This is a genomic window from Vasconcelosia minhoensis LEGE 07310, from assembly GCF_015207255.1.
Lineage (GTDB): Bacteria > Cyanobacteriota > Cyanobacteriia > Phormidesmidales > Phormidesmidaceae > Vasconcelosia > Vasconcelosia minhoensis.
This window is the reverse complement of sequence record NZ_JADEXG010000045.1, coordinates 1-45345: the sequence shown is the minus strand read 5'-3', so window position 1 is coordinate 45345 and position 45345 is coordinate 1. Positions and strand designations below refer to the sequence as shown.

General features: G+C 55.2%; 43 protein-coding genes. 20 read left to right on the top strand and 23 right to left on the bottom strand.

The features are described 5' to 3' along the window. Positions 1–202: 202 nt before the first annotated feature. The 8 genes from IQ241_RS17345 to cas10 form a co-directional block, all read right to left on the bottom strand. Positions 203–832 (bottom strand): hypothetical protein, encoded by a 630-nt coding sequence (locus IQ241_RS17345; protein WP_193909568.1) that lies wholly within the window; start codon positions 830–832, stop codon positions 203–205. Positions 833–871: 39 nt separating this feature from the next. After that, the gene (gene csx7 / locus IQ241_RS17340) at positions 872–1735 is read right to left on the bottom strand and encodes a type III CRISPR-associated RAMP protein Csx7 (RefSeq protein WP_193909566.1); all 864 of its coding nucleotides are present in this window, start codon (positions 1733–1735) and stop codon (positions 872–874) included. A 12-nt stretch (positions 1736–1747) separates the two neighbouring features. Continuing rightward, entirely contained in the window at positions 1748–2887 is a 1140-nt protein-coding gene (locus IQ241_RS17335; protein ID WP_193909564.1) for a putative CRISPR-associated protein, read from the bottom strand. A 36-nt stretch (positions 2888–2923) separates the two neighbouring features. Next, positions 2924–3490 (bottom strand): Uma2 family endonuclease, encoded by a 567-nt coding sequence (locus IQ241_RS17330; RefSeq protein ID WP_193909562.1) that lies wholly within the window; start codon positions 3488–3490, stop codon positions 2924–2926. A 61-nt stretch (positions 3491–3551) separates the two neighbouring features. Next, entirely contained in the window at positions 3552–4109 is a 558-nt protein-coding gene (locus IQ241_RS17325; RefSeq protein ID WP_193909560.1) for a hypothetical protein, read from the bottom strand. Continuing rightward, complete coding sequence (gene csx10 / locus IQ241_RS17320; protein WP_193909558.1) at positions 4106–5392, bottom strand: type III-D CRISPR-associated RAMP protein Csx10; 1287 nt, start codon at positions 5390–5392, stop codon at positions 4106–4108. The genes IQ241_RS17325 and csx10 overlap by 4 nt, the downstream gene beginning before the upstream one ends. After that, complete coding sequence (locus IQ241_RS17315; RefSeq protein WP_193909556.1) at positions 5392–6114, bottom strand: RAMP superfamily CRISPR-associated protein; 723 nt, start codon at positions 6112–6114, stop codon at positions 5392–5394. The genes csx10 and IQ241_RS17315 overlap by 1 nt, the downstream gene beginning before the upstream one ends. Further along, positions 6114–8396, bottom strand: a complete 2283-nt coding sequence (gene cas10, locus IQ241_RS17310) for a type III-B CRISPR-associated protein Cas10/Cmr2 (RefSeq protein WP_193909554.1) — start codon at positions 8394–8396, stop codon at positions 6114–6116. Before cas10 ends, IQ241_RS17315 begins: the two co-directional genes overlap by 1 nt. A gap of 678 nt (positions 8397–9074) precedes the next feature. On the opposite strand from cas10, the gene IQ241_RS17305 reads away from it, so the two are divergent. Beyond that, positions 9075–10757 carry a CHASE domain-containing sensor histidine kinase gene (locus IQ241_RS17305; protein ID WP_322743688.1) on the top strand — a complete coding sequence of 561 codons (1683 nt, stop codon included), beginning with the start codon at positions 9075–9077 and terminating at the stop codon, positions 10755–10757. 29 nt (positions 10758–10786) lie between these two features. On the opposite strand, the gene IQ241_RS17300 is transcribed toward IQ241_RS17305, so the two are convergent. After that, a complete protein-coding gene (locus tag IQ241_RS17300) occupies positions 10787–11461 on the bottom strand; it encodes a response regulator transcription factor (RefSeq protein ID WP_193909550.1) in 675 nt (224 codons plus the stop codon). A 156-nt stretch (positions 11462–11617) separates the two neighbouring features. Here IQ241_RS17300 and IQ241_RS17295 point away from each other — a divergent pair, with 156 nt between their 5' ends. The 4 genes from IQ241_RS17295 (at position 11618) to IQ241_RS17280 (ending at position 14940) form a co-directional block, all read left to right on the top strand. After that, complete coding sequence (locus IQ241_RS17295) at positions 11618–12577, top strand: DUF4351 domain-containing protein (protein ID WP_193909577.1); 960 nt, start codon at positions 11618–11620, stop codon at positions 12575–12577. Between the two features lie 246 nt (positions 12578–12823). Continuing rightward, positions 12824–14035, top strand: coding sequence for a formamidase (fmdA, locus tag IQ241_RS17290; RefSeq protein ID WP_193909548.1), 1212 nt, complete (start codon positions 12824–12826; stop codon positions 14033–14035). Between the two features lie 21 nt (positions 14036–14056). After that, positions 14057–14317, top strand: coding sequence for an FmdB family zinc ribbon protein (locus tag IQ241_RS17285; RefSeq protein ID WP_193909546.1), 261 nt, complete (start codon positions 14057–14059; stop codon positions 14315–14317). A gap of 377 nt (positions 14318–14694) precedes the next feature. After that, entirely contained in the window at positions 14695–14940 is a 246-nt protein-coding gene (locus IQ241_RS17280; protein WP_193909544.1) for a hypothetical protein, read from the top strand. Positions 14941–14982: 42 nt separating this feature from the next. Here IQ241_RS17280 and IQ241_RS17275 read toward each other — a convergent pair whose 3' ends face one another. From IQ241_RS17275 to IQ241_RS17260, 4 genes are read right to left on the bottom strand one after another with little or no spacing between them, the layout of a single operon-like run. Continuing rightward, entirely contained in the window at positions 14983–15444 is a 462-nt protein-coding gene (locus IQ241_RS17275; RefSeq protein WP_193909542.1) for a TspO/MBR family protein, read from the bottom strand. A gap of 12 nt (positions 15445–15456) precedes the next feature. Beyond that, on the bottom strand, positions 15457–16416 hold the full coding sequence (locus IQ241_RS17270; RefSeq protein WP_322743687.1) for a glutathione S-transferase family protein: 960 nt from the start codon (positions 16414–16416) through the stop codon (positions 15457–15459). Between the two features lie 27 nt (positions 16417–16443). Then, positions 16444–16701: a hypothetical protein gene (locus tag IQ241_RS17265; protein ID WP_193909532.1), complete on the bottom strand. Its 258-nt coding sequence runs from the start codon at positions 16699–16701 to the stop codon at positions 16444–16446. Positions 16702–16733: 32 nt separating this feature from the next. Beyond that, positions 16734–17531: a glucose 1-dehydrogenase gene (locus IQ241_RS17260; RefSeq protein ID WP_193909530.1), complete on the bottom strand. Its 798-nt coding sequence runs from the start codon at positions 17529–17531 to the stop codon at positions 16734–16736. A gap of 188 nt (positions 17532–17719) precedes the next feature. On the opposite strand from IQ241_RS17260, the gene IQ241_RS17255 reads away from it, so the two are divergent. The 8 genes from IQ241_RS17255 to IQ241_RS17220 all read left to right on the top strand — a co-directional run bounded on the left by IQ241_RS17255 (position 17720) and on the right by IQ241_RS17220 (position 24077). After that, complete coding sequence (locus IQ241_RS17255; protein ID WP_322743689.1) at positions 17720–17962, top strand: DUF6335 family protein; 243 nt, start codon at positions 17720–17722, stop codon at positions 17960–17962. Between the two features lie 54 nt (positions 17963–18016). After that, entirely contained in the window at positions 18017–18586 is a 570-nt protein-coding gene (locus IQ241_RS17250; protein ID WP_193909525.1) for a DUF3611 family protein, read from the top strand. A gap of 112 nt (positions 18587–18698) precedes the next feature. After that, positions 18699–19232 carry a rhodanese-like domain-containing protein gene (locus IQ241_RS17245; RefSeq protein ID WP_228021799.1) on the top strand — a complete coding sequence of 178 codons (534 nt, stop codon included), beginning with the start codon at positions 18699–18701 and terminating at the stop codon, positions 19230–19232. Between the two features lie 143 nt (positions 19233–19375). Next, entirely contained in the window at positions 19376–20986 is a 1611-nt protein-coding gene (locus IQ241_RS17240) for an FAD-dependent oxidoreductase (protein WP_193909523.1), read from the top strand. Positions 20987–20991: 5 nt separating this feature from the next. Further along, positions 20992–22509 (top strand): GMC oxidoreductase, encoded by a 1518-nt coding sequence (locus tag IQ241_RS17235; protein ID WP_193909521.1) that lies wholly within the window; start codon positions 20992–20994, stop codon positions 22507–22509. A 118-nt stretch (positions 22510–22627) separates the two neighbouring features. After that, positions 22628–22795, top strand: coding sequence for a DUF1328 domain-containing protein (locus IQ241_RS17230; protein ID WP_193909519.1), 168 nt, complete (start codon positions 22628–22630; stop codon positions 22793–22795). Positions 22796–22924: 129 nt separating this feature from the next. After that, positions 22925–23659, top strand: a complete 735-nt coding sequence (locus IQ241_RS17225; RefSeq protein ID WP_193909517.1) for a fatty acid desaturase — start codon at positions 22925–22927, stop codon at positions 23657–23659. Between the two features lie 4 nt (positions 23660–23663). Further along, on the top strand, positions 23664–24077 hold the full coding sequence (locus tag IQ241_RS17220; protein ID WP_193909515.1) for a DUF1499 domain-containing protein: 414 nt from the start codon (positions 23664–23666) through the stop codon (positions 24075–24077). 103 nt (positions 24078–24180) lie between these two features. On the opposite strand, the gene IQ241_RS17215 is transcribed toward IQ241_RS17220, so the two are convergent. Both IQ241_RS17215 and IQ241_RS17210 read right to left on the bottom strand, forming a co-directional pair. Continuing rightward, complete coding sequence (locus IQ241_RS17215) at positions 24181–25242, bottom strand: DJ-1/PfpI/YhbO family deglycase/protease (RefSeq protein ID WP_193909513.1); 1062 nt, start codon at positions 25240–25242, stop codon at positions 24181–24183. A 219-nt stretch (positions 25243–25461) separates the two neighbouring features. Continuing rightward, positions 25462–25974 (bottom strand): hypothetical protein, encoded by a 513-nt coding sequence (locus tag IQ241_RS17210; protein ID WP_193909511.1) that lies wholly within the window; start codon positions 25972–25974, stop codon positions 25462–25464. A 234-nt stretch (positions 25975–26208) separates the two neighbouring features. On the opposite strand from IQ241_RS17210, the gene IQ241_RS17205 reads away from it, so the two are divergent. Genes IQ241_RS17205 through IQ241_RS17195 form a run of 3 tightly spaced genes read left to right on the top strand, consistent with a single transcriptional unit; the run spans position 26209 to position 28270 of the window. Next, positions 26209–26538, top strand: a complete 330-nt coding sequence (locus IQ241_RS17205) for a cupin domain-containing protein (protein WP_193909509.1) — start codon at positions 26209–26211, stop codon at positions 26536–26538. A 12-nt stretch (positions 26539–26550) separates the two neighbouring features. After that, the gene (locus IQ241_RS17200; protein WP_193909507.1) at positions 26551–27054 is read left to right on the top strand and encodes a hypothetical protein; all 504 of its coding nucleotides are present in this window, start codon (positions 26551–26553) and stop codon (positions 27052–27054) included. A gap of 46 nt (positions 27055–27100) precedes the next feature. Continuing rightward, on the top strand, positions 27101–28270 hold the full coding sequence (locus IQ241_RS17195) for a baeRF7 domain-containing protein (RefSeq protein ID WP_193909505.1): 1170 nt from the start codon (positions 27101–27103) through the stop codon (positions 28268–28270). Between the two features lie 85 nt (positions 28271–28355). Here IQ241_RS17195 and IQ241_RS17190 read toward each other — a convergent pair whose 3' ends face one another. The 7 genes from IQ241_RS17190 to IQ241_RS17160 all read right to left on the bottom strand — a co-directional run bounded on the left by IQ241_RS17190 (position 28356) and on the right by IQ241_RS17160 (position 36707). After that, positions 28356–29312 carry an RNA polymerase sigma factor, RpoD/SigA family gene (locus tag IQ241_RS17190; RefSeq protein WP_193909502.1) on the bottom strand — a complete coding sequence of 319 codons (957 nt, stop codon included), beginning with the start codon at positions 29310–29312 and terminating at the stop codon, positions 28356–28358. A gap of 264 nt (positions 29313–29576) precedes the next feature. Then, on the bottom strand, positions 29577–29960 hold the full coding sequence (locus IQ241_RS17185) for a nuclear transport factor 2-like protein (RefSeq protein ID WP_193909499.1): 384 nt from the start codon (positions 29958–29960) through the stop codon (positions 29577–29579). 23 nt (positions 29961–29983) lie between these two features. Then, positions 29984–31336, bottom strand: coding sequence for a dihydrolipoyl dehydrogenase family protein (locus IQ241_RS17180; protein WP_193909497.1), 1353 nt, complete (start codon positions 31334–31336; stop codon positions 29984–29986). 27 nt (positions 31337–31363) lie between these two features. Beyond that, a complete protein-coding gene (locus IQ241_RS17175) occupies positions 31364–32542 on the bottom strand; it encodes an ATP-binding response regulator (RefSeq protein ID WP_193909570.1) in 1179 nt (392 codons plus the stop codon). 179 nt (positions 32543–32721) lie between these two features. Then, positions 32722–34011: a hybrid sensor histidine kinase/response regulator gene (locus IQ241_RS17170; RefSeq protein ID WP_193909495.1), complete on the bottom strand. Its 1290-nt coding sequence runs from the start codon at positions 34009–34011 to the stop codon at positions 32722–32724. Positions 34012–34033: 22 nt separating this feature from the next. After that, positions 34034–34465 (bottom strand): response regulator, encoded by a 432-nt coding sequence (locus tag IQ241_RS17165; RefSeq protein ID WP_193909493.1) that lies wholly within the window; start codon positions 34463–34465, stop codon positions 34034–34036. Positions 34466–34799: 334 nt separating this feature from the next. After that, positions 34800–36707: a PAS domain S-box protein gene (locus IQ241_RS17160; protein ID WP_193909491.1), complete on the bottom strand. Its 1908-nt coding sequence runs from the start codon at positions 36705–36707 to the stop codon at positions 34800–34802. Between the two features lie 232 nt (positions 36708–36939). Here IQ241_RS17160 and IQ241_RS17155 point away from each other — a divergent pair, with 232 nt between their 5' ends. From IQ241_RS17155 to ybaK, 4 genes are all read left to right on the top strand, one after another. After that, entirely contained in the window at positions 36940–37647 is a 708-nt protein-coding gene (locus IQ241_RS17155) for a response regulator (RefSeq protein WP_193909489.1), read from the top strand. 272 nt (positions 37648–37919) lie between these two features. Continuing rightward, complete coding sequence (locus IQ241_RS17150; RefSeq protein WP_193909487.1) at positions 37920–41024, top strand: MFS transporter; 3105 nt, start codon at positions 37920–37922, stop codon at positions 41022–41024. A gap of 345 nt (positions 41025–41369) precedes the next feature. Continuing rightward, positions 41370–43448 (top strand): sensor domain-containing diguanylate cyclase, encoded by a 2079-nt coding sequence (locus IQ241_RS17145; RefSeq protein ID WP_193909485.1) that lies wholly within the window; start codon positions 41370–41372, stop codon positions 43446–43448. Positions 43449–43479: 31 nt separating this feature from the next. Next, a complete protein-coding gene (gene ybaK / locus IQ241_RS17140) occupies positions 43480–43959 on the top strand; it encodes a Cys-tRNA(Pro) deacylase (protein ID WP_193909475.1) in 480 nt (159 codons plus the stop codon). Between the two features lie 53 nt (positions 43960–44012). On the opposite strand, the gene IQ241_RS17135 is transcribed toward ybaK, so the two are convergent. After that, on the bottom strand, positions 44013–44741 hold the full coding sequence (locus IQ241_RS17135) for a response regulator (protein ID WP_193909465.1): 729 nt from the start codon (positions 44739–44741) through the stop codon (positions 44013–44015). Positions 44742–45345 lie beyond the last annotated feature (604 nt).

The window sequence follows — 45345 nt, the reverse complement described above, 5'->3', positions numbered from 1 at the left end:
GTTCAAGGACGCGATTAACACTTGTATTGAGCAGGCCAATACGACCCACAAAGCATCGCTAGAAACTTTGTTGACCATGAATTTTCAGTCCTTTAAGAAAGTCCAAATATCAGGCGTCTAGAGTATAAAATTGGCCCACAGGGAGACAGGGTGAGGTCAATGGTGCAATGGTTAACAAGTCGCTTATGCATAGGTCAAAAAATTATAGGGCTGAGGCTGCAAGTCTTTGGTCAAGCTGGGTTTCACACTGCTGAAAGATATAGTTGACGACCGCAAAGAGCTGGTCTAGAGCCTGAATCGAGTAAAAAGTTCTGTTTTGAGTAAACCTCTGTTTCTCCAGTTTGCCAAACTGCCAGACATCGCCATTGGAGACAATGCCATAAATCACCAGGTCAGTCTCTTCATTTAGCCGCTGCGCTGCCACCATCTCCGCCAGGCACTGACCCCACCCGCCATCAAAATTGTCCTGCTTCGCTTCCACCAGCAGAAAGTAGGGTTTGTCAAAGACGACCTTACCCAGGGGCGATCGCCGAGCCAGGATATATTCTGGATAACCCGACAGCTGAGCATCCTGATTCAAAAACTCGTGGCTCCAGAGGACAAACTTGCTGCGATACTGCTTCCACACCTCTTTGAGAATCGGGTAGACCAGGTTTTCACAGATTGCAAACTCTGAATTGTCCACCACAGCCTCACTCATCATCAGATCAAGGTCTTGCCGAAAGTAGTCTGACACCCCAAAGGGCAGCTCTTGTATGAAATTAGCTTCGGCATAGACAACCTGAAACTCTTTTAGAGTTGCGCCCAGGTTCTTAAAAACGCTAAAAGGCATATTGACCTCGGGTAAGCGATAGATTCATATCCAGCATAGTCAGCCACCGACTACGTCAGCTGTCGAAGACTGAATTCTCTCCCTCAGATGGTCAATTAGTGCCTTACTCCAGTCTTGCTTATACTCATTAAACGTTTCTGGCTGAAGCTTATAATGATCCTTTTCGCCATTGATCAGGCGCTGAAGATAGGTCAAAAGCTCCTCGGGCTGCTCGTCCGGATAGTCTACCCACCAAGCATCTGTAATATCGAGTTTGACCACGCCTAAGCCCCTCGACCGACCGCCCCCCAGGGGAATCTGCTCCGCCTCAAACTGATGCAGCCCGATCGCAAGCAGGCCCAGCTCCCAATCTTTGGCATTCTCAACCACGGCTCTAAACTCAAACGGCGTCCCCGCCGGTACCACCTGAAAGTCATAGAGCTTCCTTTTAGCAGCCGTTTCGGTATCGCGCTCGATGGAGACGCCGTCGCGCTCCTGATACTGACCAAACCAGGTGTCTGGCAGTATGGTCAAATCGCGAATCTGAAATTTGCTGGCCTGCCACGGGGTTCCAAACACGCTGGAGGCTACATCAGTTAATTTATTTAGCGCCTCAGTTAGATCAGTATCGTTATTTTTATGAGCCTCTTTGAGCGACTTCACCTGGTTACTCATGTGGGTACTGACCAGCTCAGCCGGATCTCTAGCTAAGGATAGGTCTATACCGCGTAGGAAGCTTTCTAATCGCGATCGCATTGCCCCCTTAAAGCTCGCCCCTGGAATCAGCGGCTGGCCCAGCGAGTCTTTCACTACCGGTAGGTCAGACCCAATCGGCTCGGTCGAGCGGCCCTGCGAAATATGAAGGGCCGTCACTGTGGTTAAGGTGCCGCTCAGCTCCAGACGATTTTTGAAAATATCAAACATAATGTGCTCCCCCTATCGAACTCCTTCACTGCGTTCTACGTGGTCATGGGTGCCGTAGCGCCTCAGAGACAGCAGCCCATTTTCGATCAGACAGCTCACTCGTAGCTCAAGCGAAACCCTAAAATGGCCCACATCTGCATTTCGGTAGTCCTTGTACTGAATGCCGCCGTCTTTTCTAAGGGCCGCTAAACTACCATTGCTCTCTATGAGCAGGCCCGATACTCTGGCTAGCGTCTCCTGCAGCTTCACCCGCTCGGCCTGCTTCGCTTGCGTCTTATAATCTTGAATAAAGGAGCTTTCATACTTCAGATAGGGAAATCCCAACAGGCTGCCGGAGAGCGACTCTTTTTTCGCCTGCTTCCAAATCAGCTTCCCCCATTCAGAAAGCGTTACGTCATTTTCTATTGGATAGATTAGCGCCTCTTGGATACCTTCAAGCTCGGCTCGCTCCGCATCGAAACCGGCCTCCATCAGCGCAAACTGGACGGCAAAGGGCTCGATAGCCGACTGATCAATCGCAATCGGCAGCCTAGGGATTTTAATCACCTCAGAGCCCTGTCCTTCAAAGATATAGATAATCTCATCCGCGTAGAACATGCCAATGGTGTTCAAATAGCCTTGGAGGCTCTTGAAGCTGCCTACCAGGTTAAAGCATACCTGATAGCCGCTTTCTTTATAGCCCGGCAGCTCGCTCTCAAATCGGCTGATCAGCTGGTCGATGCCCTCTGTGAATTTTTCTGTATTCTCGGTGGAGAACCCCTTTGGCATAATAATCTGCGTATTGATCCCCTGCTGTTCAAGAAAGTCTTTAACCAGGTTAGCCGCCTCCTGTCCCTGAGCCGTATCGGTAGCAATCAGCAGATTCATGTCTTGACTACCCTGCTGGAGCTGTTCTTGATAATAGCCATACACCCCATTTAGCTCTGCGCTGGCCGCCCGGATTTGAGCAACTGAGCTCTGAACCAGCTTTTGACTCGCTCTGCTTTTCAGCGTGTCAATGATCGCCAATACCGCTTCAGGCGTTTGGTCAGGTGCCAGATTGGCCGCATCCCTGAGCCTGCCGTACCAATCTTTCTCAGCGGCCTCAGCGCGGTTAATCTGATTCGTCAGAAGGCTAGTTCCAACGGTAGATACTAAGACAGTTCGAGTCATGGCAAGAGTAAAGCGTATAAGTTGTCGAAAGTTGAATTAGGTTAGACTGAGCCAGCCAAAGATCACTGAAACTGATATTTGGAAATTGCTGAGTAAACTTAAAACGCTCAGCTCATCTTCGTCCTGTCTAATTTCAGGTTGTTTCCCAGGTCGAAAAATAACGACGAGTCGCTCTTGTGGATCAATCAACCATCCAAGCTCCGTACCGTGGTTTAAGCAAAATAGAATATTGTCGATAACGCGGACTGAGCTCTGTTCTGGAGACAGTATTTCAATTGTCCAATCAGGAGGAATGTTAAATGTATTTTCAATCTCCCCTGCTGTATCTATTGGAATGCGCTGCCAAGAAAAGGCAGCAATATCGGGAACAACCGACCGGCCTCCAAATGTGCAACGCAGTTCAGTAAAAGCAGAGGCAAGCTGTTGAGATTCGCTGACCCGGTTAATCTCAGCCGCTAGGTAGGTTTGCAGACGGCTATGTTTCCCTTTGGGCATGGGCTTTGGATAAATTTGACCATTGATATACTCGCTGGCAGGCTTCGTTTCAGGAAGCTCCAAAAACTTTTCAAGGGACAGTTTGAGGGAAGACTGAGTTGGGGACATTGGAATACTCTAGATCACTAGCGGCGAAGGTTATAGGAACCCCAAAAGGCGTTAAGTATCACTATTCTCTGTTTGGGTTACGATTTGGCCGATTGGTTTTCGGTTTTTCTGCAGTTGAAGCGCTATTTGAATGAGAGTTATTCGATTCTTCCCCAAGCCGAGCTGTATGTTCACGGCTAAGATATCCAAGATAGAGCTGCGTTAGCTGTAAATGGAGAGACCGCGAGATTGAATCGCGATTATCGACGATATGTTTGGCCAAGGGATGATCCTCATCAAGCTTTTTAGAAATGCGATCTAAAATATCATTGACGTCATTTGATAGTCCATCAATGTCTTGGACTAATGCTTTGGCAAATCCTTGTTTCTTCCAAATATTGCTAGGCTGACGACCTGCTTGATAGCGGATAAAGTTTTTGATGACCTCAAGGGATGTATAGTTCTCAGTTGCGGCAGAAAGAACATTTTTGAATGGCGATTTTTCCTGGTCTGAATCAATTGAAAATTTCTTCGCTAAATCTTGAACTTTTTTGATGACAGCATCGAGCTGAATACCCATTTCTCGGTTGATTCTCAGCAGAAGCTGCTCTTCTAGGTTGATAGCCGGATTATCAGTCATTTTGCCGCCTCCCGCCTGATCTGATGAAACTCGTCGCAAATCCTGACTTGCCCGAAGCCTTCGCTGGTGCGATCGCCAATGCCCTGCCGCTCCACCTTAGCCAGCTTACTGATCCAGACATTTTCTTGCTCCTTCGGAATACTGAACAGAAATACGCTACCCATCTTAGTCACCAGCTCTACATCTTTCATCAGCCCCCAAGCCGCATTCCAGCCAGAGCGATGGTCGTAGCTGCTGTAGGAAGCATGAAGCTCTAAGCCAGAATCGCTGACCCCGGCCATCTGACAAAGCATCTCTGGCGAAATCACGGTTGTGCGTCGCCACTGCTCGCTGAGGATAGCGTCTGAGGTTAAACCAATGGTAAAAAAGGTGCGGTTTTTCGCTAAAGGAACATCAGGAGTGCCAAAAATTTTCCAGGTCTCCCAGCGATCGCGCAGCGTTTGATCAAAGGCTGCTATTCTCGACGCAGCATTAGATTGGTAATCCTGAATAGTGGCTTCAATCGAGACTTTTCCCAGCCCCCGTGATATGGAACCCCCTAGTCGAAGTCTGCTCGGTTGGGTAATACCGGATTCCGGATTCCTGGATTCAATATATTTTTTCAGCTGCTCTGCCAGTTCTGCATCCGCAAGGCGAATGGTGCCGCCAAAGTTCGATGGCGACCACTCGTAGGTCTCTTCATCGTTATCTTCGCCTTCAGCCTTTTTATGTTTGACCCGCACGGTTTCACTCAGGGCCTCAATGCTGTAAAGCATCTGCTCCTGGGCGGTTGCTCGCCTGCGGTTGATACCCACTCGGGTGAGTAGTCGGGTCGCAGCAGAATGAGACCTATACTTCTTATCCTCAACGCTATAGAAGCCACCATAGGGCTCCACTCGGCCCTGATCGCTTGGGCAGTTTGGGTCGTATAGATGCCCATAGCCCTCGGCGCAGAAGCGATCCATCAGCGTATCGAACACGCCGCCGTTGGAGTTTGTCTCAGTTTGAAAGCCCGGATTGGTCTTTGAGCTGACGGCGGTGGCGGGCAGCACTAACGGCTGTCGGCCTCTGACTGTAGGATAGGCATTGCTAAAGATAGCAGCATCCTCGCTCAGGAAAAGCGTTTCAAAGTCGCCGCCGGGCTGGTCGCCGCTATTAGACTGGCGCAGCATTTGGGCCGCGATCGCGCCCCGAATTACCGATCCCGGAATGTAGGACTGCGCTTCGCTGACTGATCCGCCCGGTTTTTGTCGGCCAATCGCCAGGGGAGAAAGCGCTGTTATCGTCAATAGGATCTCTTTCATCAGCTATCTTCTGCCTTCAGCAAATCCCAAGACCGGGCATCTATTAATAGATCGTATTCCCACCTCAGCCAGCCCAGCCCGGCTGACTTGCTTCCGCCCAGGGCATGGATGTGTTGTAAGGCCGCTAGGATTAAAACTTTGGCATGGTCGGGGCAGTCTGCTTCGAAGTGAATCTGCCCTGTGAAGGGAAGCGCTACGTTGACCGGAGACGTTTCTAAAAAATAGAGCTTTTGGTCTTCGGCTGTCTGGCGGCGGCGGTTAATCGTAACGCCGGGGCGCAGCACCTCGGGTAGGGTATCTGGCTCAATGTCGCAAATCAGATCGTCTACCATCACCCGAGACGGCAGAGCCGGATTGCCAAACATCTGGCAGGTCAGACAGTGGTACTGCTGGCGACCGTCGGCAAACTGCCTGCCGATATTGTAGCCCCGACGCTGAAAGTCAGAATTGCTGAGCCCGATTTGGGGGCACATGGTCTCAGGTGCTGGAGCGCCGCAGATGGGCCAGCTCAGTCCCCGCGCCAGCTTTTCGCATTCGTGGCGTAAGCGGCCCTTTAGCTGAGAGCCGGGAATCAGCAGCTGGCCGCTAGCCGTTCGGATAATCGGCTTATCCGCTAGCGAGCCCGACGAGCCGCCTGCGCCTACGCACAGCGCACTGTCAACCCGAGCGGTGAGTGCGATAGAGTCGCCTGTGGTTTGAAGCAGATCGCGCAGCTGCACCATTACCTGACCTCCGCTTCAGCTGCTGCGGGCGTCTCAGATTGCCGCTTGGGCTCGTCAATGAAGGGATAGAGGTCAATCAGCTCGCGCCAGATGGTTTCGTAAGTTGACTTACCTTTCTGGGATGGCACACACATCCAGGGAACCAGGTTGCCGTTATTAGTTCTGGCTTCGCACCAGGCTTGTTCAAAGGCTCGTTTGAGCTGTTGCTGAGCTGCTTTATTGTCCAAACGCGACCAGAAATAGCGGTAGTTGAGCATCGCGGTATGCTTGCCCCGCTCTAGCAGGCTGCGGATTTGGTAAAGCTGCGATCGCGGAAAGTCAGCTGCCTTTAGCGCCTTTGCCGTCTCGATCAGGCCGCCAACCTCGTGTAGCGTATAGGGAGCTCCGTATAGCTTGAGTTTGGGGCTATTGCCAAAAACCAACGCTGATTCTCTAAATTCACTCACCTTAGAGGTCAGCATGGTAACCGACTTCATCACGAGAAAGTCGATGGTGCCGCCAGAATAGCGATGCTTCTGCTTCAGCTGCTTAGCCTTTTTCTTCGCCGATTTGAGCAGCTGATTAGTCAGGTTTTCGGCATAGTAGATGGGCGTATTTTCGGCGGTGATCAGCACCCCAGCCGACATGCTCAGCTCGCACGTCGATGCCCTAGCCTGGCTGGGAGAATATCGATGGATCGTCTGCTGATCAGGCTGAGGCTCTGGCTGAACGGTCAGTGAGGGATCCAGCGCCAGTAAAATTTGCTCAAATTCTTCGCTGATGGTCTGCGAGATCGCGAGAGCCTTGTTTGCAGGCACCACCAGCATCACGTCGTCGCCGCCAATTGTCAGAATCTCGAAAGGATGAACATGCTTGCCATCCCGATTCTGAGTCTCTGCATCGTTAATACCTTGTAGCTCGTGAGGGTCGAGGTGGCGAGCCAGTGCCTGATACACCGACTGCTCAGTGGCCTCAGAAACGACCTGGCTGAAGCGCTGGTAGCTATCTGCGGTCGTAATATTTTGAATGTAGCCGCCCATGTTGTTGCCATCGGCATAGATATAGGCGACAAAGCCCTGGCTGGCATTGCCAATTTCCCGCAGCGATCGCGCCTCCTGAAGCGTCTCGCCGGTTGAGTTGTATTCCTTTTTGAGCTCAGGATTGTCAGCTAGAAATTTCTCATACCGCTGCACCCAGCTTTCGACATTGCCTGCCTCCCAATCAAACCCCATCTGGCGATACCAGGCATCGCTCTGATCTTCTCGCTTTGCTTTTTGCCCCACCAGGCGCTTTCTAGCGGTCGTTTCCGAAAACCAGGGGGAGCCGGGCAGGTTCTTCGCCTGATAAACGGCTGAGCGCCTATCTGTGCCATCGCGTCTGACGTAGGGATGCGTCTCGAACAGGGGCGGATAGCGACGACTAGGGCGATCTTCGGCGGGCTGGTCGTGGCCGCTGCGGCGCTGATTAAAGCGGGTGGCCAGTTTGCCCACCAGTTCGTTAAAGCTTTTGCGGCGCTCAAACTGGGCGGCCGGGTTGGGTTCGGGTTCGCCGTAATAGGCTTTGACCAGGTCTTTGCTCGCCTGCTTCTGATAGCCCCCCAGCCAGAACGTTTCCTCGATCGGATCTCTGAGCAAACCAAACCGCAGCTCTAGAAACCGAAAGGTCTCACCCACCGCGCAGGAGTTGGCGGTAAGCGTTTCTTCGGTGTAGCGCTTTTCAATCAGGTTTGACAGCTCATGAACGTAGGCCGCCGGGCAAAAAGCCAGGATATTGCCCCCAGTGGAATAGATAATTAGCTCGGGAATGAGCACGTCAGTCAGACTCTGGAAGTCATCCCGAGCAGGACTATTCCGGTCAAGCCATTGCCGAGTTTTGCTGAACTGCGGCTCAAACTCTTGGGACTCAGGAGGCTGATTAAAAAAGGCGGGCAGGTCGATCAGATTAATCCGATCTAACAGGGCCGAGGCGCCGCGAATGTCCTGTAGCTTCGAGGCTTCGAATACATACTGCTTGATCTTGGTGGCACCGCCGTAGACCAATCCAAGGCGCGACTTCCATAGCTCAGGATACTGGTCGGCCAATGCCTGAAGCTGGTCTAGCGTTTGGGGATAGTCCAGCGCGTCCAGCTGACGCACCTGCTCAAGGCGCGATCGCATTTCCTCTGGCATCGTCCCCTCACCCAGCATTGCCTGCCGCATCTGGTACAGCACCGCAATCTCAACCTGAGGTTGGGCCTGGTCACCCCAGGCCAGACACCACGCGATCGCAATTTGTATGGATTGACTCTCTACTCGATTGTGCATTGCAAGCGATTTACTTTAGATATAGATTAAGCAAAAATCAGAGGTAGGGCTCAGCTCGCGATACGAGCATTCGACAAGAGCTTACCTGTCAGGCATACGCAGCTACAGCCATTTTGGATTGAATGGTTGATGAAATTTCAGGTCATCAGCATGACTTTCACGTTCAAGCTCGCACCAGTATGCAGTACGTAGGCAAATCAGCTTGCCTTGTTTACCCTTTCTTTATTAAGCACGCCCAATGCCGTTACATTTCGTAGCTTCGTCCCCTAACCGAGATTTAAGCTAATCGGAAGTTGTGGATCGCATAGCCTGCTCTCTTCGTATTTCCTGAATACTTAGCATCTATTTTGTTTTCATAAAACTGTTGCAAGCGCTACAAAATTCGCTGGCCAAAAGCCTTCCTATGGTGAAGTGCCCCGTAGCGCTGTCAGCGCTCTACCTGACGCATTGTCTATCATGTCTTCTCTTTCACGCTACTTAGGATCAAGGATTTAATAAGATGCACAACTCCCGAGCCCTCATCCCCCAACCCTTCTCCCGGGGGAGAAGGGGGCCGGATCTAGCTCCCTCTCCCCCGGGGAGAGGGCCGGGGTGAGGGCCGCGAGACATGCACAAATGGTCAAGTTATTTAATTCTCGATCCTTACCTACCAGCCTAATTCTGATCTTGGGCCTAGGCGTGACCCTAGCTGCAACTGCTGCAGTCGGGCGATGGGAACGCCTATTGCGGCAGAGCGAGTTTCAACAACATACGAATAGCTTAACGACCGCTCTCCAGCGCACTACTAATCGCTATAACGAGCTGCTGCTGTCTATTAGCGACCTCTACCGGGCGTCTAAGGCGCCCATTGATGAGGCGACCTTTAGCCGGTTTGTGCAACGATCGCTCGGTTCCTATCCTGGAATTCAAGCTCTAGAGTGGGCACCGCTGATTGACCAGCCGGAACGGGCTGAGTACGAGCTGTGGCTGGAGGAGATGACTAACGGGGAACAGGCAAGTATTACCGAACGCGATCGCGCAGGCCACCTCACCCCGGCGGCCGTTCGCTCCAGCTATGTCCCCGTCACCTTTCTAGAACCCTGGCAGAGCAACGAGGCCGCCCTGGGCTTCGATCTGGCCTCCAATCCCACTCGCAGAGTAGCGCTAGAACGAGCCCGAGATACGGGGATGCCAGCCGCAACCGGTCGAATTCAGCTGGTGCAGGATCAGGCCGAGGATCAATACAGCTTCCTCGTTTTCGTCCCCATTTACAATCAGCCTGCCCAATCTCGTTCAAATCGGCGTCAGCAGCTTCAGGGCTACATCTTGGGCGTTTTCAGAGTGGCTGATGTCGTAGAAGAGTCGCTTAGAGACCTCAACGGCGACATTGACTTTTATATTTTCGACCAATCGGCTCAGCTTGAAGAACAGCTGTTGGGATTCTACAATGCCCAGACCAGGCGATTGGTCACCCGTGAGCCCCCACGGACCCGTCTGGCTGTCAGCTCACTTTGCCCCAGCGGCCTGAACTGTGTACAGACCATTAGTCTGGGACAGCGAGAATGGCAGATTTTGTTTTTACCCTCCGACCGCCCCTATCTGCTCTGGCGCACTCTGGCCACCCTGCTGATTGGCCTGTTAATCACGGCTGTTTTGCTAATATATCTAGCCCGCTGGCAGGCTGAGCTGAGGCGCACCCGCGAACTCAGCGATCTGAAATTACAGCTGTTCTCCATGGCTTCCCATGAGCTGCGGACGCCGCTGAGTGTGATTTCGGTGTCTGCTCAGTCCCTGGGAGCTAACCGGGAGAGTTTATCGCTTCAGCAGCAGGAAGGCGCGATCGCGCGAATCCAGATCGCCGCCAGGCGCATGGGGCAGCTCGTCAACGACATTCTTACTCTCACCCGGGCGGAAGCGGGCAAGCTGGAGTTCAACCCCGAAATTGTAGAACTCACCCCATTTTGTCAGCAGCTGTTTGAACAAATTCAGCTGAAGCCAGGGCAAAATCTCTCTTTAGAAGGTAAAGCTGTTTCAGGAAAGGCCTATCTGGATAAAAAGCTGCTGCACTCAATTTTGATCAATCTGCTTTCTAATGCGGCTAAGTATTCGCCTGAAGATAGCCAAATTCGCCTGATTGTGACAGCAGAAGCACAAAGCTTACACTTTCAGGTAGCCGATCGGGGAATCGGCATTCCGTCTGAGGCGCTAGAACAAATTTTTGAAGCCTTCTATCGGGGAAAGAACGTTGGCGCTGTTCCAGGTGCCGGGCTCGGACTGGCTGTGGCCAGGACCTGTGCCGATTTGCACGGCGGTTATCTAACGGTTCAAAGTAGTTCATGTAGGGGAACCTGCCTCACCGCTGTCCTGCCCCGCATTGAATGAGAAGACCGAATCAAAAAACTGTTGCGGCCCTAGAGATTCATCAGCCGATAGCCCAACCCGTGCACCGTTTCGATAAATTGACGAGGAGCGCCCGCTTTCCGCAGTTTCTGACGAATTGACTTGAGATGAGCCTTGACCGTTTCCTCCCCCGGCGGATCGTCTAATTTCCAGATCGAATCCAAAATGAAATGTCGGCTGATGACACATCGCCCGTTGCGCAGCAGCAGCTCTAGAATAGCAAATTCCTTAGGGGTCAGTCTGACAGGTGCGTCCTGGTAGCCTACGTCATAGGTGGTTGGATTGAGTCGCAGCGCCCCCCAGGCCAAAGCCTGCGGTGGTGCCGTCGCCCCCCGCCGCAGGAGAGCTCGGATTTGAGCAATCAGCTCAGCCAGGTCAAAAGGTTTCACCATGTAAGCGTCTGCCCCGGAATCTAACCCAGCGACCTTATCTCCACTGGTATCGCGGGCGGTCAGCATCAGGACGGGAGAACAGACCCCGTGAGACCTCATTCGCTGGCAGAGTCTCAATCCATCGAGCTGGGGCAGGGTCACATCCATCAGCGCCAGGTCGTAGGGCAGTATCCGCATCTGCTGCCAGGCGATCTCGCCATTGTAGGCAATATCGACGGTATAGCGCTCAGCCTCCAGGGCTTCCGACAGCGATGCCGCTAAATGATGATCGTCTTCAACTAAAAGAATCCGCATCCGACTGTGCCCCCTGTGTTGATGCTTCGCAATACCAGCCAATCCGAAGTCGCCCTATTTCTGCCCTATTTCTGCCCTATTTCTGAATAATGGGACGATTTTAGGATGGGCAATGTAATGATTAATACAGAGCCAGACCATCAGCTGCCTTTGCCCATGACCGACCACGATCGCCTTTTCAAAGAACTGCTCTCCACCTTCTTTGTCGAATTTCTAGAACTATTTCTTCCCCAGGTCGCTAACGCCATCGACCGCGACTCCATTGCCTTCCAGCCCCAAGAGTACTTTGCCGACCTAACCACAGGCGAAACCCGGATCATCGACCTGCTCGCCGCCGTTCGCCTAGCCGGTCAGGACGTAGGCTTCCTCATCCATGTCGAGGCTCAGGCGTCATCCCAGGCAGACTTCGCCCAGCGCATGTTTTTCTACTTCGCTCGGCTGCATCAGAAGTTCCGCCAGCGTATTTATCCAGTAGTCGTCTTTTCCTTTGACCAGCCCTATCGGCCAGAGCCCCATCAGTACAGCGTCGCGTTTGACGACCTGAAAGTTGTCGAGTTTAACTTTCGCGCCATTCAGCTCAACCGGCTCCGCTGGCGAGACTTTTTGCAGCAGCGCAACCCCATAGCCGCTGCCCTGATGGCGAAGATGCGCATCGCACCTGAGGAGCGCCCCAGGGTGAAGCTAGAGTGCCTGCGGCTGCTGGCGACCCTGCGGCTGGACCCAGCCAGGACGCAGCTGATTTCGGGCTTCGTCGATACCTATCTGCGGCTGAGCCAGCCGGAGGAGCAGGTGTTTCAGGCAGCGATTGATAGAATAGAGCCAGCTGAGCGGGAGGGGATTATGGAAATTGTGACCAGCTGGATGGAGCGGGGCATTGAGCAGGGCATTGAGCGGGGCATTGAGCGGGGCATTGAGCAGGGCATTGAGCAGGGCATTGAGCGCGAGCGATCGCTGATCTTCCGTCTGCTCGCTCGTAAGCTCGGCGAAGTTCCAGAAGCCGCGCGATCGCAGATCAACCAACTCCCTATCACCCAGCTTGAGACTTTAGGCGAAGCCCTGTTAGATTTTTCTACGCATTCTGACTTAGAGTCCTGGCTAGCAGAGCAGGAACGGTAGACGCCGGATAGCGTTTTGCTAGCGACGCTGCGATAGGGAACAGCGGCGTCATAAAAAGTAATTGTTCAGTTTTGACGGATAGACAGGTGTTTCAGCCCTTTTTTGGCTAAATTTGGTCAAAAAAGGGCTGAACTGTAATCAATGCTGCATTTTAGATTTTCAGCGGGTTTTATGGTCAGACGAGAATAAACGAAGACCGCTTTTCTGCCGGTGCAATTTCATCGACTCACCTGAGGAGTGCCCATCATGCCCAAGAAGCTGTTCGAAGTCGATCTGACTAAGCCTATGCATGAGCAGGACATGCCCGGCCACAACCGCTGGCATCCCGACATTCCGGCGGTAGTTTCGGTGAATCCAGGCGATATCTTTCGGATCGAATGTAAGGACTGGACAGACGGGCAGATTAAGAACAACGACAGCCCCGACGATATCCGCGATGTTGAGCTTCAGGTTGTTCATGTTCTCAGCGGCCCAATCTATGTGAATGGGGCGGAACCAGGCGATATTTTAGTGGTCGATCTACTCGACATCGGCGCGCTTCAGGGAGACGAATGGGGCTTTACGGGCATCTTTGACCGAAACAACGGCGGCGGCTTCCTGACCGACCATTTTCCTGAGGCAGCCAAGGCCTGTTGGGATCTGGAGGGCATTTATACTCAGTCTCGCCATATTCCCGGCGTGCGCTTTGCGGGCATTACCCATCCGGGGCTGATTGGCTGTGCCCCTTCAATGGAGCTATTGCAAACTTGGAACCGGCGAGAAACCGCCCTGGTTGAGAAAGGCCCCGGCTGGGGACCCCCCTGGAAGCCCGAAATCCCGCCATACGCGGCGCTGCCGACTCCCAACTATGCCATTCTGGGTGAGCTAGGCAGTCATGTGAACAAAGGGCCTGAGTTCGACCGGGTCGCCGCTGAAGGGGCTCGCACCGTTCCGCCTAGAGAACACGGCGGCAACTGCGATATTAAGAATCTCTCGAAGGGGTCGCGGATCTATTTCCCGGTCTATGTCGAGGGCGCGAAGCTGTCGATGGGCGACATTCACTTTTCCCAGGGCGACGGCGAGATTTCGTTCTGCGGTGCGATTGAGATGTCGGGATACATCGACCTGCATGTAGACCTAATCAAGGGCGGAGTCGAGAAATACGGTATGGTGAACCCGATTTTCAAGCCGGGTCCGGTTGAACCGCATTATTCCGAATATCTCATTTTCGAAGGTATCTCGGTCGATGAATTCACCGGAGAACAGTATTATCTCGATCCTCATGTGGCCTATCGGCGAGCCTGCCTAAATGCGATTGAGTATCTCAAAAAGTTTGGCTTTACCGGCGAACAGGCCTATTTATTGCTGAGCTGCGCTCCGGTCGAAGGTCGAATCAGCGGTATCGTCGATATTCCTAATGCCTGCTGCACCCTGGCCCTGCCCACTGAGATTTTTGATCAAGACATTTTGCCCAAGTAGCTGAGCCAAGTCACGATAGCGATGCCCCTTTACGACTTTAAATGCGACGACTGCGGCGCTTTTGAAAAATGGATGCGAATGGCTGAGCTAGAGCAGCCTACGGTCTGTCCTGCCTGCGAGCAACCTGCCCGCCGCGTTTTTTTACCTCCAATGGTGATCACCTCGGGGACGCTGCGGGTCAGCTCAAGCCCGTCTCCGCGCTTAGTTGAACGTTCTGAAACCCCGCCGCTAACCCCGCGAAATCACGCCGCCGGAGGCAGACCCTGGATGATCAGCCATTAGGAACGACAGCGAGTTTCCGGGATACAGGCTTAGATTTAAGTAGGTCTGCTCAATGCAATGATCCGCTTAATCGTCAATTTCGGAACGGTTGGCAAGATAAAACGCGATCGCGCCGTACACTTTCTCAAGTTCTAGTCGCGGGTAGGATTGAGCCATGCTTTTGGGCAGTAACCCCTGGCGAAAAGCATTGACGATTATTGCTGTCTCTTTCCAGGCTGCTGGCGGACTCACCGATAGGGGACTCTTTATATAGCCCTCTCAGTATTCTCATTGAGCGCTTAAGCTGATATCAGATAGGTATCAGTCCAGCTTCACATGAGGGTTGCATCCTGGTAGGTAATGAAGCTTAAAACTTCTCTACACCAGGAGCTTGTACCATGAAACGCTACATCTTGACCGCTCTCGCACTGACCGCAGCCGCCCTATCTGCTGCGCCCGCTGCCCAGGCCAATGAAGTAAAAACCTTTACAGCTCAGTCTATCCGCTATGCTGCACTAGACCGGGGCGGCACTAAAAACCTCAGGCAGGTTGAAGGCACTCGCTTAGATATTCTCTCAAACAGCACCCTAACGGATGCTCGGGGAGGACGTTTGCAGCCCTTGGATTTGACTGAAGGCAAATAGGTCACTATCCAGCTTTGTCAATTTTGGGAAAGCTGGATAGCATCAGTTCAACCGATCCATTTTCCAGGTGATGTAGGTTCCTGCCGGGCTCCAGAGCAGATAGGGGATTAGCAGAACCGTGGCCCAAATCGAGATTTGGCTGACCCAGATCGCTACAATCAGTCCCCAAAGAGCTCCTGCCCCGCCAATTGCAGTTCCAGCTTTGAGGCTGTGCGTCCACAGCGTCACGGGCGAGTAGGCAACGGTAATCAGCTCCAAAAGCAGGTAGGCCCCCATCAGGGTCCAGGTCTGGGGCGCACCTGGGTTTTGCTTCCAGACAATATAGGCCGACCAGGCTCCGCAGATGAATACGATCGTCCAGATCATGGGAATCAGCTTTTCAAAGGTCAGCCATCGGGGTCGCTGGAGCCGCCGAAACCATTTGATATCCCTAGGGCGGAGAACGTTAGCCCCGAGGGCGACGACGAAGGTGATGACACCGATCAGCAGCCAGGGCTTCAGCATCGGTAGGGCCTCCTAAACGCGATCGCGGTTATGCGCAGCATCAAAGTCAATCACCGGCCCCTTCGGCACAATTCGGGTGGGATTCACATTCGGATGGCTGCGGTAATAGTGGGTCTTGATCTGCTCCAGGTTGCAGGTGCGGCGAATATCGTCGGTCTGGTACAGATCCTTGAGGTAGTTCCAGAGGTTGGGATAGTCCACAATCCGCCGCAAGTTGCATTTGAAATGGACATAGTAGACCGCGTCAAAGCGAAACAGGGTCGTGAACAGGCAAATATCGGCTTCGGTCAGCCGGTCGCCGCAGAGATAGCGCTGCCGGCCCAGCACGGCTTCCCAATGGTCTAGCGCCTCGAACAGCTCGGTGACCGCTTCGTCGTAGGCAGACTGCTGGGTGGCAAACCCGGCCCGGTAAACGCCGTTGTTGATCGGCTGATAGATCACGTCAATGGCCGCGTCGATCTGGGGCTGCAAATCGGCAGGGCAGAGGTCGCAGTCGGACTGCGCAATCTGGCCAAAGGCCCGGTCGAGCATTCGAATGATTTCGCGGGACTCGTTATTCACAATTGTTTGGGTTTGCTTATCCCACAGAATAGGGACTGTGACCCGACCGGTAAACTGCGGCTCGGCCTTGAGGTAAATCTGGCGCAGGTAGTCTACGCCGTTGGCCTGGTCTGCCGTGCTGCCGGGGAAGGGCTTAAACTCCCAGCCTTCCTCCGCCATTTCGGGATGCACGACGGAGACGCCGATCGCCTCGGCCAGCCCCTTCAGCTGGCGCATAATCAGGGTGCGATGCGCCCAGGGGCAGGCCAGCGAAACATAGAGGTGGTAGCGCCCTGCCTCAGCCGGGAAGCGTCCCCCTTCGGCCGTAACCCAGTCGCGAAAGGTGGTCGAAGGCCGGACAAACTTGCCCTCGCCGTCTTCCTGGTCGCGAGCCGTCTTCCATTCGCCTTCAACTAATGCACCCAGCGCCATCGCGAACTCTCCTATCCCGAAGCCAAATTAGCGAACCGAATCCTGCTCCAGCCAGGCCCTCGTCTGCTGCGCCCGCCGCTGCGCCAGCACCCGCTCGGCCACCAGCTCCAGCACCAGGCCCAGCCCGGCAGCGCCTAAAAAAGACTGCTCTGGCGTTGTCTTGAAGGCCAATAGCGAAAAGATACTACAGACGGCGATAAACGCCATATAGCGGGGATAGCCCGTCAGCAGTCTGGCCGGGAACTTAGACAAATCTTTGGTTAGGGCCTTCGGGGGAGCCTTCATGGGGATTACCGGTGACTAGGATGGGTACGCTGCTAGGTCCAGGGCGTGCGAAAGGAGGGATACAGCGTCAGCCCACCGTCTACGAATAGCGTTTGACCCGTGATGTAGGCGGCATCGTCGGAGGAGAGGAAAGCTGTGACTGCCGCCATCTCCTCAGGCGTACCGGCCCGGCCCATGGGTATATTACTTTCTATCTTGGCCTTCTCCTCTGGGTCATCCTTCCACGGGTTGATTGGCGTCAGGGTCGCGCCCGGCCCGATGGAATTCACCCGAATACCATCGCGGGCATATTCCAGCGCCAGGGTCTGGGTCATGCTCTTCATCCCAGCCTTGCTGATGGTGTAGCCGACATATTTGGGTCGGGGAATCACCTCATGGACGCTGGAATCGTTGATGATCACGCCGCCTTTACCCTGAGCTAAAAAATGCTGAATGGCCTTGCGAGCGCAGAGATAGGCCCCCCGCAGGTTGATATCGAGCATCTTGTCGAACTTCTCCAGCTCAATCTCGTGGGAGGGGGCCTGGAACTGGACACCGGCATTGTTGATCAGAATATCGAGGCCGCCGAAGTGGCTGAGCACCTTGCTAAACATCGTCTCGACCTGGTCGTCTTTGGAGACATCGGCCTGAATCAGCAAGTCTTTAGCGTCTTGCCCGGCCGCCTGACGCGCTGCTGCCATCTGGGACTGGGTTTCTTTGGCTTCGTCGTCACCGCTGTAGTAGTTGACCGCGACGTTGGCCCCTTCTTCAGCGAACCGAACCGCGATCGCGCGCCCGATTCCGGTGCTCGCCCCGGTCACTAAGACGTTTTTTCCTTTCAACCCGCGCATATGCCGTCCTACGGTTCCTATCTTTGCACTACTCTTCTATCAAATATCAGTATAGGCACAGTCGTCGCTAGCAGTCAGCTATGCCCGTTACTTGGCTGATATCTAGCCCAGAAGTCTGTCTCTCTGGGGAGGAATTCGACTGCAAAATTGACTAGGCTGAAATTGTTTAAGTCAGCAGTAGCAATAAAATTTGCATGGAAAATACCAATAGTCAGCCGAAACAGCAGGCCGTAGATGGTCAGAGCGCCTACGCCGGCAACCCTAACCCAACGCCTGATCACAACTCAATTGACATGCTCTCAGAGCAGGCTGGGCTCGACATGTCCGCGGGCGAAGACCTACAGGTCAAAGAAAAGCTAGACGAGCGGGATGACGATCGCTGGGAGCTCGACCCCGGCTCTGCAGAAGATCATCCTAGTCCTACTAGCTAAAGCAGTTTTTAATTTTAGGGCGTCTCAGGCGCATTCTATCAGGAGGTCAGAATCATGGTTTCCAATCCGAACCCGGTAACGAAGCCGGTCCCCGCTGCCGACAAAGCCGGCGGGCTGCTGCGCTGGGGCGGCCGCATCAGCTTTTGGGGGCAGCTGCTCGCGATCGCGGCGGCGAGTAGTTTGCTGCTAATCTCGATGCTCAGCCGCCGATTAGACGACTCGCCCAATAGCGCTACGACCGGGCTGACTATTTTTCTAGCGGTCTGCGGCATTATTGTGCTAGGCGTCAATACCTTTCTGGCCTTTCGCTGTACCCGCCTGGCTCGTCAGATGCAGGTGCCCCAGACGGGGTCACTGCCGCCTAAGCCAGAGGTTCTACGGCTGCTGGAGGTAGCCCTGCTCGTTGCCCTTGGCGGCGTGCTGGTGACTCTGATTGGGACGGAAATCGGCGCTATTTCACTGCTGGCTCGGGCGATGACTCAGCCCCAGGGCGCGGCTATTTATGAACCTACCAAAACGATTCGTGTCCTGGACGTGGTGGTGATCGTGACGGGCGGTGGACTCGCGATCGCGCATCTGCTCAACGGCGGACTCAACTATTTTCTGCTGAAGCGGCTGAGTTAGCAGTCTGGGCGACTCTCTGAAGGGAGACATTGAGCTATATCAGACGAAAGATGTTTCGTCTCAGGTTTTTCAGTATCCTTATAGAAAAGTGAAGTTTTATGAGGATAATCCTATGACCGACGCTGCTAATGGAGTTGAAACGGCTAAGCAGGAAGCCGAGGCCGTCAAACAGGAAGCTCAGGCTGCGACTAAAGAGGCTGTAGAGCAGGCTAAAGAAGGAATTGAGAATGCCGAAGAAAAGGTGATGTCAGGCATCAATGAAGGCATCGAAGCCGCTAAGCAGCCGGCCCGACAGGCAACGCCGGCTCCCGCCAAGTTTGATACCGTATCGTCTGCCTCTGACCTCAAGTCCCGTCTAGACTGGGGTGAGCCTGCCCTGACCATTATTGACGTACGCGATCGCGATGCCTTCAACGAAGAGCGGATTATGGGCGCTGTCTCTATGCCCTCTGAGGAACTGGTAGACCGAGCCCCCGAAACCCTGGAGCCCAATCGCGACATCTACGTCTACGGGGATAGCGACGAGCTGACTTCCCAGGCCGCGATGCAGCTGAGCGACGCTGGCTTCAAAAAGGTCTCTGCGCTGCGCGGTGGCCTACCGGCTTGGAAGGCAATTGGCGGTACGACCGAAGGTCGAGTTCGATAGTTTTGACGATCCGAAGGTCTGAATCAGGGGCAGAAATGATCTGCCCCTGATTGCTTAAACTTGTCTATTATTTTTCAGCCAACAAATATCCTATTCCCACCGTACTGTCCCCCCCTACTGTCCCCGCATCGAAGCAGAGAGTTATGAGTCAGGAAGTCGCCGTTTGCTCGGCTAGCGAGCTGTCAGCAGGCCAGATGAAGCAGTTTACGGTCGCAGAAACTGATATTCTGCTGGCTAATGTCAGAGGTGAGTTTCACGCTACGGGCGCTTACTGCACCCACTACGGCGCGCCTTTGGAGAAGGGTATCTTGCAGGGCGCCCGAGCCGTCTGCCCCTGGCACAATGCCTGCTACGACCTGTCTACCGGCGATCAGTTAGAGCCGCCCGGCTGCAATGCGCTGACGCATTTTTCCACCCAGGTCAAAGACGGTCAGGTCTGGCTGACGCTGCCCGATACGCCTGAGCAGCAGCGGCTGCCTGAGATGGCCCAGGCTGAGCCTGCGGCCGATGGTCGCACCTTTGTGATTATTGGGGCTGGGGCGGCGGGCCAGGCGGCGGCCGAAGGGCTGCGCCAGGCCGGATTCAAGGGGCGGGTTTTGCTGCTCACCGAAGAATCTGAGCTGCCCTACGATCGCACCAAGCTCAGCAAGGCGACATTGCAAAATGGGGATGCCGACGCCGAGCCGAGCCTACTGCGATCGCTCGACTTTTACGCCACCTACGGCATCGAAGTGCAGACCGGCCAGACGGTATCGCGAGTAGACCCAGCGGCTAAGGCGGTCTATTTCGAAGAGGGTCGCTCCTTATCCTACGATCAGCTGCTGGTAGCGACCGGCGGCCAGGCTCGCCAGCTGGATCTTTCAGGAACGGACCTCGCAGGCGTATATACGCTGCGCCGAGCATCGGACCTGCGGCAGATCTTAAAAACTGTCGGATCGGCCCAGCAGGCGGTGGTCATTGGCTCTAGCTTTATCGGTATGGAAGCGGCTTCTAGTCTGGCTCAGCGCGGTCTCGCGGTGACCGTGGTCTCCCCCGACGCGGTGCCCTTTGAGAAAATTTTGGGCGCTGAGGTGGGGCAACTGTTTCAAGAAATGCACGAGGAGCACGGGGTGCAGTTTCGGCTGGGAATGAAGGCGACCGAGTTTAAGGGCGGCAATAAGGGCGGCGATAAGGGCGGCAATCGCGTCGAGTCAGTAGTTCTAGAATCGGGGGAGACCCTGCCGGCGGAGCTGGTGATTGTCGGCGTGGGGGTGAAGCCGGCTACTGACTTTCTATCGGCTCTGTCTCTGCATGAGAAAGACCAGAGCGTCCCGGTTAATCAGTATTTACAGGCGACCGATGGCATTTATGCGGCGGGGGACATCGCGCGTTTCCCAGATGCTTTGACCGGAGAGCCGGTGCGGATTGAGCACTGGCGGCTGGCCGAACAGCATGGCAAAACGGCCGCGCTAAATATGGCCGGTGTAGCGACGCCGTTTGACGGCATTCCCTTTTTCTGGACCGGGCAGTTTGACTTAAAAATGCGCTACGTCGGCCATGCCGAGGATTGGGATGACCTGATTGTGCAGGGCAGCCTGGAAGAGCGAAAGTTCCTGGCTTTTTACTGCCAGGCTAATCAGGTGCGGGCGGTGGCCGGGTGTGGGCGCGATCGCGACATCGCCGCCATTTCTGAACTGATGCGGCTGCGCCAGTTGCCTGCCGCCGATAGTTTAAGCCACACCGATATTAACTGGACTGAAAAGCTCACCTCTTAAAACCTATGGCAGACTACGACATCATCATCATCGGCTCGGGGGCCGGTGGCGGCACGTTAGCCTACGCCCTAGCGCCGACCGGCCAGCAAATTCTAATCGTCGAGCGGGGCGACTATATTCCTCGGGAAAAAGCCAACTGGGACCCGACGGCCATTTTTTTAGAGCAGCGCTATCAGATTCAGGAAGACTGGTACGACGAGCGGCAGCAGCCCTTTCACCCAGAAGCCTACTATGTGGTCGGGGGCAATACCAAGGTCTACGGTGCGGCTCTTCAGCGGATGCGAGAGCAGGACTTTGGCGAACTCGCGCACTATGACGGTGTTTCACCCGCCTGGCCCTTTAGCTATGGTGACTTTGAGCCCTACTACACCCGGGCCGAGAGCCTCTACAAAATTCACGGTCGGCGGGGCGAAGACCCGACGGAGCCGCAGATGTCTGCGGATTTTCCCTTTCCTCCCTTCCCCCATGAGCCCCGCATTCAAAAGGTCGCCGACCAGCTGCAAAAGCTAGGCCTACAGCCCTTTCACGCTACCCTATCGCTAAACCGCGATGTCGAAAATCCCCACAATCGCCCCTGCATTCGCTGCGATACCTGCGACCCCTATCCCTGCCTGGCCGATGCCAAAGCGGACGCCCAGGTCACCTGCGTAGATCCGGCCCTGGCCTACGACAATGTCAGCCTGCTGAAAAACGCCTATGTCGCCAGGCTCCATACCGACGCCAGCGGGCAGCAGGTGACCCAGGTCGAAGTTCAAACAGATGGCGAAACGCGGATGCTGACCGCCGATCGAATAGTCGTGTCCTGCGGCGCGATCAATTCCGCAGCCCTGCTGCTGCGCTCGGCCAGCGAGGCCCATCCCAACGGCCTAGCAAATTCCTCAGACCAGGTGGGGCGAAACCTCATGTTTCACAATCACACTTCGCTGGTGGCTGTCTCCGCTGAGCCCAACCCGACCGTGTTTCAAAAGACCCTGAGCCTGCATGATTTTTACTTTGGCGGACCAGATCAGGACTATCCGCTGGGGCAGATTCAGCTAACAGGTAAGGCCAAGTGGCAGCGGCTCAAGCACCAGGCCCCCGAAGATATGGATCGGGCCATGCTGGAGTATATTTCCCAGCATTCGGTAGACTGGTGGGTGACCACTGAAGACCTGCCGTCGTCGGATAACCGGGTGACGCTAACGCCAACAGGCGACATCCAAATTAGCTATCAGCCCAACAACCTCAAGGCGCATCACGACCTGATTGCGGTTTTAGAAGGCTACCTAAAGCAAATTGGGTTTTATCTGTTTTGGCATAAGTACATGGGGCTTCCGGTCGTTTGGCATCAGTCTGGCACCTGCCGCATGGACACCGACCCTAAAACCAGCGTCCTCGATACCCATTGCCGCACCCACGATGTCGAAAATCTCTATGTCGTTGATTCCAGCTTTTTCCCAGCCATGGGGGCCGTTAATCCAACTCTCACCATTATTGCCAACGCTTTGCGAGTTGGTGACCTTTTCAAAGCCTCGCTGGGCTAGCGGCTTCTATCTCAAAAGAGATAGTTGTCCGTTTGTACGGCCATCCTTTGCGGTAGATTCATTTGGGGCAGAGAAATCCTTTAATAAAAGTATTCTTTCTTGAAAGGAGCATACTCCCATGCTTAAGTGGGCTTTAATCTTCTTAGTCGTCGCTATTGTTGCTGCCATCTTTGGCTTCAGCGGTATCGCGGGTGCAGCTGCGGGCATCGCTCAGATTCTATTCTGGGTTTTCCTAGTTATTTTCATCGTTTCTCTAGTGATGAGCTTGATCAACCGCCCGACCTAGAATCAGTTTAAAGTTGAGCGATTCTATCAAAATATGGGTTGTTTGGTCTGATTGAGCTGTTAATTTTCAGTATCCCTGCCTTGTCGCTGGCGATTGAGGCAGTTTTTTTTGAGATTTTCTAAAAAGTTTATGATTGTTTACAAAAATACCCGAGATTGGTTTAGAGAATCTCTCGTCACTCCTATTCTGGCCGGTACGATTCTGGGTTTATGGCTGCTGACGGCCTACTGGACCATCTTTCAGGTTGACCTGTCGGGTCTACCCCTGGTTGCTCTAGCGCTTTTGATTGGGCTGCGTACGTTTTTGCACACGGGCCTATTTATCTTGGCCCATGATGCCATGCACGGCACTTTGAACCCAGCTTCACCAAGGCTAAATGCAATTGGGGGACAAATTTTTCTAGGGCTGTACAGCTTTTTGTCCTATCCCTATTTTCTAGCTCGCCATCAGCAGCACCATCGCACGCCGGCTCAGGCAGACGACCCGGACTTTTACGAAGGCAGCTTTTGGGAATGGTACCTGAGCTTTATGCTGGCCTACGTTTGGGGACGTCAAGGCATTGGAATTTTTTGGGGAATGTCGGCTGTATTTTATCCCCTCGTGTTTTTCTACCATGCGCCCATGCTCAATCTAGTTTGCTTTTGGCTGCTGCCTCAGCTGCTGAGCTCCCTACAGCTCTTTTACTTCGGCACCTACCGGCCCCACCGCCGTCCCGGCCAGGGCTATGTCAATGAGCATCGCGCCGTCAGCAGCCAGGCCTCTACGCTAGGCTCATTCCTATCCTGCTACCACTTCGACTATCATTGGGAGCACCACCAGTATCCACATTTGCCCTGGTACAGGCTCCCTTCTGCGCATCATTAGTCCTATGTCTCTGTTCACTTTTTCCGGCCAAAAGCCCAAGAATCTTGGCGTTAAGCAGGGCCAGCTGACGGCCTGCCCCGGTACGCCTAACTGCGTAAACAGCCAGGCGATCGCGTCTGACAAAGACCATTACATTAAGCCCATCGCCCACAGCGGGCCAGCTCAGGATGCGATCGCAACCCTCCAGCAGATCGTCAAATCTATGGAAGGCTCCACCGTCAACGAAGCGACGGATACCTACCTCTATGCCGAGTTTGCCAGCAAGATAATGGGCTTTGTAGACGATGTAGAGTTCTACGCGGTACCCGACGGCTCAGTCATTCACGTCCGTTCGGCGGCCCGCCTGGGCAAGTCTGACCTGGGCGTCAACCGCAAGCGAATCGAGTCGATCCGTCAGGAGTTTCAGTCGCGAGCCTAGCTCACGCCCGATCACCCCTACCCTACGGGAAGCCGCGATCTCGTCTACACCCCATCACTCCGCATAGGGCGTATTCTTCACCAGCCGGCGATTATAGTAGCGGCTAGGCGGTAATCGCGATCGTCGTCGGCTTCGGAGCCTGCACATTCGCCCCGGCCCGAGACCGATATACCGTGGATAGGTGCTCCTCGTGGCGCTCTAGATTTTGCTGAATTTGCAGCATCAGCTCTGCGGTGGTGGGGTCGGTGAGCTGGTTGGCCAGCCGCTTGGCATCAACCATACCCGTCTGGATATCGCCTAGCGCCTGCCGGAGGATTTCCAGGTCATTGCTGGACTGGAGAAAGGTCTGAAGGGTCGCCAGCATTTCGCCGCCGATGGCTTGCCAAGAGGCTTTTTCATCCAGTGCTTCCAGCCTCTCTTCGAGCAGGGTCACATGCTGACGCTTGCTGATTGCGGCCTCTCTCACGGCCAGTTTAGCCTCGGGGTCGCTAATTTTTTCGTCGTACTTTTCAAAGGCTGAAAGCGTGTAGCGCTCCCCCGTCAAGGCCGTATTCAAAGCGGCAACGATGTCGGCTTTAGTCGAGCCACCCCAGGCTTCGGCGACCTGCCACAGGTCGTGGGTGGCTGACGACTCAGCGGCGCCGAGGGGCAGTTCCAGCCGATTCAGCAGCGTCATGGTAAACATGGCCAGGTCCGCCGGGCAGCGCGAGGTGATGAGATTACCATCGACGACGACGGCTTCATCGACGTAGTGGGCTCCTGCATTGGTGAGGTCTTTGCGGATAGCGGCAAATCCGGTAGCCTGGCGATCGCGCAGCGCATCGGCCTCAATAAGAACTTGCGGGCCGTGGCAGACTGCCGCAATCAGCTTATCCTGGCCCATCGCGTCGAGGATCAGCCTAACCGCGTTGGGATTGGTACGAATTTTATCTGGGGCGGCGCCACCGGGGATGACGATCGCGTCGAAGTCTTCTGAGCGCACCTCAGTGGCCGTCGCATCCGGGCGAATGGAAACTTTGCCGCGCTTGCCGGTATATTCGTCATTCATCCGCGAACCCAGTACGGTGACCAGGGCCCCGGCCTGCTTCAGGGCTTTGAATGGAATCTGGAATTCTGAGTCCTCGAATTCGCTTTCGATTAGAAATGCAACTTTGGGTTTTGCCATGGGGTCTCCTGAGTCGTTTATTCTACGTCTGAGCTCTAGTGATGCGCGGATTTAACTAAGGATCGAGAATTAAATAACTTAACCATTTGTGCATGTCTCGCGGCCCTCACCCCGGCCCTCTCCCCGGGGGAGAGGGAGCTAGATCCGGCCCCCTTCTCCCCCGGGAGAAGGGTTGGGGATGAGGGCTCGGGAGTTGTGCATCTTATTAAATCCTTGATCCTAAGAGGTAGCCGGTTCAGTGTAGCCCTGGATATTCTCGGGCTCAAACTGTCGCAAGGTACGCGTCGCCTGCCGCACTAAGGCATCAGTCCCCTTGGCGACAATCAGGTATTTACCCGCATTGAGCCGATTGCGATAGGCCAGGGCATCGCCGCTGCCGGTTGTCCAGCCGACGGCCCCGCCGACCAGAACCGCGCCTAACGCGGCTGAAGCCGCCCCTAAAATACCGCCAAAGAGATGGTCAAAAATGCCGCCATTGCCGACCAGAGCAATGTGGGTGAGGACATTGAAAGCGTAACCCGCGGCGAATCCAAAGGGAATTAGCCAATAGGCCAGCCGACTCGACTGCTTCTTGGCCTGCAGGTTGGGCTCGATCAGGCCAAACTCGTCGGCGCTTTCGTGACCTTCGCCCAGTAGAGAGACCTGCTCCATCGGCAGGTTTTGCTCAGCTAGGGCAGAGTAGGCCGCTTCGGCCTGCTGGCGGTCAGATAGGACGGCAACCAAATATTCCATAGATAGGGTGATTTAAAACTTAACAAGACATCATTATCAATGATAAAAACTGAGCCTGTGCCCTACCTCTGTCAAGAGGGTTGTTTAAGGCCAAAATTTCGATCAATAGTCGTAGATTAGGTTCCAGCAGCGGGAGTTTTGCTAAACGCATTGGGCAAATTTCTCTCTTGTGAAGGACGTTTTATGCGATCGCGCCCCCTACCTTAAAGAAAAGAAGTAACTAGAAAAATACCTATGGGCAACCCCAATCTCGAAACCGTCAATCAGCAGCAGGCTCCCGCTGGTGGTATGGGCCAGCAGTATTTGGCCCAGGGAGACGCGATCGCGATGCGACTCTGGCAAGATGAGCAGCCCGGCGAGAGCAAGCCCTCGGTCAGCCGCGACTATGAAACCGTGGGCTATGTGCTAAAAGGCAAAGCGGAGCTTGAGATCGAAGGTAAAACGCTGAGCCTGAAGGTGGGCGATTCCTGGGTTGTGCCCAAGGGCGCGGCGCACACCTACAAAATTCTGGAAACCTTTTCGGCGATCGAGGCGACACATCCGCCTGCTCGCGCAGTCAATTGACCTAAACCGACCATGGATAGCACTTCACCTTCATCACTAGAGCGACGCACCTCGGCCAGCTTCGCCGATCAGACAGCGGCGGAAGGGGCGCGTCAGGCGCTGACCGAGGCGGGCTTCAGCGCCGATCAGATTACGATTCAGCCCAACGTCCCCGATCCGGAGCCCCATGTCGATCAGTCCCAGGCAGGCCGCAGCTCACGAGCGGCGGCGCTGGTCGGCGGCCTTACGGGCGGGCTGCTGGGGGCATTTATCGTACTCGTTGGTACCAGCGTCCCCAATTTGACTACCATCGAAGTCTACAGCGGCACCCTGCGGCTAGTCGTGCCGCTGCTGGGTGGGCTAGTCGGCGCCGTCGGCGCGGGAATTGTAGGCGGATTTTCGGGCAGTAACGCGCCCCGACCCGACGCTTCGGCCGATCGGGAAACGCTGTCGCAGCGCTATCTGGTGATCGTCGAAACCGAACAAGCAAAAGTTCAGCCCGCCGCTGAAATTTTGCGCAGTCACGGCGGCCAGTAAGGCCAGCATATTTAACCACTCAACTGACCTGATTCATTGGAGCAACATGCCTATCTTTTCAAAAAACGACCTGCAAAAATTAATGAATGTCCAGGCCGATCGCTGCCTGTCTATTTACATGCCGACTCAGGTCGCAGGTCCAGAGACCCGGCAAAACCCGATCCGGTTTAAGAATCAGCTCAGCCGGGCCGAACAGCTGCTGATGCAGGAGGGGCTTTCAGAAGAGGAGACGGCTGAATTTCTCAAGCCCATTGTCCGGCTGGAGGAAGACTACGCCTTCTGGCAGCATCAAGGGCAGGGTTTAGCGCTGTTTTTGGCAGCGGGCCAGACGCTCACCTATCAACTGCCGATTGCCGTAGAGTCGCTGGTGACGGTTACGCCTCAGCCCCAAGTCAAGCCGCTGCTGCCGCTGCTGACCGATGATGGCCAGTTCTATGTGCTGGCAGCCAGTCAAAACCAGGTGCGGCTGTTCCAGGCGACCCACTACAGCATCCAAGCGGTGGACCTGGGCGATACGCCGGCCAGTCTGGAAACCGCGCTGAAGTACGACGATCCGGAAGATCAGCTTCAGTCCCATAGCGGTTCAGGGGGTGGCAGCCAAGCCATTTTTCATGGTCAGGGCGTAGGTACAAATGAGGATAAGACCAACGTTCTGCGGTTTTTCCACAAGGTAGATCACGGCGTACAGAATATTCTTCAAGGGCAAACGGCTCCGCTCGTGTTTATCGGCGTCGATTTTCTCTTCCCGGTCTATCAAGAGGCCAACACTTACCCTCATTTATTGGACGAGGCCGTAGCGACCAACCCCGACAACCTGTCGGCTGAGGAACTGCGCGATCGCGCCTGGTCCCTGATTGAGCCCCATTTCCATCAGGCCCAGGAAACGGCGCTGACCCAGTATGGCAACTTGCAAAGCGCAGACCAGTCTACCGATGAGCTAGCCGAAATTGTCGCTGCCGCCCATACCGGCCAGGTCGATACGCTGCTGCTGGCTCCCCAGACCCAGCGCTGGGGCCATTACGATGCGCAAAGTCGGCAGCTGGAGCAGCATGACCAGCAAACCGCCGATAGCGAAGACTTGCTGAATCTGGCCGCGATGCAGACCTTGCTGAACGGCGGGCGGGTGCTGATGGTAGAGCGCGATCGCATGCCCAACGGTGGGGACATCGCGGCGACGCTGCGCTATCCCGTGATCGATAGCCTGGTTAACGCTTAGAAATAAACTGGAAAAGAGCCATATAGAAGCCGGACGAGTTGACCCGTCCGGCTTCTATTATCGAATATCGAAATTTCAGCTAAACTCAGACCGTTAAGTAATCTCGGACGGCTCCGCGCTGCTGACGCATCCGACGTAAAGCCTCGCGCTCAATCTGGCGGACGCGCTCACGACTAATGCTGAGACGAGCCCCAATCTTAGCCAGCGTCAGGCGCTTACCGTCGGTTAGCCCATAGCGCAGGGAAATCACCTCGCGCTGCTGAGGAGTCAGATCGTCCATCATCAAATTGAGGTCATCTCGCAGGGCATTGCTGACGGCATAGTCATCGGGTGAAGGCTTATCGTCTTCGAGCAGGTCGCCCAGCTCGGTGTCCTGGTTGTCTCCCAAGCGCAGATCCAGCGACAGGGGCTGTCTGGCCTGGAGCAGATATTCGCGCACCTGCTCAGCCGTCAGGTCGAGTTCGGCAGCAATTTCTGACATTGTGGCAGAGCGGGCCAGCTGCTGGGAGAGCTGACGCTGCACTTTCTTAATTTTGTTCAGCTTCTCATTAATATGAATCGGCAGGCGCACGGTGCGGCTCTTCTCCGCAATGGCCCGGGTAATTGCCTGACGGATCCACCAGTAAGCATAGGTCGAAAAGCGATAGCCCTTAGCCGGGTCGAATTTTTCGACGCCCCGGTTTAGCCCCAGGGTACCTTCCTGAATTAGGTCTAGCAGCTCGACGTTGCGCTTGATGTATTTTTTCGCAATCGAGACAACTAGCCTCAGATTGGCCTCGATCATCTTACTTTTGGCCTGTTCGCCCCGATCTAAGGTCGCCTGCAGATCAGCTGTTGAAAGACCGGCAGCTGTGGCCCATTCATTGAGGCTAGGCGCGCGGTCGAGCTGGCCCGCGAGGTCTGCTTGCAGCGTTTGCAGCTGCATCATCGCCTGGGTTGACTTACCGTAGACGATCTCCTGCTCGTGGGTCAGTAGGGGAACTCGGCCAATTTCCTTGAGATAGGTTCTGACCAGATCGGTGGAAGCGGATGCGGATGCCATAACTACTACGCTATTGCGAGGAAAGGATAATCTTGAGAAAAGATGAGAGAAATGCTGGCTGCTCTAGCGCTAGACTGACCGGCTGGAAGGGGGCGGTCTTGGAGGGGCAGAGGCTTAAACCGATTATGAAGTTCGCTTAAATTAAACCGCTTAAATGAAAATCAATACATTTGCTTTACATTGTTAGGCAACTCAGCCCGACCGGACTCTTTCCAAAGAAAGAGAAATCTCAAAAAAAGTCCTGGTCGGCGTCCAGTTAGGAGCTTATTGGCGTAGATTGAGCAGCTCTTGCAGCGCGGCGAGCAGGCGAATCTGCAGGCGATCGATCTGGCCTTCCGCATTCAGCCAAAACAGCCAGGCTACGTTCACCTTAAACACCGTCGTCTGCACGGTACCTCGTACCGTATGCGGCTGCTCCGGCTGCTCCGGCTCCCACAGCTGCGGCAACGCCTGCATTTCTTTAGCTTCCCGCTGCAAATAGTCGGCGATCTGCTCTGGACCAACGATCGCCGATTCAAAGGGTGGACAGAGCTCTCCCTGCGGAGAAAAAAGGGTCGCAGCGGTTTGAAACTGGCCGCTGTTAAACGCCTCAAAGTAGCGCTGGAGGGGGGCAGGGGCGTAGACAAAGGGCTGGCTAGTATCAGTCATGAGGCTGTTGTGGAAGCAGAGAGCTAAGTGGAGATATTGAACAGCTCTTCGCCCAGTGTGGGATGAATCCCAATCGGATGGCTGAGCTCGGCCTGGGTCAGCCCCTGACGGAGCGCCGGGGCCAGCATTTGCACCATTTCGGCGGCGCGAGGGGCGACGATATGGACGCCGACGACGCGCTCTGTCGTTTGGTCAACGACGACCTTAATCAGCGCCTCAAAGCTAGACTCTAGCGGGCTGTAGTGCAGCGGCTGAAAGCGGGCATAGCTGCAGCGAATATCGTCCCGCTGCTGGCGAGCGGCGCTTTCGGTCAGGCCGATGGCCGCGGCCTGGGGATAGGTGAAAACGGCGGAAGGGACCCAGTCGTAGTCCACCGGGTGGGGGAGCTGGTCGAATAGCCAATCGGCTGCGGCCCGACCTTCGGCTTTGGCTACCGGCGTCAGCGGCAGTCGGTCGATACAGTCCCCGACCGCACAGATATGGGGCTGAGAAGTCTGATAGTGAGTGCCGACCGCGATCGCGCCTGCCGCTGTCTCAACCCCCGCCGCGTCCAAGTCGAGTCCGTCTAAAGCCGGCTTGCGTCCCACCGCGCAGAGGACGGCATCGGCGACCAACGGCTCACGGCCCGATACCTGAACCCGATAGCCGCCGCGCTCTGACTGGATGCCCTTCAGTGGGGTCTCAGTCAATATCTGAATGCCCTGCTGCTGGAGGTGCTGCTGGAGCCGCTGCCGCAGGTCAAAGTCAAAGCCGGGGAGAATCGCCTCTGAGCTATCGGCTAGGGTCACCTCGCTGCCCAGGGCATGGCAGATATGGCCAAACTCAGCGCCGATATAGCCGCCACCGACAATCATGAGCCGCCGGGGTAGCGCCTCTAGGGAAAACATCTGGCGTGAGGTCAGGGCCTGCTCGATGCCCGGTAGGTCAGGTAGGATCGGCTGTGAACCTACCGCGATAATCAGCTTGGCAGCGGAAACAATTTGCTCTCCCAGAGCAACCCGATGCGCGTCAATGAAGGTTGCGTCAGCTCGCAGCAGGTCAATTCCGGCTTTCTTAAGTTTTTCCGCCTGGGCTTTTTGCAGCTGCTCCACGCGCGTTTGCAGCAGCTGCCTAAGGTTAGGCCAGTCCAACAGGCCCTTGGGATTGACCCAGCCGTAGGCCGCTGCCGTTTGCTGCTGGTGGACAAAGTTGGCAGCGTAGACCATCAGCTTTTTAGGAATGCAGCCGCGGTTGACGCAGGTGCCGCCAACGGCATCGCGCTCTGCGATCGCGACTTTGGCGCCCATCTGAACGGCTCGCTGGGCTGCTGCCAGTCCCCCTGAGCCGGCACCCAGCACCAGTAGGTCATAGTCAAAATCAGCGTTTAAGTGACCCATGAGGTGCCCCTCCTTGGCGAAAAGGCATTAGCGCAAAACCGGTAGCCGTAGGGTGAAGGTGCTCCCCTCCCCCTGCTGCGACGTCGCATTCAGGTTGCCTTTGTGCATTTCGGCAATCCGGCGGGAAAGATGTAGCCCCAGCCCGCTGCCGGCGCGCATGTGATCGCCCTGGCGAAACCAGCCAAAAATTTCAGCGATGTCTTCTTGAGAGATACCCGGCCCCGTATCTTCGACTTCTAGCCGCAGCCAGCGGCTGGCGACCTCAAACGGGTTCTCGATCGCTGTCCGCAGCGGGCTCTCGGTGCTCAACCGAACGGTAATATGGCCCTGATCAGTAAACTTGATTGCGTTGCCCACTAGGTTGGTCGTCAGCCGCCTCAGCTCCAGCCGATCGCCCTGCATCTGGTAGGTCTTAGCCAGCTTCGCCTGGTCTTCGTCGCTCAGTTGGCTATCGTCTTTACCCGCTACGACCAAAGTCAGCGCTAGCCCCTTCTCACTAGCCAGAGCCTTTAGCTCTTGAACGACCTCCTGGGCGACCTCATAGAGCGAAAGCCTGGACATTGACAGCGACTTCTGCCCGGCTTCGTGGCGGTAGACTTCGAGTAGCGTATTGGCCATCTGTAGGAGGTTTTGGTTATTGGTGATGACGTTGCCTAGCACCTCCTGCATTTCATCTGGGACCTTACCAAATACCCCTTGCAGGCAAAGCTGGAGCACCCGGTTGGCCGCCACCAGCGGCGTTCGCAGGTCGTGGGTGAGCCGAGCGACAAAATCATCCCGCTGCCGCATCATATTTTCGCGCTCGTCGATACTGCGCTTTAGCCGCAGCAGCGATCGCACCCGCGCCAGCAGCTCGTTCACCTCTACGGGCTTACGGATAAAGTCGTCGGCGCCAGCATCGAGCCCCTCGACGACGCTGGACTCGTCATGGGCCGTAATCAGCAGAATCGGAATGTAGGGTAGGGACTGATCCTGCCGGACGCGGCGGGTGACTTCATAGCCGTCTAGCTCAGGCATCATCACGTCGAGCAAAACCAGATCCGGAGGCGACTGGTGAATTTTACTCAGCGCTTCTCTGCCGTTCTCGACGCAGTTCAGCTGGTACCCATCATGATCATCCAAAATTGACTCGAGCAAAAATAAATTATCTGGTGCATCGTCAACGGCAAGAATATTAAATTTTTGGATAGACCGGTCAGCAATCATTTCTAACAAAGGGACACATTTCTACAGGAATTGCTAAAGTTGAGTAAAAAAAGCAGTTTTCAAAAAAATGATTCCTACAGCTGAGCGGGACTGCCTGCAACGACTGTAGTTAAGAGAGACGGTTAAAATCGTCTGCCGAAGGACATAGCCGCCACTATCCCCCAAATTACGGCAGGGCCTCAAATTACGGCAGGCCTGACCGGCTCAGCTGGGCTCGCGAGACCTTCCTCCTCCACTGGATTGGGCTCAACCGTCACCCGCCGCGGTAGCTCTACCCGAAAGGTCGTTCCTTGGTTGACTTTGCTACTAACGCGGATAGTGCCCTGCATCATCTTCAGCAGCAAGTCAGTAATTGACAGCCCTAAGCCTGTTCCTCCATGCCGGCGAGTCACCGTCTGATCGGCTTGGTGAAAAGCATCGAAGATAGCGCTGAGGTGCTCAGGGGCAATTCCTACGCCGGTATCTTTAACCCAAATTACAATCCGGTCTGGAGAAATATCCTCTGCTTTAATGTAAACAGACCCCTGATCGGTAAACTTAATCGCGTTAGAGAGCAGATTGGTCAATACCTGGCGCAGCCGCCGGGCGTCGTTGAGCACGGTCGGATCCTGGAGCCGAATCTTGACTTCTAAAGCCAGCTTTTTCTGATCCGCTAGGGTCTGCAGCTCCTTAACGGTTGCTGCAATCAGCTGTTCGAGGTTAAACGCTTCCAGTTTCAGGTCTAGCCGACCCGCCTCAATCTTGGATAGGTCGAGAACATCGTTGATTAGGGCTAGCAGATTTTTGCCATTCATGAGTATCCGACCGACCATATCTTGCTGGTAGTCGCTGAGCTGTCCCTTGGTCTGCCGCATCAAAATTTGCGAAAACCCAATAATTGCATTTAACGGCGTTCTCAATTCGTGGGACATGGTTGCCAAGAATTCTGTTTTGAGGCGCGAGACCTCAATCAGCTGGAGGTTTTGCCGCTGGATCTGCTGCCGCTGCTGCTCTAGCTCTCGGTTTTGACGCTTCAGCAGCTCATTGTTTTCCCGCAGCCGCTGATTCGCTAGGGCCACTCGCTGGTCGGCCCGGTGCACCAGCTGGTCGGCCCGATAAACCAGAATGGCATTGAGCACCATGTGCTGCAAGATCTCGGGCGACAGTTTGGATTTGGAAAGATAGTCCGAGGCCCCAGCCTTCATCAGCTCGACGGCAATTTGCTCATCCCCGTGGCCGGTCAGGACGATCAGCGGCACTTTGCTGCCGGTATCGCGCAGCCGCTTGACCAGCGCTAGCCCATCCTGGTCAGGCAGGCGATAGTCCAAAAGAATACAGTCAAACTGATCTAGGGTTAGCTCTAAAGCGACCTCAGCGCTAGTGGCTTCAGCTAGCGAAAAGGTCAGCTCGGTTTTGTCTAAGACTCGATGAACCGCCATCCGATCAACTTCATCGTCGTCTATGATCAGGAGCGCTAAAGAATCATCCATAAATTATCAGTCAGATGGAGCTCTAAAGCATTTCACAGAGCGTCCAATACTGGTTCAAAGCCGATACGACATCGGCAAACTTAGCAAAGGTCACCGGCTTGAGAATATATCCGGCAACATTGAAATTGTAAGCTTTGATTCTGTCCTGCTCTTGATCGGACGTTGTTAATACAATCACTGGGATTGTCTGTAGTTCCGGATCCTGACGCAGCGCCTTAAGGAATTCGATCCCGTTCATCTTGGGCATGTTCAGATCGAGGAGGATCAGCCGACGCTGATTAGGAACGGCTGGCGGGTTACCGCCGTATCCTCGTAGCATGGTCAGCGCTTCTAGCCCATTGCCAGCAACATACAGCGGGTTCTGAATTCGATTTTTCCGAAACGCCCGCTCTACATTCATCACATCGACTTCGTCATCGTCAACCAGCAAAACGTTTATCAACTTCTCAGCCATTGTTCTGAATTCCTCATTTATTCACCGGGGCTCAAACCAATTTTCTCCTGTGCATTTACCCCTCAGTGGGTGGCGCAGAGCAAGAAAACGGTATCAGTCGGCTTAGCGCTGCCATGGAGCAGCTTTGGGAGTTAAAAATTGCTGCTGCCAAGCTGGGCCCGATCAAAGCAGCAACACTTATATCAAGTATTAAGATAGTAGCTCAACTGCTGCGATACCCCAATCATCTGCTAGGCAGAACTGTCCTGATAGCAAACCTCTACCCTTGGAGAGAACTTATTGAAAAAAATTCGTAATTACAAACTCATGGCAGCGGCCTTTCACTTTATCTCGCTTAAGCTGACTGCTTTGGCCAGGTAAATCGAAAGGTGGCCCCTTCACCCTCCGCGGACTCGACCGTAATTTCTCCCCCCTCAGCCTCTACGCTTTTCTTGACAATTGAGAGCCCAATGCCCGTATGGTCAGACTTATCGCGGGCGATCAGCGTCTGGAAAATGGTGAAAATTTTGCTGTGGTAGGCTGCCGCAATGCCCGGACCATCATCGGTGACCGAGAACTCATACCAGTCATCCTGCTCCACTGCGGCAATCTGCACCCGCCCCTCAGGGCGATCGCGATGCTTGATGGCATTGCTGATCAGGTTGGCAAACACCTGCCGCAGCGGTAGCCGCTGGGTCTGTAGCGTGGGCATTGGCGTCACTATTGCTACGGTTACACCAGCCGGCGGAGCGAGCGAGTCAATCACCTCGGCCAGCAGCGCCGCGACCGGGACCGTTTCAACCGGCTGCCGCTCGCGCCCGACCCGGGAGTAGCGCAGCAGCCCGTCGATCAGCCCTTCCATCCGATGAATGCGGCCCTGCAGCAGGTCGAGCTGGCGCTTATTCTCCGCCGGTAGGGTGTCAGTCAGGTCTTCTTCGATCCAGGCAGCCAGGTTTGCGATCGCGCGCAGGGGAGCCTTCAGGTCGTGGGAGGCGACGTAGGCGAACTGATCTAGCTCCTGATTGCGCCGCTCCAGCGTGGCAGTCGTGTGGGCCAGTCGGCGGTTGATCTGCATCAGCTCGTCTTTTTGCCGTTGCAGCTTGAGCTCAGACTGCTTGCGCTGGGTCACATCAGAGATAACGGCAATGAAATAGCCGGGCTGCCCCTGGTCATCCTTCACCAGCGAGCCCGTCAGCTCTACCCAGACGGTCGAGCCGTCCTTACGCAGGCAGCGTTTTTCTTGGGTCAGGCCGTTTGGCTGCGCTAGCAGCTGCTGGTAGTAAGCCTGATCGAGGGCATGGTCGTCAGGATGGATAATGTGGTCAAAGGTCAGCTGACACAGCTCTGTGTCCTGATAGCCTAACAGCTGACAGAGCTTCTGATTGACCTGGATCCAGCGACCGCTAATCGCAACTCGGGCCATTCCAACCCCGGCCTCCTGAAAGATAATCCGCAGCTGTTCCTCACCCTGCCGTCGCAGCTGCTCATCCCGCTTGCGGTCAGTAATGTTCTCAAAGGCGACCCCAACGCACTGATTCGGCAGGGGAAACGCTTGAACGGCAAAGATACTGGGCTGAACCCGCTGATCGGCATAGGTCATTTCGCCCAGGTTGCGTCTGGTACCGGTCCTGACGACGTCAGCATAGGCCAGAGGAATGTCGGTCTCAAACAGCTTGGGAAACGTCTCAGCCATAGCGCGATTGAGCAGGCCCTCCATCGCCACGCCGGTGGCCTGTGTCGCGGCTCGGTTCGTGGCTATCAGTCGAAAGCTGCGCACGTCTGCTAAGTCGTCCAGCCGCCAAATGTAAATGCCGACCGGAATATTGTGAATCGCGCTGACGTACATCGAGATATCGGTCTGGGCCGCTTCTACCTGCGCTCGGTCGGCTGGCGCAGAGAGCAACGGCTGGGCCAGGCAGTACAGCCAATGGCACTCTTCTTGATGGACGGGTGATATCGTCCACATCAGCGTTTGCCAACGCCCCTCTCGGCAGCGACAGCGGTTCTCAAAGCTCACGCTGCGCCCTTGGGTCAGCGCGATTTCCAGCTGCTGCTGGCTGGCCGCGACATCTTCAGGATGAACCCACTGCGTCAGCGGTCGCTCTAGGCAGTCGGCGGGCGGGTAGCCCAGGATAGCCTGCACCGACGGGCTCACCCAGCGGCAGCGGCCAGCGGCGTCAAAGACCCAGAGCAGATCCCGCGACAGCTGGGCCAGCGACTCAAAATCTGGATGAAACCTGGATAGGCTGGGTAGGTTAGACATCTGCAAATGACAGGCCAAATTTTGGTCGGGTACTAAATATTTCGAATTTTCGAAGCGGCGGTCTTGAGCGGGCTAGCTTAACTTGAGGATACTGCCCTAGCTAGACTCTATGTCGAAGGATAGATGCTTATTTTACAGCCATCTCCCAATGTATTTATGCTAAGTGGCTTACAATCTATCTATTGAAGTATCTCAATCCGAGATGTTTTTCGACCCGCAGGACCCGAGATATATGAGCGAAATACGCGTTGCACTGATTGAAGATCACGACCTGACCCGGATGGGACTCCGAGCGGCGCTCCAGCAGGCTGGGCTGGTGTTCGTGGGCGAAGCAGCCAACGGGGCTCAGGGTCTGAAGCTGCTCAACGAGACGACACCAGACGTTGCCATCGTTGACATTGGCCTGCCGGATATCGATGGGATTGAGCTGATCCGCCAGTTCCGCGAGGGTCAGGAACCCGAATCGACCACTCGGATTCTCATGCTGACGATGCATGACAATGAAAAGGCCGTGCTTGCGGCTTTTGCCGCTGGGGCCGATTCCTACTGCACTAAGGAAATCGACACCGAAGACCTGGTGCACGCGGTCCAGGAGACTCACGACGGGCATTCCTGGATTGATCCCGCGATCGCGAGTATTGTCCTGACCCAGGTTAAGCAGCCGGTAGGGGCGGGGATGGTGATTAGCGATCGCACGGTCGAAATTCGCGCCGTCGATCCTGAGTATGAGCAGATTATTGAAGCCTACCCGCTGACCGAGCGTGAGCTAGAGATTCTAGAGCTGATCGTCTCTGGCTGTAGCAATGCTCAGATCGCTGAGCGGCTCTACGTGACAGTCGGAACGGTCAAGACCCACGTTCGTAATATACTCAACAAGCTCGGTGCCAACGATCGCACTCAGGCTGCTGTGAGAGCCCTACGCTCAGGCCTAATTAGCTAAGTTGGATGCCTACCTGCGCGCCCGCAGAATCAGCCTACTACCCCAGAAAGATGACAGCCTATTCATAACGAGATTTGATGAGGCTACTGACGAGTCTTATTAAACTTTAGACTTAAGTTTAGGCAAGAGATGCCGCCGAGTATTGCCTGCGACGATGAGCCTGGCTCAAAGCTATGCTTACGGTTTACTGCTGGTCTCAGCTTTGGGCCTTCGCATCGACCGATAGACATCAGTAGGCGCAGTAAGTTGTAATTTTTCCAGAGGATATTTTCATGACACCCCTTGACTCGGTATCGCTGAACCTCGCAGATGCCGGCTTGTGGCTGGCTCAGCTCGGGGTTCCCGATCCTGAAGAGCTAAGAGATAACGCGTTTATCTTTTCCGGTCCCCAGTTCTACACTGCCTTGCTGTCAGGCATTGTCCTGGCGTTTGGTTTTCAGCTGCTGCTGACCAACTTTTTAGTGGCGGCGGGCGTTTCGGTTGTGGCCCATTCAGGTTCCAGCAGTTCTAAAAAGTCCAGCAGCGACGATAGCAGCAGCGGCAACCCCATCCGCACGATCAGTATTGCATTCGGCATCTCGACGCTGATTGTGGTTAGTCTAGCGCTGTTTGTAGCCTGTTTCTTAGCGGTTAAGCTGAGCCTTTACAATAGCCCCCTGCTCGGCGTGATTACCGGCTTAGTGATCTGGGGGACCTATTTTACGCTACTGGTTTGGGTCAGCTCGACCACGGTTGGCTCGATGATCGGCTCCGTAGTTAAGACGGCCACTTCGAGCTTTCAGTCCCTGGTGGGCACCGCAACCGCAGCCCTGACGGCAAAAACGGCGAGCAATCAGATTGTGTCAACCGCCGAAGCGGCCGCCGCTGCTGTGCGCCGGGAGCTTACCTCGACGATTGACGTTGAGGACCTGCAATACAAGCTGCAAGACTATTTGGGCAGTTTGCCGACGCCTGAGTTCGATGCCGACCGAGTTGAGGCCGAATTTGACCGGCTGCTAAGGGGGTCGGATTTCAGCGACATTGAAGATATGGAATCGCTCAGTCGGATTGACCGGCAGGCCTTTGTCGATCTGGTCAGCAGTCGTACCGACCTATCTAAGCGGGATATTAACCGGGTGGCCGATCGGCTCTATAAGCGCTGGCAGCGCAACCTGGGGTCGTCGCGCAAGGGCCTGCTGGGGGAGCTGCGCGACTACATTCAGTCAGCTACGCCCGACCGGCTGCTGTCTCAGAGCACCGATGACCGTCTGGGCCAGCTGATCGACGAGCTGCGCCAACAGCGGCGGCAAAGCAGCGGCTCTGGTAACAACAATGCGGCCATGATGTCCCAAGTCTTTAGTATGCTTAGCGCAGTCGCGATGGGTAGGGTAGATCTGTCCGACTTCGATGTGGAAAAGATCATCGGCAAGATCAGGGAAGCTCGGAGTCAGGTCGTTTCCCAGGCCGATAGCCTGTCAGCTCAGCTGGGTGATCAGCCCGATGCGAGTATTTTCAAGGCCGATATTGAAAACTATCTGCTCAATACCTACGCCTGGCAGATGCGCGGTACCCGTCTAGAAGACGAGTTTCGGATGGTGCTGTTCGACCCCCAGGCCGATCCCTACCTCCTACGGCAGGAGCTAGAACAGGTCAACCGGGCTTATTTTGCCGATATTCTCAAGTCTCGGGGTCTGTTCACCCAGACCGAGCTGCGCAGCATTTCCCTACGGTTAGACGTCGTGCGTCAGCAGCTGCTGCGCGAGGTGATCGCAGCTCAGAATATTCAGGCTGAAAAGCAACTGCTGCGAGAAACGGAAATCTTTTTCCAGCTGACGCCGAAGGAAGAACTCTATACCGATATGGGCGAGCAGGCCTTCAGCGCGATCGCAGAAGATGACCATGCCGATGCCGGTGAGCTCAGAGCCAGGTTTGCTAAAGTGACGCCCGCGCTGATTCAGCAGCTGCTGGTGGCCCGCGCCGATATCAATCCCGATGAAGCGATTCAGCTCAGTGATAAATATCAGCAAATTCTAGACAAGGTTGCCGCCGATTCAGAAGGGTTACAGCAGTCGGCGACGGTCCGGGCCGACCAGCAGTGGCAGCAGCTACAGGACTATCTGCGCAGTACCAACAAAGCAGAGCTGAGCCCTGAGGGCATCGAGCGCGACCTGAAAACGCTGATGCACGAGCCCGAGGCAGGCATTCGCCGAATTCGCTGGCGGGTTACCCGGTTTAACCGCGATACCCTAGTGCAGCTCTTGAGCCAGCGCAACGACCTTTCCGAGCAAGAGGTCAATCAGATCATCGATCACGTAGAGTCTAACTGGTACAGCCTCCGAGGGGCGCCTCAGGCGATGACGGCCCAGGCTCAGGCGAAGTATAACGAGGCTTCGAGCGCGATCGCAGACTACCTCCGCAGTACCGGCAAGAGTGAGCTCAACCCCGAAGGTATTAAGCGCGACCTGCAAACCCTGGTGGAAAATCCCCAGGTCGGCGCCAAGGCAGTTCGCGCCCGGCTGGCCCGGATGGATCGCGATACCCTAGTGCAGCTGCTCAACCAGCGTGACGACCTCACCGAGGCCGAGATCAATCAAACCATCGATCAGCTGCTCGACGGTATTCAAACCGTCTTACAAACGCCGCGTCGGCTGGCCCGCCGGGCTCAGGCTCAGGTGATGTCGTTTGAGTCGGCCCTGGAGGACTACCTGCGCAGTACCGATAAAGCCGAGCTCAACCCCGAGGGCATCAAGCGCGATCTCCAGGTGCTGCTCGACGACCCCCGGCTGGGCGCCGAGCGCATTGGTGAGCGGCTCTCGCGGATGGATCGCAGCACGATGATTGCCCTGCTGGCCCAGCGTGAGGATATGACCGAGGCCGAAGCTGCCCAAACCGTTGACCAGGTGCTGTCGGTGCGCGACCAGTTTGTGGCCCAGGTCCGCCAGATTCAGCTGCGGATTGAGGCGATGATCGACAGCATCTTCGCTCGGATTCGCCGCTATCTCAATTCCCTCGACCGACCCGAGCTCAACTATGAAGGCGTTAGCCGCGATGTGCGGACGCTGTTTGACGATCCCCAGGCCGGTTTTGATGCCCTGCGCGATCGCCTTAGCCAGTTTGATCGCAATACGCTGATTGCGATTATCAGCTCCAACGACCGGATTTCCCAGGCCGATGCTGAGCAGGTCGTCGGTCAGGTGGAAAGCGCTCGAGACAGCGTTTTGCGCCGGGCCGAGCGGCTGGAGTATCAGCTCCAGGCGCGGCTCAACGATCTGAAGCTGCAAGCCCAGCGCCAGGTCGAAGAAACTCAAAGAGCGGCAGAGGCAGCAGCCTGGTGGCTGTTTGCGACGGCGCTGATTTCTGCGATTGCCGCCGGGGTCGGCGGTGGACTAGCCGTCTAGCCATCGGGTCCTAAAAGCTCAGATTCAAAAGCCGCTACGACTAGTCGTAGCGGCTTTTTTTCGTAGCGCTAGTCGCTATGATCTGATTCATCCGAAAACGGGGGTACAGCGACTGATTATCTTTTATACCCCAAAATATTTGGACAGCAGGTTAGAAACTACTGTATTGATTTAGCGATAGCGACAGCGGTAAAGCGCGCTGGCAGGTGAGCGGCAGGTCATTAGGTTTATATATAGCAGGTCAATAAACATCGCAACTTCATTAATGGGTATCGGTTCGTTCTGTATCAATGGGCACCATAAATCTACGCTTGAATCGAGCGTATTCGTTTTTTAGTTTCTAAAATGCAAATTTTTCCTCAGCAATCTGTGACTTCGGCCTCTGCCCAGTCAGCTGCAGAGCGGAAACAGCATGGACTGCTGGTTTTAGCCCAATGCCCGGCCATTTATAGTGGCGATTTGGCGGCTGCCGCTAGCACGGTGACCCAAGTTGCCGGCGAGGCGCTTGCTGTTGAGCGCTTCAGTATCTGGCTGCTCAACGCAGCGGGCGACCGGTTTCAGCAATTAGATACCTACTCCCTCGGCCAAAAACGCCATTTTGCCGGCCAGTCGCTTGCCGTTGCCAGCTATCCTGACTATTTCGCAACGCTGACGGCTGGCACAGGCGTCGCTATTTCTAAGGGCTGGCAGTCAACTCATTTGCCTAAGTTCTATCGGGGCTGGCTGCTGCCCCATCAGGTGAGCGCGCTGCTAGCGGTACCGATCCGCCGGAATAATCAGACCGTTGGCGCGATTTGGTGCGAGCAAGTCGGTACGGCCCGGGCTTGGTCAACGGCCGATCAGGCGTTTGTCTGGTCGGTAGGGGCGCTGCTTTCGCTGGCGCTAGAGGCCCAGCAGAACCGGTCTGAGGCGGTCGCTCAGCCGCTATTTCAGCAGGATGACCTGTACCCAAAAATTGCCCAGGCGCTGGGCGATGCGACCAGTCAGACCGCTGCCCTAACTGAGATCGCGGCCTGTTTAGGTAAGGCCCTGGATGCTAACCGCTGCGCGATTTGGTCTGCTCAGCCCGACGACCCGGCCTGGCAACTGATGGCTGAATATGGCGATTCAGATGATGACTCGCTGGCCAGTCATCCGCGACTCGGCGCAGCTCTCCCAGCCTGCTGGCCTGAAGTCGATCTGCAAGCGGTCTGTGATGGCCAGTCGCTATTGCTACCGTCGCTGCTGGCTAGCGCTATGGGTAATTTCATTGCGGTACGAACGGTCTACCAGGGTGTGGCCAACGGGTGCATTACGGTGCATTTCAGCGATCGCCAGGATCCAGCCAAGTTCACCAAGCTGCAGACGATTTCCAGCTACGTTGGCGCTAGCCTGGCCCATATGCAACTGATGACCCAGGAAGCGGCCCAGCGTCTAGACCTGAACCGACAGAAGCTACAGCTCAAGCGGGAGACGATCGAGCGGGAACAGGTCGAGCAGGCCTGGCATGAAAGCCAGCGGCTAATCCAAGGCATCATTGACGCCAGTACCAATATTCTCTACGTGCTCGACTGCAAAGACGGGCATATCGTTTTCATCAGTCGCTGGCTAGAGCAGGTGTTGGGCTATCAGCCGGACGAGATGATGAAGCTTTCTGAAAAACATAAGTTTGAGGAACTGGTCCACCCCGACGATCGGCAGGACATGCTGTCGCAGCGCCGTCAGCTCAAGCAAACCAAAGATAGCAGAGTCGTCGAGGGCGAATACCGGCTGCGCCACCACCAGGGCCAATGGCGATGGCTGCTCATCCGTGAAACTATCTTCCAGCGCGATACCGACGGTCGTCCCAGTCAGCTTTTTGGCACCGCTACCGATATCACCGATCTCAAACAGGCCGAGGAGTCCCTTCATCAGATGAACGGCGAGCTAGAACGCCTGGCCCGTCTGGACGGCCTCACCCAGGTTCCCAACCGCCGCGCCTTCGACGACTATCTACAGCAGTCTTGGCAGGGTAGTCAGCGTCAGCAAACGCCGCTGGCGCTGATAATCTGCGATATCGACTATTTCAAAAACTACAACGATACCTACGGCCACCAGGCGGGCGACGTTTGCCTGAAAGAAGTGGCTCAGTCGATTTGCCAGGCGGTGAAGCGGCCCACTGACCTAGTCGCTCGCTACGGCGGCGAGGAGTTTGCCATCATTCTGCCCAACACCACTCATCAGGGGGCCGAGCAGGTCGCTAGCGAAATTCAGCAAACCGTTGAGCAGCTGCAAGTGCCCCACGCTCAATCTCCGCTTCAGCAAGTTACGCTGAGCCTGGGGATCGCTGCCATCACACCTCCCTTTGATATCTCTCCTGAAGCGCTAATCGCCATCGCTGATGAAGGGCTCTACCAGGCCAAAGCCGACGGGCGTAACCGATACTGCTCGGAAGTGGTAGAGTAAAATATTGGCTGACGCCGAACCCGCCAGCCCGATGCCGACAAAAACCAATGCCGTCCGCAGGCTTGATCGCTTAGGCCTGGCCTACGAACTGCTGACCTACGAGGTTGATCCGCAGAATTTAGCCGCCGAAAGCGTTGCCACTAAGCTCCAGCTGCCGAGCGACCAGGTGTTCAAGACCCTAGTCACTCGGGGCGATCGCACCGGCGTATGCCTGGCGGTGATTCCCGGCAATGCCCAGCTCGACCTGAAAGCGCTGGCCCAGCTGGCAGGCGATCGCAAAATGGAGACCGTCGCGCTGAAAGAATTGCAGCCCCTGACCGGCTATATTCGTGGCGGTGTGACGGCCTTGGCCTGCAAGAAGGACTATCCGGTCTATGTCGATGAGTGGGCCGAGGTTTACGAGCGGATTGCCGTCTCCGCTGGCATCCGAGGGACGATGATCCTGCTGGCGACGGCGGACTATCTGCGGGCGGTGCGGGGGACGGTGGGCGCGATCGCCACCGAAAAGTAGCAGCAGGTTTCAAACCTGCCCTAAAAAACAGAATATTATTGACCTCCAAATTCCTACCGCTGAACTAAAAACATGTAGCCCCGCCCCCGAATAGTGACGATGAACTGCGGGCTCTGGGTATCGTCCTTCAGCTTCACCCGCAGCCGCGAGATATGCACATCGACGGTTTTCGTATCGACCAAGCTGTTCGCTTCGTAGCCCCAAATTCGCTGGAGAATCTCAGACCGCGAAAAAATATGCCCAGGTTCGCCAACCAGCAGCTCCAATAGCCGAAACTCGACCTCGGTCAGGCGAATATAGCGGCTGCCCCGATATAGCTTACGGGTGACGCTATCGAGGGTGAGCGGACCTACTTCAATCATATTGGGCCGCTCGAAGCTGGCGGCTGGAGCAATCGAACCGCGGCGGGGCATCCGCCGCAGAATCGAGCGAATCCGTGCGATCAGCTCTTTGGTGGAATAGGGCTTGACGACATAGTCGTTAGCCCCAAGCTCCAGCCCGGTCACTCGGTCGGAGGCGCTATTGAGCACCGTCGCCATGATAATCGGCACGTCTGAAACCTGCCGCAGCAGCTGACAGACCTGAAACCCGTCCAGCCGCGGCATCAAAATATCTAAAATAATTAGATCGACAATCTCTGCCTGCTGAAAGCGCTTCAGCGCCTCCTGCCCATCAGCCGCCGTAATCACTGCAAAGCCCGCAGCCGCCAGGCTCCGCTCCAGCGTATCGCGGACTCTATCGTCATCTTCGGCAATCAGAATAACGGCGCGGGATTGACTCACAAATCGTTCGGTCTAAAGAGCAGGGAACCATTGGTGTTTCTAACGTTGAATAAGACCCCGGCAACGCGGATGCGCGATCGCGAGGTGCCTAGAAGCCGTCATGAGAGCGCGATTCCCAACAGCGAATGCCTGACTTTTCTAATTATTTGTCAGTGTTGCATGAAAAATTAAGTCCCAGATGCGCTACAAACGGCTATTACACAGGCCTCCTTCCCATATAAAGGGATAACCCGCCGATGAGACTAGCCTAATTAGATATTATTCATAGAAAAAAACAATCCCTCATAAATCTCAACCGAATCCTTCGTTTACCTTTCGTTTACCTTTCGACACAAACTTAAACGAATGTTTCAGCCGACGATGTGAAGAAGATTTTCAATCCATTCTAGGCAGTTATTCAGCTCAATATCCCCGCCTATTAAATAGGCAATATTATTTTTTATATGCCATATATTTTGTGAGCTGCAAGCTTTGAGCCCTATGGTCCAAACCCCCATTTTTGATGCCTAATCGAGTTACAAATTGTCTTATTACTGCTACGAATTGTGTTTTGACCGCTAGTTTGCTGCGGCGGCGCTGAATTAGGCTGTCTCTATCCCCTGCC

What these genes read in the sequence shown, in the direction of transcription:
- IQ241_RS17345 (WP_193909568.1), bottom strand. Translation starts at nt 832, where the DNA reads ATGCCTTTTAGCGTTTTTAAGAACCTGGGCGCAACTCTAAAAGAGTTT.
- csx7 (WP_193909566.1), bottom strand. Translation starts at nt 1,735, where the DNA reads ATGTTTGATATTTTCAAAAATCGTCTGGAGCTGAGCGGCACCTTAACC.
- IQ241_RS17335 (WP_193909564.1), bottom strand. Translation starts at nt 2,887, where the DNA reads ATGACTCGAACTGTCTTAGTATCTACCGTTGGAACTAGCCTTCTGACG.
- IQ241_RS17330 (WP_193909562.1), bottom strand. Translation starts at nt 3,490, where the DNA reads ATGTCCCCAACTCAGTCTTCCCTCAAACTGTCCCTTGAAAAGTTTTTG.
- IQ241_RS17325 (WP_193909560.1), bottom strand. Translation starts at nt 4,109, where the DNA reads ATGACTGATAATCCGGCTATCAACCTAGAAGAGCAGCTTCTGCTGAGA.
- csx10 (WP_193909558.1), bottom strand. Translation starts at nt 5,392, where the DNA reads ATGAAAGAGATCCTATTGACGATAACAGCGCTTTCTCCCCTGGCGATT.
- IQ241_RS17315 (WP_193909556.1), bottom strand. Translation starts at nt 6,114, where the DNA reads ATGGTGCAGCTGCGCGATCTGCTTCAAACCACAGGCGACTCTATCGCA.
- cas10 (WP_193909554.1), bottom strand. Translation starts at nt 8,396, where the DNA reads ATGCACAATCGAGTAGAGAGTCAATCCATACAAATTGCGATCGCGTGG.
- IQ241_RS17300 (WP_193909550.1), bottom strand. Translation starts at nt 11,461, where the DNA reads ATGCGGATTCTTTTAGTTGAAGACGATCATCATTTAGCGGCATCGCTG.
- IQ241_RS17295 (WP_193909577.1), top strand. Translation starts at nt 11,618, where the DNA reads ATGACCGACCACGATCGCCTTTTCAAAGAACTGCTCTCCACCTTCTTT.
- fmdA (WP_193909548.1), top strand. Translation starts at nt 12,824, where the DNA reads ATGCCCAAGAAGCTGTTCGAAGTCGATCTGACTAAGCCTATGCATGAG.
- IQ241_RS17285 (WP_193909546.1), top strand. Translation starts at nt 14,057, where the DNA reads ATGCCCCTTTACGACTTTAAATGCGACGACTGCGGCGCTTTTGAAAAA.
- IQ241_RS17280 (WP_193909544.1), top strand. Translation starts at nt 14,695, where the DNA reads ATGAAACGCTACATCTTGACCGCTCTCGCACTGACCGCAGCCGCCCTA.
- IQ241_RS17275 (WP_193909542.1), bottom strand. Translation starts at nt 15,444, where the DNA reads ATGCTGAAGCCCTGGCTGCTGATCGGTGTCATCACCTTCGTCGTCGCC.
- IQ241_RS17270 (WP_322743687.1), bottom strand. Translation starts at nt 16,416, where the DNA reads ATGGCGCTGGGTGCATTAGTTGAAGGCGAATGGAAGACGGCTCGCGAC.
- IQ241_RS17265 (WP_193909532.1), bottom strand. Translation starts at nt 16,701, where the DNA reads ATGAAGGCTCCCCCGAAGGCCCTAACCAAAGATTTGTCTAAGTTCCCG.
- IQ241_RS17260 (WP_193909530.1), bottom strand. Translation starts at nt 17,531, where the DNA reads ATGCGCGGGTTGAAAGGAAAAAACGTCTTAGTGACCGGGGCGAGCACC.
- IQ241_RS17250 (WP_193909525.1), top strand. Translation starts at nt 18,017, where the DNA reads ATGGTTTCCAATCCGAACCCGGTAACGAAGCCGGTCCCCGCTGCCGAC.
- IQ241_RS17245 (WP_228021799.1), top strand. Translation starts at nt 18,699, where the DNA reads ATGACCGACGCTGCTAATGGAGTTGAAACGGCTAAGCAGGAAGCCGAG.
- IQ241_RS17240 (WP_193909523.1), top strand. Translation starts at nt 19,376, where the DNA reads ATGAGTCAGGAAGTCGCCGTTTGCTCGGCTAGCGAGCTGTCAGCAGGC.
- IQ241_RS17235 (WP_193909521.1), top strand. Translation starts at nt 20,992, where the DNA reads ATGGCAGACTACGACATCATCATCATCGGCTCGGGGGCCGGTGGCGGC.
- IQ241_RS17230 (WP_193909519.1), top strand. Translation starts at nt 22,628, where the DNA reads ATGCTTAAGTGGGCTTTAATCTTCTTAGTCGTCGCTATTGTTGCTGCC.
- IQ241_RS17225 (WP_193909517.1), top strand. Translation starts at nt 22,925, where the DNA reads ATGATTGTTTACAAAAATACCCGAGATTGGTTTAGAGAATCTCTCGTC.
- IQ241_RS17220 (WP_193909515.1), top strand. Translation starts at nt 23,664, where the DNA reads ATGTCTCTGTTCACTTTTTCCGGCCAAAAGCCCAAGAATCTTGGCGTT.
- IQ241_RS17215 (WP_193909513.1), bottom strand. Translation starts at nt 25,242, where the DNA reads ATGGCAAAACCCAAAGTTGCATTTCTAATCGAAAGCGAATTCGAGGAC.
- IQ241_RS17210 (WP_193909511.1), bottom strand. Translation starts at nt 25,974, where the DNA reads ATGGAATATTTGGTTGCCGTCCTATCTGACCGCCAGCAGGCCGAAGCG.
- IQ241_RS17205 (WP_193909509.1), top strand. Translation starts at nt 26,209, where the DNA reads ATGGGCAACCCCAATCTCGAAACCGTCAATCAGCAGCAGGCTCCCGCT.
- IQ241_RS17200 (WP_193909507.1), top strand. Translation starts at nt 26,551, where the DNA reads ATGGATAGCACTTCACCTTCATCACTAGAGCGACGCACCTCGGCCAGC.
- IQ241_RS17195 (WP_193909505.1), top strand. Translation starts at nt 27,101, where the DNA reads ATGCCTATCTTTTCAAAAAACGACCTGCAAAAATTAATGAATGTCCAG.
- IQ241_RS17190 (WP_193909502.1), bottom strand. Translation starts at nt 29,312, where the DNA reads ATGGCATCCGCATCCGCTTCCACCGATCTGGTCAGAACCTATCTCAAG.
- IQ241_RS17185 (WP_193909499.1), bottom strand. Translation starts at nt 29,960, where the DNA reads ATGACTGATACTAGCCAGCCCTTTGTCTACGCCCCTGCCCCCCTCCAG.
- IQ241_RS17180 (WP_193909497.1), bottom strand. Translation starts at nt 31,336, where the DNA reads ATGGGTCACTTAAACGCTGATTTTGACTATGACCTACTGGTGCTGGGT.
- IQ241_RS17175 (WP_193909570.1), bottom strand. Translation starts at nt 32,542, where the DNA reads ATGATTGCTGACCGGTCTATCCAAAAATTTAATATTCTTGCCGTTGAC.
- IQ241_RS17170 (WP_193909495.1), bottom strand. Translation starts at nt 34,011, where the DNA reads ATGGATGATTCTTTAGCGCTCCTGATCATAGACGACGATGAAGTTGAT.
- IQ241_RS17165 (WP_193909493.1), bottom strand. Translation starts at nt 34,465, where the DNA reads ATGGCTGAGAAGTTGATAAACGTTTTGCTGGTTGACGATGACGAAGTC.
- IQ241_RS17160 (WP_193909491.1), bottom strand. Translation starts at nt 36,707, where the DNA reads ATGTCTAACCTACCCAGCCTATCCAGGTTTCATCCAGATTTTGAGTCG.
- IQ241_RS17155 (WP_193909489.1), top strand. Translation starts at nt 36,940, where the DNA reads ATGAGCGAAATACGCGTTGCACTGATTGAAGATCACGACCTGACCCGG.
- IQ241_RS17150 (WP_193909487.1), top strand. Translation starts at nt 37,920, where the DNA reads ATGACACCCCTTGACTCGGTATCGCTGAACCTCGCAGATGCCGGCTTG.
- IQ241_RS17145 (WP_193909485.1), top strand. Translation starts at nt 41,370, where the DNA reads ATGCAAATTTTTCCTCAGCAATCTGTGACTTCGGCCTCTGCCCAGTCA.
- ybaK (WP_193909475.1), top strand. Translation starts at nt 43,480, where the DNA reads ATGCCGACAAAAACCAATGCCGTCCGCAGGCTTGATCGCTTAGGCCTG.